This is a genomic window from Paenibacillus tianmuensis (genome assembly GCF_900100345.1).
GTDB lineage: Bacteria > Bacillota > Bacilli > Paenibacillales > NBRC-103111 > Paenibacillus_G > Paenibacillus_G tianmuensis.
In genome coordinates, this window is record NZ_FMTT01000027.1 from 1 (window position 1) to 56,534 (window position 56,534).

Below are 56,534 nucleotides of genomic sequence, written 5' to 3' on the forward strand. Positions count from 1 at the left end.
CGGTGTTTTTCTATTTTTGCAAGGGATAGATCTTTATCCTGATGCGGCTTTATTTATCAAGGGTCCATGGCCAATTTTACTCTGCGAAGTTTGAGGTGAAAATATATAATTCCTATTCACTTTATAGTTATATTCTATAAAAGGTGTCAGAAAGTACACGATAGGCCCGTTTTTGATCGACTTCTTGCTGCTCCTGGCGCGGCGCTTTGTTTTGCAAACATGATACTTTTTTTGTAGATGTACGGAAAAAGCCCGGTCCGCCAAAGATGATGGAAGGAGAGAGCGGGATTGTTTTTTAATTAAATGGGAAAAATGTCCTATTTTTTTAATAATTATTAGAATTTTCGTTTTACAAGCAGGAATATTGTGGTAATATTTGTTTTATATTTCAAGAGGAGGTTTTTTCGTGCGGGTCGTTAATCGCTCATTGCGTTGGGAAATTGAAGACCAAATGAAGCTGCATCGCTTTAATATGCATCAATTAGCTGAACTGACTGGAATTAACCAAGGTAATCTTAGCATGGCCTTGAATGGTATTTCCCGATCATTTACGATCAGCCAACTGGATGCTTTGGGCAAAGTTTTCGGAAAAGTACCTGGATGGTTGTATGAGCTGTACACGGAAGAATGCATCTCCGAAGAAAAAGTGTCCCGGCCGCGGTTAATACCATATCTGGTACGATGTGCCGAAGTAGGCCGAAATGATTGTATTGACGCCGTCATTCCAAAGATTCTCGACAATCCAAAAAATGTGCAAATCATCTTTGCTGCGGCAGAGAAGCTATTCAATAAGGGAAAAGAAAAAGAATCGGAACGCTTATATGAACTGGTCGTGGAGAACGTCAAAGATAGTTTTTCTGAAATGCTGGCGACGAGTCACTACCGGTTATTTGCGGTCACGCAAGGTACGGATGCGGAAAAGAACTGGAAGGCTGTTATTCGATTTGATCCGTTTCGAAACCGTTTGCCAGAGAGTTATCGCTTGGACGCGCTGTATCAGTTAGCACGAGCTTGTTACTCGTTGAAAAAATGGAGTGAGGTAGAAGAATATGCGGGCGAGCTTGTAGAGCTAAGCACTGTCGTATCTGGCGATGAAGTGGTAGCGCTTAAAAAGCATCCAGTGTATTATTATGGAAAAGGACTTCTGTATTTGGGGTCTGTGTTGGAAAGACGAGGGTTATATGAGCAGTCGAAAAAATATGTACGCAGCTATGCTGATCTGGAATGGCCAGAGCCACTCAATGAATCTGGCCAGAAAGAAGTGGAGCAGTTTAAAATTTGGGGAAAAGCGAATTTTTATACGCTTGAAGTGCTAACCGGGAACGAAGGCATCATTAACGAATACTCTGACTATCTTGCAAGCCTTAACAAGTTAAATGACATTGTGGCCGGGCTGATTGCTATCGTTTCATCAGCGAATACTCATGGGTTTAATGTTGATCATGTGCTGGCACGTTTTTCTGGCTCCATTGAACGTTTCGACATATTTAACAAGCATCTGATTCTTTCAGATCGACATCTTCAATATAGGTATCACAAAGCTATTTATGAGTTTAGGAACGGCAGGATTCAAGAGGGACTCGATGAGAAACTGCGTTTTCTTACCTTGGCTAACGATATGAAGAAGTATGAAGATGGTTTTCAATGTGTCTTGTCATTTGAAACATATCAAGAACGGGCATCAGCTCGGCAATTGAAAACGTATCGGTCAACCATGAGGGTGAAAGAGGAGGAGATTTAGAATGTAAGCCTATTTCCTGGCTCTGGTCATCGCCTTGGGGCTATTTTCAGTCTGGCCTATTGTGCAGCCGAGCCCAAGTGATGGACCGGTAATCATGCTGCTTGACCATGGCACAGAATAACATTTTGAACAATCAACACCCATCCCTTGAAGCATTCTGCCTTTTGAGCAGAATGCTTCTTTTTATGTCCATAAAATATTTCAAAAAATCTCAATGTCCTTTATTTGGAAATTTAGTATTATAATTGAATTCAGGGGATGGGTGATATGAATAAAAAGCTAAAGCGGAAAATCAGAAAGCTACAGCGGCAATTGGTACGGTTAGTTGAGAAAAAATGTTCTTTTTCCGACAAGGAGGTGGTGCAGCTCAGCCAGCGTTTAGATCGGTACATTCTGATGGCTCAAAAGTCTTCTTCTAAGTCGAAGCTTAAGGTGTGTGGATGATGCAGTATGAAAAGTTATTGGTCGGGGAAAGTGAAGAACGGATTGTCTACCTTACCCGGATCGGATCGATCTTTGAACGGTTATACGGCGTTAAGGATTTACATGACGCTGTATACAGGGCATCGACAGGTGCCGGTATTACGGCTAAAATGTTGGCCGAGCTTGGTTACAGCGGTGAGCAAATTGAGAAGCTTTTACGCGAGCGTTTGTTTTTTTGAACAAAATGAGACGATAGAATCATATTTCGGAAATTAGTTCCAATATTTTGAATAATATGGTACATTGAGTAAGCAAAAAAAGGAGGTAGTATCATGAAAAAAATTACTATATTGTTCCTAGTTATTTGTCTTTGTCTTGTTTTTAGTGTTCCGGTTTCAGCGACTGCAGACAGCGGAAAGGTGGTCTCTATTCCGAACGAGCGAGTTGTGAAGGTGCTTCAAGACAACAATTTTGATTTTACAATTGTAGATGGCAATATTAAGTTGAACCAACCGACTCCAGCAGTTGTCACGAAGGCCAATAATTTGCTAAATTCGCAGTTCCAACAAGCTCCTTCCTATTCAGCTTTTACCTCTTATCCGACTCCTTGGACTCATATGAAAAATCATGACAGAGGGGGCTCGCAAAAATTTGACGCAGCTACGAAAACAGCTTTTGGAGCGGCTTTTCTAGCCTGGGCGAGAAACATAACACTCTCTTGGCAGGAAGTTGTTGGTATCGCGGTTGCTGGGTATGGTGTTTATTATTTTGCAAATTCGCACGTAGAAGACCTATATACGTTTATTAAATACTACTATCGGGAATGGGGACCTGGTCGTTTTGATCACAATGGAACTTTCATTGGAGACTACGAACTTTTAAAAGAAATGAGAGTCACTAAAAATTCCGATGGCACTGACGGTTCTTTTGGTACTGATGCTAGAAGATCGACTATTTTAGATCCTTGGTTCTAAGATTAGGGTGGATAAAACTATATGAATAACATCTTGAAATACTTAATTTTTTTCATAGCAAATTTTGTGCTAACTTATTACTACATTTTCCCTGAACCAAGCTATGCCAGCTCTTTATTGTACTCTTTTCTTATGACACTCTTTATTGCCGTTTTAGATGCAATAAAGAAAAAACCACCATTGTAGCTCGTACCTCAATTTACAAGTGCCGCACCAGGAACTAATGTAACAGTACCTCAACTTGATGTTGCACCGTACAAAGTAGAATCTCTCAACGTAGGGGAACGCACTATTCCAGCATACTACTTTAATACTGAGGCTGAGGCGAAAGCATTTATTGCGAAACAAAAGTGGGAAAGAACGGCAGTCGAAGGATTAAATAGTCTTTCCGCTTCTGCTTCGCCTACTAGGAGTGGCTTTGTTTACGAAGGATTTTTTGGAAATATTAAACACGAATTTAATGAACTATATTTAGAAAACCATAGTGATGTTGCACAGACTTTTGATAGAGAAGTAAAGAGGTCTCATACAACAACGGCTTCAATTGGAATAGATTCGAAATTTCACGATTTTTTTCAACTTAAAACATCACTTTCGTTTGCTAAAACCTACGAGGAAGTTGTTAAGTTTCATGTAAATGTCCCTGGTAAGAAAAAGGCACAGCTTTTAACGTGGAATAATACAGATGTGTATCAATTTTCGAAAAACGGTTCAAAATTTAATGTGTACAGACCTACAGAATCTGAAGGCTCTGCGATTTATTTCTGGAAACTATAAGCACATTAGGGAGAATGGGAGTGAGTAGAAAATTTGCTCACTCTTTTTTATTACTTTAAAATTGTTTAAGAAAAGGTGGTGGAAAAATGATAGCGTCCAGTTTTGAAAAAAATAAATATTTCATTCTTAAAATTATCTCTTTAATAGCAGCTTTAATTGGCGTATATTATTTGCTTAATAGTCCGGAACTAGGGTTAAAATCAACTTCTATTTACATGTCCAATAACACTACAGGAAGTATTGCAACTTCTACATATTCTGTATTTTTGGAATCATCTATTATTTCCTATCGTATTTTGGGGGGGATTTTAACTTTTATTGGTGGTTACTTTTTTTTAAAGCATTAAGATGAAACGGCTCTTGTTCGCATTCTTGCGGCAAGGGCCTCGCTCATTACGTTACAGCACTTTCCACTGCCGCAAGACATCATCGCCGCTGGTGAAACAACTGTCGTGGCGACCTGGAAGAAGAACGACGTGAAACGAGCTGTAGGGCCCATGAGAGCGGAACTGCTCTACCGGAAAGCCCAAAAGTCCATCGGCCTCACGGAAGGCGCTGCGGCGGCCAAGCATGAGCTAGCCATGTATTTGGAGCAGTATGCTATGCTGTGCAGACCAGATCGAAAAGCTGATGGAGATTGTGGCGAATTTGGTGGAACAGATTCCGGGCGCCACAAAGGGGAAACGACCATCAGCAAGTGAGGTCACTGTCGCCTCCGGGCCTTGCTGTTCCGGGCAGCGCTGACGCTAGTCGCCAAGAACCCGGAGTTCCGCGCACTGCATCTGTACTTTTTTCGTTTCACCGCTTATGCACATATTGATCTTTGACAAACGAAGCACGGATAGGCTGGGGGAAATCATCACCATAAGGGCATCGACCCAGGGAGATATGGGAGGGTTAACCGCAAGGGTACATGTGGAGATCCATATGCGACCATACGGCTTTTAAAGCGAGGTGACCACCACCTCTATTCCTGCCAACAAGTAAATCTCATATATTTACTTTACGTCAAATATTATCCTCAATTGCTTCGTGGATCAAAGATGAAAACATGCGAATCAGCGAGAAAAACGAAGAAAACATTAATTCTTTGAGGAAGGTGAAACCTATGAATAAATATGATAAAAAGAATCCCCTCTGGTTCAAAATCGTATGGATGATCGTGGTTGTTGTCGAAATTTACGTATTTTTCATTAATAAACACTTTGTTGTTGGCGTTCTCACCTTAGGCCTATTCTGTATAGCATTTGGCTTTAACAAGTTAAAACATAGCCGCCCACAAGCCATCTTTGCATTTGTTATCGGATTGATATTATTCATTTTAGCGTGGCTATTGTATGCGGCTGAAAACCATTAGAGTTCTGCAAATCTTTTGATTTATCTCCCCCAACATAGATTAAACCGATGCTTACGTCTCGAATAAAGCCAACTGCTTCGGGGCGAACGGCTTGGTCGGCATGCCAAGCTGCTCCAGCATTTTCGCTGTATTGGCCGCTGCGTCCCCGCCTGTTTGAAGACGTTCCTCTACTTTCCGAAAACACCGTTCTTAACGTTCATTGGTTGCCGGTTCCTTATTATGAGGTCACAAAAATAGCTAGAAGCTTTAAAAACTAGATGAGGGGAGAAAGCAGGGTTAGCTGGAGCAATCCCTAAGACCGGATTTTCAGGCTTGAACGGTGATTTACGAATTAATAAAGGGGGAATATGTCCTTGGATATTAAAGAATTACAGCAATTTTTTAATGACATTAGCTTTAGACTCGGAAATATATCAGACCAAACGAGCAGATTTTCAAATCAACCATCGTCTAGCATCGAATCATTAACTTCCGAATTGGCCTATACAAATAATATTCTTACCGTATTAGCTATCATCGTTTTTTTAAAGGTAGCCATTGATCTGTTTTTCAAGATTAAAAAAAATAAACGAGAAAGCCACATGCCACTGGCATGGGGCTTTCTCGTCTTCCGTCCCCCATCGCTCCCACCCGTCAGGTGAAGCTCAGCCAGCGTTTAGATCGGTATATTCTGATCGCTCAAAAGTCTTCTTCTAAGCAGAAGCTGAAGGTGTGTGGATGATGCAGTATGAAAAGTTATTGGACGGAGAAAGTCAAGAGCGTATTTTCTACCTTGCCCGGATCGGCTTGATCTTTGAACGGCTATACGGCATTAAGGATTTGCACGACGCAGTATACAGGGCATCGACAGGTGCCGGGTTTGCCGCCCGAAGGTTGGCCGAGTTTGGCTATACCGACGAGAAAGTTGAGGAGCTCTTACGCGAGCGTTTGTTTTTTTACAGGGCAAACAAAATGGGACAATAGCGTTATGCAGCATTTTTGTTTCATTGTTCGTCAAAATATTGGGAGTTGAGAAAACATCCCAAAAAATACACGATTTAGGGTGGTGACTTTGGACTAGATGGCGCATTAGGTTAGGTGTTTCTTTTTGCTCTGTGCTTCCATTTTGTATCTAATTAAAACAAAGGTGAAGCCGACTAACATTTTTTAGGGTGTAACTCAAACAGCAAAATTCGTAATCAGTTTCACAAAAAAATCAAGGAGTTGAAGATATGAGAAAAAAAAACTTTTTTGGTCACATGCGTTGCGTGCGCTCTTTCTATGTTTTCCGTCGCATCAATTTCTGCATCGTCGGCTAATGCAGGTTCACCAGAACCTGCCGCAAAAAAAGAAGTATCGAGCATTAATTTTCAGCTTCAACAGTTAATTGACCAAGCAAAAAAGGAAGAGCAAAAAAGCTTTGTCGTGCCTTCAGCATTATTATCGTCATTTGAGAAAGCCTCCAAACAATACAAAGTCCCTCGCGATTTGCTGATCCTGATTGGATGGCAAGAATCGAGGTTGAGCAATCACGATGGAAAGCCAAGTTTTGAAAATGGTTTTGGTATTATGAAAGAGTACCCAGATCAAACTCATACCGATCCAGGATCAAATTGGGATTGGGATGTTTACATGAGGTATGTAAGAGCGTGGTACGACGAGTTTAAACGTTGGGAATAATTTGGTATATTGTTTGTTGCACTGTAATGAGGAGTAACGGATTAATCCGTTACTCCTCATTACAGTAAATATACGGAGGTTCCTCAATGAGCAGATCGTTTATTACGCTTTTGATTTTTTGTTGTTTTATTGTAGGATGCAGCCAAACAAAAATAACAACGACAGAGACTTCTCTTTCATTTGGCGGGATATCGATTGGATTTACAGAGAAAGAAATCGTAAATATAATGGGAAAAGCTACATCGATTGATGCAAAATCAAACAATATCAAAGAGATTGTTTACACAGGAACCAAAGGTCCAAATGCGGCTTTCATATTGGAAAATGATCGCCTTAAAGAAGCAACATGGTATCCTTCAGTATATGATGGCAAACTTAAAATACCAATGAAGAAAGAAGATATTGATACTTTGATTGATCCATCAATACTACACAAAGTTGAAAAAGTAGATTGTTATGAGTGGGCCCAATGCAGCAATTACGTTTTTGAGAAGGGGAAAAACAGACTGGAAATACTCCTCGATTGGGAAGGGAAATTGATAGATAGAGTCAAACTTCAATAACTCACAACTAAACAGAAAACGCATCTTGATTTACTAGATGCGTTTTTTCTATGCCCCAAATCAGCTCTAGGACGGCCCCGGAGTTATCTGCATTTGAAGTCAGACAAGAAGCGGCAGCGTCCGGGGTTGGTTGCCTTCTCCGATTGGTGCAAGCGGCTTCCTGTATTAGCGATTTGATTCTTCACGGCGCTTGGGCGCGTTCCGGGAAGCCTTTTTAAATTTATTGATAAGTGAGATTCCGGAATAAAATGCTGACCTCTGGCTCGGGGATCAAGTCCAATTTGCGGATAGCAGCGGACACACAACTCAATCCGTTCCAAGCAGGACACGTCTATTGTTGACGCCGATTTGTTGGCTTCTTAAGCGTGAGAACTTTTGACTGTTCAGTAACTATCTTTTTCTCGTTAACCATGTAATATAATTATGGAGGTGGTTTACATTGGGAATGAGATTTTTATTACTGATAGTGTTAGTGTTAACATTAACATTGGTTGGTTGTAACACGCAAACTGAATCGAGGGCCGATGACTCAAAACTTCAGTCGATAGTTTCTATAAAAGAAGAAGCTATCAAAGGTAAGATAAAAGGTATGGAGATCCAACTAAGGTCTACTTACTCGAAAGTTGTTGAGTTGTATGGAGAACCTAAAGAAATAGGAAATGAGGAGTGTTGGACATATACGCATGATCACCCCAAAACTAAAGTGAATTTTTATTTTAATCATGACTCATGTGCAGGTGATCTCAATGTCTTAAAACCAGAAGCTATTCTCAACAAAATTTCTGTACCAGTAGAGTCACTTAGCGTGACAGCAGAAGATGTAAAATTAGCGTTAGGGAAACCAAATGAAGAATATCCGAGTGAATCTTATGGGGGCTATTATTTGATTTATGAATTAGACCAAAGCCAGTTAGTGTTCTTTGCAAAGGATACATCTCCACCTTTGCAAATTACTAAAGTCCAATTAATCAGCACAAAATGAACATGAGTAAATTTGAGGTAAAGTCTGCCCTGCTAGACAAACAAGGAGAGAGGCAACTACGAGGTTCCGTCCGTACATGCCTGGCGCTCAAGACCCTTGGCGAAAATTTTTCAGAAATGGCCAATCGGCGGGAGCTGGTTGGTATTGTTGGAGCTGCCATAATCGTGTTTGATTAAAATACGGCTCTTGTTCGCATTATTGCGGCAAGGGCCGTTTTTTTAGTTGCCCTCTGCAAATTGAGGAGGCTTTTTTATTTAGCTTGGATCCCCCAGCTCGTTCAGTCGGGCCGACCAAGCGAACGACCGGCGCTAAGGCGGGCAAGAACGGCCCACCTAAGCGCCGGTATGTTCCTTTGGCCGGTCTGATCCTCCTTTGCGTTCCGAAGCCTTTTTGAAGGGATTATGAAAGCAAGGGCAGGGGAAGAAGGAACGTTCCCGGCTGCGCCAGAAACGCGGCCCATTTTTGGCTCTCTTGCCGCTTTCAATACGATAGTCTTCTTCTAAGCAAAAGCTGAAGGTGTGTGGTGTTTATGAAAAATAAAGTATTAGACTAATCGCAAAGCTGGGCTTCATCTGGAAGAACCGGGAACGCGGACTGCGGCGGCTCGGGCCGGCCGCCGTTGCCAGCGCGCCGATCGTAAAGCTGGACTTTATCCGAAAGCACCAAGAACGCGCTCTGCAGCTGTTTGAGCCAAGCCGCCGGCGTCGTCACTGGCGTTCAGTCTACAACTTTATTATCTCAGTCTAATACTTTATTGTTCGGTCTAAATCTTTATTAATCGCGAACATGTGGATGATGCAGTACGAAAACTTGCTGGCTGGGGAAAGTGATGAACGGATTCGTTATCTTGCCCAGATCGGGGCAATCTTTGAACGGTTATACGGCATCAAGGATTTACACGATGCGGTTTGTAGGACATCGTCAGGTGCCGGATTTGCTGCCCGAAGATTGGCTGAGCTTGGCTATACCGACGAGAAAGTTGAGGAGCTCTTGCGCGAGCGTTTGTTTTTTTACAGGGCAAACAAAATGGAAAAATAGAACACAATTGACTTTTGTGCTGCATCCCTTAGCGTACATTTTCCGCGTTTTGTTGTCTCTACCCCTTCTATACATCTGGATGAATAGGGTCAAACGAAATAATAACTGGCATAAACTTTGGAGTCACCATGAAATTATACACAATACCTTCTTTAGATTCGTATGAAACAATATAATCACCAAATTGTGAAGAGTACTCTATTTTTTTATATTTTAATTCCATTTCGTTATACTTCATAGTTATATAAATTGATAAAGTTAACCGTGCGGTTACACGTTGAATTGTTCCCGTCATATGGAATACTAAAATAATGAAAATAATGCTAAGTATAATAGTTTTTTTTCTTTTGAATTTAACCATATTTTTTCTCTCCTTTCGTTTATATTTAAAATAATACATTTAAGTAACAATATTCAAATTTTATAAATATAGTACTTGTTCCAAATTAACTGAACTATTTTGTTGCATAAAAAATGTAAGTGTGGTTTAATCAAGTTGTATTTGTAAAATTTTCTCAAGGAGGAGAATGTATTTTGAGTAAAAAAAAGGTTATAGCAGGGTTGATCGCACTTGCTTCTGTTGCATCGTCTATCATTCCAGTCTCTTACGCATCTAACGAGAAAGGTGAAGTCCATGCGTCGCAAACTCAAAACAATCCTTACATCCAGCAATACAATAAAGAAAATGGAATTACATCGAGAAGTTTAAATTCATCATTGTCAGAAGATGATGAAGCAGTTTACAAAACGCTGACAATCTACTACCAAGAAGATGTAAAGGTTGGCAAAATCCTTGCGCAAGTAGCCAAGGATACGGATGTCCAGATAAAAGCTACATCTATGAAAAAAGAAGATAAGATAGATGTGATGCATAAAATAAAAGAAACTTATTCTTCTGTTAAAGAATCGAGTGATCAAAAGGTCTTAGTAGATTTTATTGAAAGATATGCAAAAGATTCCAAAGACATTGTGTCAATTCAATTTTTAGATGCTGTCAGACCTCAACCAAGTAAAACATTGATACCACAACCAGAAGAAGATATAAAGAAAGGTGTATCTACTTCAAAAACTCAAAATCCAGCACAAAATCCAGCAGCTACCTTAAACTCAAGTTTCAACGCAGCTACGGCAGCCGACTGGGCATACAATAACTATAACAGATACAGCACTGATTTCCCGGCATTTACAAAATGGGGAAGCGATTGCACGAATTTTGTTTCACAAGCCCTATATGCAGCCGGTTTGTCCATGACAGGAAATTGGTATATTTACAAAAAAAACAGTACTTATTTAGTTCCTGAGAGTGCAGAACAATTGAACTATAGTTGGAACCTTTCCGATCCAAGTCCGTGGACAAGCGTTAAAGAATTCTATTCGTTCTGGAGAGGAAAATACATTGCGGGTACTTCTCGTGAAAATTATGAAGAAAAACATAAAGAATTTTTTGATAGAAGTATCTATAGAGGTGATCTAGTAATATTTTCTAAAGGTCTTTCCGGTTGGATAACTATAGCGACACATGTAATGATCATAACTGAGTACGATTCAACGAATAAAGATTTTAAACTTGCAGGTCACTCTAACGAAAGACAAGCGTATCCCCTTTTAGATGCAATCAAGTCTTATTCTAACATAGATTTCTACAGTTTTAGATAAATCAAGGAAATGACCACTAGACAGCAAGTAAAATTCTCCCACCCTTGATTTTAGGTCTTGAGCGGCGATTTTGATTTCGTGGAACAATGCAAAAAAACGGCTCTTGTTCGCATTATTGCGGCAAGGGCCGTTTTTTTTAGTTGCCCTCTGCAAATTGGCGGAGGCTTTTTTATTTTGTTTGGATCCCCCAGCTCGTTCAGTCGGGCCGACCAAGCGAACGACCGGCGCTAAGGCGGGCAAGAACGGCCCACCTAAGCGCCGGTACGTTCCATTGGCCGTCTGATCCTCCTTTGCGTTCCGAAGCTTTTTTGAAGGGATTATGAAAGCAAGGGCAGGGGAAGAAGGAACGTTCCCGGCTGCGCCAGGAACGCGGCCCATTTTTGGCTCTCTTGCCGCTTTCAACACGATACCATAGCCCTTCGGCACGACAAGGGGTACGCTCCGCCGCTGCGGCATATGCTCCCTCCCTGCGGTCAGTCCGCTATTCCTCGCGCCCCTTGTCATGCCGAGGCGTCCACTCCACTTGTCTCCGCTTTGCTACGCCAAATGGAGCCTCCGGGACGCCGATCGGCCGAAGCCTATTCGGGGAAGCTGTTCGATATGGTATGCGTGAGCCAAACGGCAAGCTGATGTGGCCGTGAATTAATCAAAGGAGCGATTCAATGAAGCTGCCCATTTTCACCTATTGCGTCAGACAAATCCAACCCTGTTACGGCGGCTCCGGTTTGGTTAATTTCATAAGCTAAATCCCCAGTACCGCAACCTAAGTCGAGAATACGTTCCCCTTTGGCGGGATTTAATAGTTCAACGGCGCCCTTACCAAATTCGGATACATACCCGAGCTTGCCTATACTACCGGAATCCAAACTTCCATTTCATACAGGTTATTGCCTCTGTCGTAGGTCATTTCAAACTCGGGACCATTCGCGGATTCGTAATTGCAGGTCGGAAACCACTCCCCCCAAATGCGTTTCCACAATGCATGAATGCCGCTTTGTCCATCGGGATATAAACCTGTTGAGAAGATCGCATAGGTTTGCGGAGGAATTGATAGTTTTTCAAACCCTTCCGGCAGACCGCTCTGAGGCAAGTAATACCCGATCATATAGGAAAATACGTTACCTCGCCTGTTGTATAACACTGCATGAAGCTGTCCATTTTCACCTAAACCTGCGGCGGTACGGATTCGGTCAACGGTTCCGTCAGAAATACATTGGCTCCAAAAAGCAGGGATTTCAATATACGGGCTTTCGCCGTCAGCGTTGATTTCAGTCGATACACCGAACATGTCAAAAGCTTGTTTTTCCTCGATTTTGTAGTTCATCTCCGCATCCCCTTTAATTGAAATATGAAAGGACATCCGAGGATAGGCTTTCAGTAACATGCCCTTATCGCGCGCTGACGTAGGCATTATACCGTGCATTTTTTTAAACGCTCTGGAGAATGCTTCGGGTGACTCGTAACCGTACTTCAAAGCGATATCAATGACCTTAACATCTCTGTTTTGAAGTTCGAACGCGGCAAGAGTCAGCCGCCTGCGCCGAATATACTCTGACAGCGGCACATCCGTTATGAACGAAAACATCCGTTGAAAATGATAAGTCGAACAACAGGCAATCTTAGCCGCCTGGTCGTAATCAATAGTCTCAGCCAGATGTGTTTCTATATATTCCATTGCGCTGTTCATGCGATCCAGCCAATCCATACGAATCATCCTTTCAAGATAAATTATAAGATGCGAAGACAAATGAATCCTTGCAATCTATGCACGAAAATATCATGCTTTGTTTATCGGCAGATGTGTCCGGTGCATTTGACTTTTGGATAAGCGTATGTTTCAATGAAACTGATTTGCGGGGGGACTGTTCGCAGTTGAGAAGGTTAAAACCTGACCCTTTGAACCTGTTAGTTAATACTGACGTAGGGAGCAAATAACAATGAATCTTGTTATTTTCCCCTTGTCTGAAATAGGACAAGGGCTTTTTTTTTATTAATGTACCAGAGCGGAGAGGATAGACTTGAAAAAAGTACTAACGATTGCCGGTTCGGATTGCAGCGGAGGCGCCGGTATTCAAGCCGACTTAAAAACGTTCTCGGCGCATGGCGTTTTTGGCATGAGCGTCATTGTTTCGGTGGTCGCCGAAAATACGAGCCGTGTCATTGACATTCAGGATGTCAGGCCGGATATGATCGAAAAACAAATCGATGCCGTGTTTGAAGACATTGATGTGGACGCCGTGAAGATCGGTATGCTCTCACAGCCCGATTGCATGGAGGCCGTCGCTGGAAAGCTCAAACAATACGCTCCCGCCAATATTGTTCTCGACCCTGTGATGTATGCGAAAAACGGCTGTCCGCTTATGAACCCCGACGCCATAGACACACTGATCCAAACGGTTATTCCGTTCGCCGACCTCCTGACCCCCAATATTCCGGAAGCGGAGAAAATCGCCGGTATGTCCATTCACAATGTCGAAGATATGAAAAAATCGGCCGAAGCGATTTACCGAATGGGGTGTAAAAACGTCCTTGTCAAAGGCGGTCATGCCGCAGGAAGCGCGCTGGATATTTTGTTTGACGGGGAACAGTTCTATACGTTTGATTCAGAGCGTATTGAGACCAAAAATACGCATGGCACAGGCTGCACCTATTCATCTGCTATTGCATCCAACCTTGCATTGGGATGTAGCTTACAGGAAGCGGTACACCGGGCAAAGGAATATATCACCATCGCCATTCGGCATTCCTTGTCGATCGGAAAGGGCCACGGCCCCACGCATCATTTTTACGAGCTTTACCAAAACGGTTTAAAGAATGGAGCCGAGATCATCAATGGACAATAACTTAACCTCAAGTATCGGCAATTTAGTGAGCAGCATCCGGCGAACAAAGCCTTTGGTTCACCATCTTACCAATTATGTGACGGTAAACGATTGCGCCAACGTTACGCTTGCCATCGGCGCTTCTCCTATCATGGCTGACGATATCGAGGAAGCTGCTGACATTACTGCAATATCCTCCGCACTTGTGTTGAATATAGGAACATTGAATAGCCGAACCGTAGAATCTATGCTTGCCGCCGGGAAGAAAGCGAACGAGAGGGGCATCCCCGTCGTTTTGGACCCCGTTGGCGCAGGCGCGTCGAAGCTCCGCAATCAGACGGTTAGGATGTTGCTTGAACAATTACAATTCAGTGTCATCCGCGGCAATATGTCTGAAATCCGTTATATCGCCGGACTCCAAGCAACAACGAAAGGGGTGGACGCTTCCGAAGCGGACTTGGAAAACAGTCTGCAAAGCGGCATCGATATTGCGAGCGAATTGGCGGAGCAATATAACTGTACGGTAGCAATCACCGGTGCGGCCGATATCGTATCCGACGGCAAAAGCGTAATTTGTATTGAGAACGGGCATCCGATGCTCGGCTCTATAACCGGTACAGGATGTATGAGCACTTCCCTTATTGGCTCGTTCTGCGGTGTTACGGCGGATTACCGCATGGCGGCCGTCGCTGGTCTTTTGTGTATGGGTATTGCAGGGGAGATTGCTTATGAAACAGCCGGTCAACAAGGAAACGGCAGCTACCGTGTAGCTCTCATCGATGAAATAAGCAAAATGAGCTCCCAGACGATGCACGAGAGGGCTAAAGTATATGAAGCCTGAGCTGGATTGCAGCCTTAATATGGCTACGGGCAGCAGCTTCTAGTGGGATGTTGGACGACCGGCAATGGAAAAGAGGCAGGCATTTTGCCCGCCGTTCCCGAAGGGGAGCGGCGGGCTTTTGGCTGTACGCTGCGCATCAGGCCAAGGACCGCAGCAGTCCGGCCAGCAGCCGGGCTCCCTCGTGCAGCTGGATTTCATTGGCATACGAGTAGCTCAAGCGAATCCGGTCGTCGAGCTCTGTGAGCGGATCGCAGATCGTACCGGGCACGAATGTTAGCGATTGCTCGATGCCTTTCGCAAGCAGCGTTCCCGCTTTGATCCCATCGGGCAGCTTAACCCACAGGTTCAAGCCGCCTGCGGGCTTGCTCCACGACAAGCCGGTACCGGACAACGCTTCCTCCATAATGTTCATCCGCACATGCAGCGCGATGCGGAGCTTCTCCAAGTGCCGCTGCATCCGGTCGGAGAAGAAGAGGAGCAGAAAAATCTTTTGATTCAACAGCGGCGTGCCGTTATCGGCGAGCGACTTAGCGGTCAGCAGATTGCCGATAACCGGCGGCCGGGCCGCCACGGCGGCGATGCGCAAGCCGGGAGCGATATATTTGCTGAAGCTGCGAATGTAGGCGACATACCCTTCCGTATCATAGGTGAACAGGGGCGGAGGAGGAGGCTGCTTAAAGTAAATGTCGTGAAACGGATCGTCCTCCACCAGAAGACAGCGGTGCTCCGCCGCCAGCTCGACCAAGCGCTTTCGCTGCTCCGCGGACACGGTATAGCCCGTCGGGTTGTGAAAAGTCGGGTTGAGATAAAAGAAGCGGGGCTTGCGCTCCTTCATCAGCCTCGCCACCTGTTCCAAATCATAGCCGTGCGGATGGATGTCCACGGCGGCCAACTGCGCGCCGTAGCTGCGGAAGATATCCATCGCCGCGCCGTAGGTCGGACGGTCCACGAGCACGATGTCCCGCGGCTTGAGCAGCGTTTTGGCCAGCAAGTCCAGCGCTTGCTGCGCCCCGGAAGTGATCAGCAGCTCCCCGGGCGTGAGAGCAAGGTGGTGCTCGGCCGCCAAGTATTCGGCCATCGCTTCACGCAGCTCCTCGTCGCCTTGGACGGGCGCGTAGGTTCCGAGCACTTTGGGATACAGATCGAAGGCTTGCTTGACGTAAGCCGAGAGGTACTGATTCGGCAGCAGATTCGGATCGAGCAGCGCCTGGGAGAACTGGTAAACCACCGGAACCCGCTGGATGTCCGATAGCGGATTTTGTTGAATATGAGAATGTATGGCAGGCGTCGCCGTCTGGTCGGACGGCAAGGCGCCGGTGTTGATATAATAGCCGGATTTGTCTTTCACATACGCTTTGCCACTCTGCTTCAGCAACTGGTAGGCTTTGAACACGGTCAGCCGGTGAACGCCCAGCTCCTGGGCCAGCTCGCGGATCGAAGGAAGCTTGCCGCGCTCGCTCCATTCCCCCCGGTCGATCCGTTTCAGGATATCGTCGCAGACGCTCTCGTACAGCCGGGCAGGCCGGGCGGCGGATGGGTAGATTTTGCTCACGCGTCGCACGCTCCTTTCATTATATCCATTGTAGCACTATTTTTTGAAATCTGTTCTGCGATATTCGATCTGTTCTGTGCCCCTTCTTCTATGATGGAGAAATAGAAGGAGGAGAGAGACATGGTGTGGTTGGGCTATGCAGTCATGTGTTTGATTTTCGGCACGACGTTTTTAATGATCAAGGTAGGGATTGACGCGGGGCTGCCTCCGTTCCTCTCAGCCGGAGTACGGTTCCTGCTTGCGGGCGCGATTATCTTCGTCTGGGCGTTGGCGACGGGAAAAGTGCGTTTCTCGCTGTTGTGGCGCAAGGACCTGCTGCCGACGGGGATCGGGCTGACGTTCGGCACATTCGCGACGCTGTATTGGGCCGAGCAGCATGTGAGCTCCGGGTTGGCGGCGATTTTATCCGCGACGGGGCCGATTTTCTTATTGCTGATTCAAAGCATCGTGCTTCGGAGCAAGGCAAGCCGCAGCTCCGTCATCGGGTGCGTGCTCGGCTTTGCGGGAGTGGGACTGCTGGTTGCGCCTAATCTGTCCGTGGAGACGAATGTGCTCTGGGTGGTTGGCTGCGCCGCGATTCTGGTCGGGGAACTGTTCTATGCGTCGGGTGCGCTCTATGCGAAGCGGGCGCTTGTGCGGTACCCGGAGACGTCGCCGCTGGCGTTGAACGCCATACAAATGATGCACGGGGGGATCCTGCTGTTCGTTCTGTCCCTGTTCACGGAGCGCGTGCCGATGGAAGCTTTGGCCACGGGGCAGGGGATCGGAGCGCTGTTGTATTTGACCGTGGTCGGGTCGATGATGGGACACAGCTTGTTTTACTGGCTCGTGGCGCGGACGAATCCGTTCTTCCCGACCACGTGGCTCTATATTTCACCGTTGATCGCCTTTGCGTTAGGCGCTCTGTTGTATGGGGAAGCGGTCACTTGGGGGGCCGTCGCGGGCGGCATAACGATCATCGTCGGCATTTTGCTTGTGAACCTCGACGCGATCCTTGGGGTGAGGTCGGCCAAGCGGACGCAAGGGGCGGCGGTTCAAGCGAAGCAGGCAGGGTGACGAGTTCATGAAGTCCAGGCAGGATCAGGGACAGGAGTCCTTGGCAGACAGGATGCTTGTTCCCTCCTTCGAACTATTTTCTACCAAATAATTGAAACATAGTAATTATAACGGTATAATAGGGATGTATTTACAAATATTATCCATCGGAGGGAAATCATGAAAAAGAAAATCGTCTCTGCCGCATTATCGACGGCCTTGGTGCTGTCCGTCTCCGCCTCGGTTATGGCAAGCAGTCCAACGGAATCCGTAACTGTGGGCGCTTCCGGCCACTCTGCCGGTGCAGCCGCGCCTCGCAACTTGGATGCCGAGCATTTGAATTTGGAAGCAAGAGAGGTTGTGAAATATTACTCGCTGACTTCTTACGAGGAGTCCGAAAAAGAAGCTTTTGTCCTGAATAAAGGAGAAGAGCTTACCGTTTTCGTCTATAACTCGGGGTTCCCCATCACTTATACCGTGTACGATGCTGACGGTCAAGCACTTGGCACTTATAATACGTATACCCCTTACGGCCGTATTTTTACAGCGCAGAAAAACGGTCCGCTGTACGTTCAGTTTAAGGCCGGGGCGAACAGCTCTTTCGTGAAAAAAATGAACTTCTCCGCCAAGTTTTCAATTTCGAGATAGTGTTCGGGTTACCGTTTCTCAAATTGGCAGAGTTAGGGTATAGGAGGTTTGTGAAGGGCGCCACGCTATGAAGTGGCGCCCTATCGCTGTAGGGGACGATTCTGCACGACATGCTCCTGTGGAGAAACTGTTGAGAAATTTTACAAGCAACCCCGCCACTTTCTTTTGCAGTACCTGCTGTTATTAGTCCACGAATGATCCAAATCATAATTGGAACTGCTCTTTTATTTAACACATTTCACTTCAAAGTCTAGTAGATGCCGAGATGCTTCTAAGTTAGCTACTCCCCCCTCTTTTGTACATAAATCCATTTTACTGTGGGCTGCACTAGCATTTTTGTTAATGATCACAGTAAAAGTAACACCCAATAAAATAACCCCGACACCTACCAACGATGTGACAAAATAGACTTTTTTTATGTTTTTCATACTTGGTAATAGTATAGATCAATTTTTACAAAATTAAAATATAATACAAAAAAGGAATATTTATATTTTTTTCTGCATTATGCGCTGTTGGTTCGGCTTGGTCAGTCGCTGCCACAGTTTTTTTGTTGCCGCGTACTGACACAATCGACGGGCCGTTTCGACATCCGGACCGCGAAAGAGCGGCTATGATGTCGATAGTTCAGGATAAATTTACTATTGACCGAAGGTAAACTAGCCAAGTCAGCGTATAAAAAAAATGTTCTCTAGTAGTTCTATCAACTCATCTCAAGCCGCTAGGGATACCTTATACTAATAATGAAGTAAAAATAAGGGAGGTATGGTAAATTGAAGAAGCTAACATGCAGTTTAATCATTTCCGGTCTGGCTTACTTCGGCACCGCATCGGTGAGCTTGGGGGTTCCGGCTTATGGCGGAACGGAAGTGTACAAGCAGCCGACAGGGGAGACGTTTCAAGCGGCTCTGCAGGGTGACGAATGGCTGAACTGGACGAAGGGGATGGATGACGAAGTATTAGTGCGGGACGAAAACGGTTTTTGGAATTATGCTGAAATTGATGGCATCAAATTGAAGCCGAGCGGGGCAAAAGTGAACATTGACCCGCAACCGGCGCAGGCGCTCAAGCAAGAGCAGCTGATGGAGTGGGCGAAGGAACAGCAGATCGTGGAGAAGATCAAATCCAATGTCGCGCCGTTTCTCGGCGAGCCCGATCCCGGCCCGTCCCTTGCGCCGATCAACACCGGCAGCTCCCGCAAGCTGCTTGTGATGCTCGTGGAGTTCGCCGATATCGGCATGAAATATTCCGATAGCGAATGGAACGACCGCTTCTTCGGCAATAAGGAAGGCACGGTCAAACATTACTACAAAGAGGTCAGCGCAGGTAAAATGACGATCGGCCCTGCGGCGGAATCCTACGGTACAGCAGGCGACGGCATCGTTCGTGTCAAGCTCGGCTATCCTCACCCGAATACGAAGGGCGACATCGGAGAGGCCAACAAAAAAATCGTCAGGGACGCTATAGCGGCTGCCGATCCGTACGTCAATTTTGCCAGCTTCGACACGAACAACGATGGTAAGGTGACCCGGGACGAGCTGTTTCTGGTTACCGTTACGGCCGGTTATGAAACCGCTTACGGAGGTGACCAAACGCCGAGGCCGAGTCTGTGGGCGCACCGCTGGTCGGCGGGAACATGGCAGGGAGACGGCAAAACGGTGAATCTGGAATATATCCAGCAAGGTGAAATCCATGGTAGGCCTGGCAGCGCCGACCATATGGCGACGATGGGCGTGCTCGTTCACGAAATCGGTCATTTGTTCGGTCTGCCCGATCTGTATGACAGCGAACCTAGGAACGGTGAGTCCATGGGTATCGGTCCACACAGCCTGATGGCCGGCGGGTCGTGGACCTCTTATGGGAACAACCATTCGGGGTCCACGCCAGTTCATATGGACGCTTGGTCCAAATACCAGCTCGGGTGGGTGAAGCCGACGGAAGTGAACGCTAACGGCTCGTTTACGCTCAATTCGTTTCAACCGTCCAACCCGAATGCGTACAACGTCGTCAAGATCAATACAAGCACGCCGGGACAGTTTTTCCTGCTGGAGAACCGCGGCTTTACGGGATATGACCGGGGGCTGGAAAAGGCGCTGAACGGCGGCAAGCCTGGCGTAGCGATCTGGCACGTAGACGAGACGCAGAAAGGCAATGGGGATGTGAATCGGAAGCTGGTCGATCTCGAAGAAGCCAACGAAGGCACGCTCGGCTACAGCCAGCTCGATACCAACAAGAAAGGGGTGAAGTACGACCACTATTACGCAAGCGGTGTCAATACATCGTTCGGCCCGAAGACGAAGCCTTCGAGCACGACTTACGAAGGAGTCGATACGAAAATCTCCGTGAACGTGAACAGCCCCGGCAGCAGCGCCATGAAGGTCGGAGTCAAGATCGGCGGTACGACCGGCTCGGGGAAGGCGACCAGCGTTCCCGGCTCCCCCAGCCTAAACCACAACAACTGGTCCAACGAGAAGGACTATGCGATCACGATGGACATGTGGTGGGGAAATAACGGCGACCAGTGGAGATTGTACGAAAACGATACGCTTGTCCACGAGGAAGAGCTGACGGACAACAGCTCGCAAGCGCAGAATGCGGTCAAAACCTTCACGAATCAAAAACCCGGAACGTATATTTATACGGCCGAGCTGATTAACTCGTTCGGTACCACGAAATCTTCTCCGATTACAGTCCGCGTGAAGTAAACATAAGGGAGCCGGCGATGCCGCGCTCCCTTTCAATCGTTACTGGAACCGGATCACAATTGAATCTCAATCGTCGTCCCGCGACCGACCTCGCTGCGAATCTTAATTTCTCCGTCGTGCTCCTGGATAATATCTTTGGCTATCGCCATGCCGAGCCCGGAGCCTTTATGCGCATCTCCGGTGTTGGTTCCGCGGTAATAGCGGTCGAATATTTTATCGAGTTCTTCTTTTCGGATGCCTTTGCCGTTATCTTGGACGACAATGCGGGTCCGATCGGTCTTTTCAATCCGGACGGCGATATTCACGTTGGCGTCATTATGGATAAGCGCATTATAAATTAAATTGTGTATTGCTCTCCGAACAAGAATTTCATCCACCTCCGCCGGGATGTTCTCTTGATTGGCATGAAATTCAATATGTCGCCTGGCGTATTTCGGGTCATTGACGATGTCGATCACGATATTCCGCAATAATACGACCAGATTGGTCGTTTTTTTGTTTAACGTCAGTTCTTTATTCTTCAATCTTGTCGTTAAGCTTAAATCCTCAATGACCTCTTTGATATAAAGCGACTTTTTCTCGATAATGTCGGCGTACTCCCGGATTTCGTCTTCGGTAAAGCGATAATCCGGGTCCTTCATCATTTCGGCAAAGCCTTGAATCGAGGCCAGCGGCGTTTTAATATCGTGGGAGATGTTGGTAACCCATTCCTCTTTCATCCGGTCCAATTTTTTTCGTTCGGACTCATTCGCCTTAAGATGATTGGACAACTGATTGATATTTAAAAATACTTGTTTAAAGACTCCCGTCGGCCGGGCATGAAAATATTCATGGTTTGCCAGTCGTTTGATCCCGTCGATTAGCGTATACAGCGGCTTGGTCAGCCGTTGGCTCAAGAAATACCCGATCAGTAACGTAATCAAAATATCGATAACGAGAACGATGCCTCCGACCTGAACCATGCGAAACAACGATTGATTATCGTACAAAATAACATACCGGTTGATATTGCGGTTTTCCATTCCGATCAAATAGCTGTAGGCGCGGCCGCCCGCTTTCTTTTCTCCGACAAAAACCGTCGTTTCGCCATTCACTTCCTTGTACTTGTACATTTGAACGATTTCCGAAGGAGTATAGCTTTTCTTTAACCCTTCCGGGGCTTTGTAGCGGAAGAGCTCCTTACCGGTTTCATCCAAAATTTGAATCCATGCGTTCCTGCTGCTTAGCTCTTCCTTGCCTGGGTCGGCAATCGTCGGCGCATCGCCGGAAATCGTGATCTGATCCTGAAACTGTCGTGTAAATAGCTCGGGAGAGTGCTCCTCTTCTTGAAAGATGGGGATGTTTAAGACAGACTGAGCCATGAACAAAGCAAGCATAAGGAACAGGTTTACGAAAATAATGAAGAGGACCACGAAGACAACCGAGATCAGATATCTTACTGTTAACTTCCATTTCATAACCTATTCATCCGCGATGGCTAGTTTGTAGCCCAAGCCTTTGACGGTAATTAGATAGCGGGGTTGGGAAGGCTGCTCTTCAATTTTTTCCCGCAGCCTCCGGATATGAACCATCACCGTATTATCAATGCCGATAAAATCCTCCCCCCAGACGGCGTCGTAAAGCCTTTCCTTGCTGATCACTTTATTTGCGTTCTGGAGGAAATACTTCATTAATCCAAGCTCTTTCGGCTTTAGTTCAATGCTAATCCCGTTCTTTAAACATTCTGCTTTCTGTTCGTTTAAGGCAAAGGGTCCCGCTGTTAAGATCGTATCCTTCACGGCCTCCGGCTGCATATAATCGGCTCGGCGCAATTGGGCTTTCACGCGGTAAGCCAGCTCTTTGGGGCTGAACGGCTTGGTAATATAATCGTCGCCGCCGATGGCGAAGCCTAAAATTTTGTCGATTTCCTCCGTCTTGGCCGATAAAAATAAAATCGGAACCTTCGAGATCGCTCGGATTTGCCTGCACACGTCATAGCCTTCCCCATCCGGGAGCATAATGTCCAGCAGCACAAGATCCGGCTGCTTTTGCTGGAATTGAACGAACCCGTCTTCCACCGTCGTGGACGTGATGACATGCTCGATGCCTTCTTTGCGCAGAACCGTGGCCACAAGCTTCAATATGGCTTCCTCATCGTCTATAATCAAAACCTTTTTGTTGATCGACATGTCATCGTGCCTCCTGGGATGGGAAAGGTTTAATGTAACCCTATTTATGTGAGAGTATGCGGTACTTTTTATTATTTATCAAGCAGCAAGAAAGCCATGCTGCCTCAGCTTCTTGCGCATTGTCCGGATTTATTTGGCAGTTTGTTTTTTTCCGTAGGTCATGAACCGCCATGCTTTCTCCAACGGACCCATCTTAAAGTAGCGGAACCACAGGCTGCTGTAGACGAGCTGCACGATCATAATCAGACAGGCGATGAGGACCACATTGGCGGGAGATACCGTCTCCAGGCCCATGATCGAGATGAACAACGATCCAATTAAGCTTTGGGCGACATAATTCGTCAGCGCCATCTGGCCTACGCGTGCGAAGGGCTGAAGCATCGTCCGGGCTGTCTGATGCTCAAGCACCAAAAACAACGATGTCGCATACAATAAGACCCCCGGAATGGCGCTCAAGGAAACGATGAGCTTCAGGTCCTCCGCTCCATGCTGAGCCGCTGTCCAGATCCAGACCGACAATCCGATAAAGATCGGCAAGGACCCAAGCTGCACCAAGCGAATCCGCTTTTTCAATTGTCCGATCCGTCTGATCCAGTCGGCCTTCGCCGCCAGAAATCCGGCTAGAAACATCATGAAGATTAAAGTCGTATCGGAGATCACAAAATCGACCACGCTGGATAACGGAACTGTGCCCCCCATCGCGAGTTTCAAGAGGAGCGCAAGCAAGTATACTCCGGCGATTCCGCCAAGCCAATTGCGGATCGTCGTCACCTTGGCCCGGTAAAATGGAAGCAGGAACAGACCGATCAACGCGTACATGGGCAAGATGGTGCCCCAGAAGACAAAGACATGAATCACGCCGAGGAGAAGGAGCGCCAGCAAGCGGCGGGCAAACCGCCAGAGCGGCTTGTCCCCCCGCTGCTCGGCGCGCGAGGCGAAGATGTAAAAGCCGACGCCGAACAGGAATGAGAAGATGGAGAAAAACTTCTTTTCCACGAACATGAGAATCAGGGTGTCGATCGCTTGATTAATTCCGGCGTACTCCGGTATGATCATTCCTTCAGTGAGGACGATATATCCTTTCACATTGATAAATAAGATTCCGAATAACGCAAGCCCCCGAATGATATCCAAGGCTGCGATCCTTTCTTGCTGTGGGATGGATGGGTTCATATTGGCCTGCTCCTTACGATCCTTTGATTTATTGCAATTGCTGACTTGCTTTCCCGGGCAGCTCTTCTTTCGTGACTTCTTGGTAAGAGGTCACGCCTTTTCCTTCTTTCACAAACAGACTGAGGTATGCTTTCTCCCGAAGCTGCTTGGGGGCGGAGAACTTCAGTGTCTTTTGCTGCCCGTTCTTGTCAAATGCCGGCAGCTCGTATTCGTATCTGACCATGATTTCTCCGTTGTCGATATTATCTTCAAGCTTCTTTCCTTGTCCTTGAACCTGCGTATAATAGACGTCCGCCCCCAGCCGATTCAGATTGACGTTCTGTAGCAAGAACAAGCCTCCGAATAAAAGAGCCGCGATGACGATGCAAGAAATGATTATTTTTTTCATAGTCCTCTCCCGTTCCATATGTTATGCATTCGATTTGGTTACAATTTTGTAGTAGGTGTTCACAGTTAAGAAGTAATAAACGATGTACATGCAAGCGTAGGTGCCTATGCAGATCAAGACGGGAATCGCCAGATTCGTATGGATGAGTCTGGATAGAGCGGTTAAAGCGACGGCGCAATGCGCAATTCCCGCGATTAACGGCAGGGCGAAGACGAATAAAATTTGTTTGGCGATCGATTTTCGAATTTCTTTTTTGTTCAAGCCGATCTTGTGCAAAATGACGTAGCGGTCCTTGTCCGCATTGGCTTCCGTAAGCTGTTTAAAGTAAATAATACTTCCCGTGGCGGCGAGAAAAACCAATCCCAGGAACCCGCCCATAAAAATGATGAGTCCGGTGGATTCCATACCGGCGGCATAATCCGTATAGAAGCTGGAAAAGCGTGCTTCCCGCGGCAGCATGGATTGAATCTCGCTCGTTAATAGCTTGGCGTCGTCCTCGTGCGTAATCTTGTAAGCTTCCAAATTCACGATAGGGGCTTCTTGTTGCAATCTGGCAAAGACCTCATCGCTAACGACGACCGTCGTACTCGCCGTCCGAAGATTGAGGACGTTATACCGCTTTAAGCTTGTGAAGGTAACGTTCTCCGCAAGCTCCTTCGCCTTCAAGGACACCGTCGAGCTTACATATTCGGGCGATAGTCCTTCGTAATACCCCGCATCCAATACGGCCGCTTCTTGTCCATGCAGCGCCAGCGAATCTTTTCGTTGCTGGACTTCCGCCAGTTTGTTAAAAGCTGTATTGGTAATGACGGTATAGCTCACGATATCGCTGGAAATTTTACTGTTTAGGCTCGTAATATCTACCTTCATTTGCAGGGCCGGAATGCGCTCATGATAAACAACCTCGTGCTTCCTATCGCGCGAAACCCGGTCTTGGACTTCATTCGTTGTGCGTTGGTCGTTCGCTATAAACATCATGCTGTTCGGATTGGCAAGCACGACGCTGCTTCGGTTGTTGTAATAGAAGCTGTACGCCGTTCCGACAGCCGTCAATGTCGTCGCGCTCAGGACGGCAATGATCGTTAACGTGCGGGCATTTCCTTTCATACGGTACAGAAGCTGGGAGGTGCTGATGAGATGGATACCGTTCCAAAATCGCTTTTTGTTGTTCCGGGCCATCTTTAACAGGTACACGATGAAGGTACTGTACAGTAAATAAGTACCTATAATCACGGTAATAATGATCACGAGCGGCGTTACCATGAAGCCTATTGTACGCCAAACGGCCGACTCCAATAGGTTTTGAAGCGCCAGCCAGTAGCCGATGCCAATGCATAGTACGGCTAACAACGCCATCACCAAGGAGGCTTTCGGTTCTTGCTCCCCCTCTTTGTCCGCCTGAAACAGCTCGATTAATTTGAACCGGTAAATCAATCGGTACCCGTGAAGCGACGTAATGACGGTAATCACGGTGAATACAACGATCGTATGGATCACTGCTTGCGGCGAAATATGAAAATTCGCCATTGCGTCGTAGCCCATGATCTTCATCAAAAGCGTCACAAACCCTTGGGACAATAGGGACCCGAGCAAGATGCCGATCAGGAGAGCCAAGAGGCCCATCATCAAGTTTTCGTAGAACAGCATCCGGCCGATTTGCTTCTTCCGCACGCCGAGCAGCGAGTACAGGCCGACTTCTTTTTTACGCTTGCGGGTGAAGAAGGCATTGGAGTACCAGATGAAAATAGCGACGAAAATCATTAAGACCGCCGAAGCTCCGTTAAAGACAGAGCTGATTTTGGTCGACGCGTCCGATGTAGCCAGGATCGTCGAATCGTATTTTAACGAAACGAATGTAAAGTAGATGACGATGCTAAAAATCATCGAAGCAAAGTACAGGAAGTAGTTGGTGAAGTTTTTCCGGATGTTTTTTCCGGCAAGCTGAACTAGCGTCATTTACCGCCCACCTCCAAGTGAAGCAAGGACGTCCAATATCTTCTGGAAAAATTCCTGCCGCGATTGCTGGAGCTTATGAATTTCGGCGTACATGCTGCCGTCTTTAATAAACAAGATTCGTTTGCAGAAGCTTGCGGCGAACGCGTCATGCGTTACCATCATGATCGTCGATCGATGCCGTTCGTTGAGCAGGGTCAAGCTTTCGAGCAGGCCGGTAGCCGATTTCGAATCCAGTGCGCCCGTCGGCTCGTCCGCCAAGATCAAGCTCGGATTGGCGACAATGGCTCGCGAAGCGGCCGTCCGCTGTTTCTGGCCCCCGGAGATGTGGTAGGGATATTTATCGAGAATATCCCGAATGCCGAACGTATCGGCGATTTCATGGACACGCGCTTCGATTTCCTTGGCCGGAACCTTCGATAAGGCGAGCGGAAGCAAAATGTTTTCCTTCACCGTCAGCGTATCGAGAAGGTTATAGTCCTGAAAAATAAAGCCGAGCTGATTGCGGCGGAAGTCCGACAGTTGTTCCTCGTTCATCTTCACGATATGTTGACCGGCGATGACGATTTCTCCGGACGATGGGGTATCGATGGTGGACAAAATATTGAGCAAGGTGGATTTCCCTGCCCCCGAAGGCCCCATGATACCGATAAACTCACTTTCCTTCACTTCCAGATCGATATCTTCTAGCGCTTTGTATTGATTTTCCTTCGTGCCGTATATTTTCTGAACGTTACTTGCCTGTAAGATGGTTTTCATTGCAATCCTCCTTGTATCTCTACAAAGACGATTATAGTTCGCCGTACCTTACAGCGTTTTAATAGGAACCTTACAGGAACCTTAAAAAAAGTAGGGGGATGAGAAAGGGGGTTGTAAACAAGCTTTATGATCCTGATCCCCTTTTTTGAAGGATTTTTTGGTAATTTGTCGAAAACAGATTATCATGTCAAACTTCGACAAAAAAAGGAATAGGCGGGTCAAGAAAAATGCGGCGATCTATTTTTATACTTATCATTTTCATGATGTCGGTCATGCTTGAGGATTCGCTACGAACGGCTCATGCGGAAGAACAGCGGATCGAGGTCATCCTAGACGGCGAACGAATGACATTTCCTACGGACCCGGTGCTCATCGACGGTTCGGTGTTCGTCCCCATGCGTACTTTATTCGAAAACCTCGGGTACCGTGTGAAATGGTTTTTGAACAAGCAGTACATTTCCGCAGAAAAACAAGGCAAAACACTGGATATGGAAATAGATTGGCCCTATGCGTCTGTGGACAATGAACAAATAATTCCCTTGTCCTTGCCGCCGCGTTTGATCGATGGCAGCGCCTATGTGCCTTTGCGGTTTGTCGGTGAAGTTTCGGGCATGCGTGTGAAATGGGACACCGCATCGAAAACGGTATTCATACAAGATGCTATAGACGAAATACTCAGGGAGACGCTGACCGACGCGCTCAAGCCCGATTCGTACGAAGAGCAAGGTGTGCTTCCCTACCGTAATCTAACGATGGACTTTGACAAACAAAGACGCTTGATCACGTTTACGATCGAGTTAAATGACGGTCGTCTGAAGTCCGGCTCCTCCGCAGGGGCGAGCCATCCGTTTGCTCAGTACATATCCCTCGCCGAAAAACGCTTGCCCGAAACAGCGATGTCTTTGTATCGAAAAGTATCAAAAGAGGCAAAGGAAGTACACATTCGAGTCGTGTATGAGAACCACCTGCTTCAGCAATATTCGGTCCCCAATCCCAATGAGATGAACGAGCCTGATCCTAGTTTTGTCGTCGAAGCGAACGGCACCGGCCAAATCGCGCTAAAGTATTTTGACCAAGAAGGAAGAGGGCTCAGCCTCTCTCCTCCCGCGGGCATGGATCTGATTGAGGAGTCCAAGATTGCTTCGACGGTCAGAACCCACCTGAAGGCGATTCGTGAGGGAGATGCTAGCCTCTATCTGAACACGATCAGTGATACTAGCGACCAGAAGGCTGCTAAGGCTAACGCCGACTATATCCAGGCGCATCCAATAGACGTCACACCAGAGAAGATGGCCTTTCTTCACATGACCGATCGAATGGCAATCGTTACCGTTTCAGAGCAGTACCGGATTAGTTCACAACTGCGAAAGCGCGAGCCGTATTATGTGCTGATCCGGACGACCGATGGCGATTGGAAGATGGAAGGGAATGACTCCTCCCGACTTGACTACTACTGGGACGGTCAAATTTCCAAAGATGGTTATGAACTTGAACCCTTTACCGATAAGGACAAGAGCGAGGTTCGCAAACTGCTTGAGGCAAGGTTATCCGCCATGAATGCTGAGGACGTGGAAGCCTATGAGGCAACTAACGACCCTGCCTCCCTGAACTCCGGGAGGATCCCGATGGCCGAACAGTTTAAAAAATCCGAGCTGGAGTACCAACTGTTCCCTGAGGACTTGACTTTTATTGGAACAAAAACAGATCTAATAGACATCTTAAGCAGCACGGACACTGTCCGACTGTATTATGTGACGGGGCATGTGCTGTACAAGAAAAAACCATCGGACAATTCGTATTTTCGGAGCCAGCATCGGTTTGTGTTGTATGCGCTGAGCAAGAAGGACGGCCGGTACTTTGTGTGGGAAACATCGGAGCTCGGAGTTCGCTACGCCAGCATGTATTCTCTAGAATCCGCGGCACGTTTGTTGGATCCGAATTTCAATCCGTTGAAAGGGCACGAGCTCAAGCGGTAAACGACGCAAGGATACGTCGGCAAGCTTAAGCTATTCAATATGAGTAAGAAGAAAGTCGCTAGGCACGGATGCCTTCCTGGTGGCTTTTGTCACCTGTTTTAGCAAGAAAGAGTTATTTCGCATCATGTCATTATCGCAAAAATGGAGCTTTGTCACTATTAGAGTGACAAAGCTCCATTTTTGATTTTGTGGGATTTACCCTATGGAGACGAACCGTGGGCGGGTAAATCCACAATCCGCCGCCAAGTATTGAATCGGATGTTTGGAGACGTTGCTTGAATCCCAGTTCAAAATTTAAGATCGATAGATCGGTCGCTTCGAATATTGATCCATATCCTCGCATATTCCGTGTAAAACATCAGGAAGTACTGTTTATAGCTTTTTGCTACTGTTTTGCTACAAAAAGGACAGGAGATTAGAGAAAGTTAGAAATATTAAGGTTATGTGCTTGTTTATAAATCATTCACTTTTTCTACTGTGATATACGTTTAGGAATTGTGATAACTTTTTGGAGATCAAAATCCAAGTCCCTGTTTACATATTTGTCGAAAAATTCACTATCTACCCCTGTCATTTGATGAAAAAAAGATATTTCAACTGTCCATTCTTTTTCTATCATCTGACGAACATCTACAAGTTTCTTAGTTGCAATAAAATCAATTATGGTTTTAATTTTCAGTGGTTTCTGAAGTAAAATTGACTTATCCAGTGGCTCCACTTCCAGATAGCTTTTTCGATGTAATGCAGCATAAAAATTTCGATGATCTTTTGCTTCAATAATCCCTAATTTATTCGCTCGATAACCCAATACTTGCAATGATACCTTCCACTTTCTTTTCAAATCTAGATAAGCATCTGGATTTGTAATAGCCGTAATCTCTTCCATGTCAACTATAAACTCGTCTTCTGGCAATAAAAATGCTCCTGCAAATAAATTAGCCTCATTCTCAAAATGTTTATGTTCTTTTCTGTTTAAACTTGTGAATTCAACCCGATAATGGAGCAACAAATGGCCTAGTTCATGTGCAAGATCAAAATTTCTTCGTGCAGCGGATTGTTTTATATTTCCCAAAATTATATAAGCTCGGTTTTTTCGGGTCCATAAACTGTAGGCATCAATTTCTTCACCAATTGCTTTTTCAAATACGAAAACTCCACTCTTTTCAATTAAATACATGAGTTCATCGTTTGTGTCATGTAAAAAGCCCAGCTTTTCCCTCGCTAACTGAGCCACTTTATTGATTTGAGTCAACCTACTGTCGTCTGTTCTGTTTAAGTAATCAATTACTTCATCCCGTAACTTAACAATTTTCAATGTCGGGAGACTAATTTTAGCTGTAATATGCTCTACAAACGCATCCAAAAATTCAACATGCTTTGCTTCTGACTGCGTCCTTGAAATTGTATTCATTATCTTTGAACGATAAGCGATATTCATTACATCGACATTTGAAGTTACATTATAAAGTGATATCATGTCTTGAGTATAAAAATACTTACTCTTCACTTTAAATATTCGCTTTAACTCGTTTACAATTTGCACTTTGGGTGTTGTATACGAATTTTCATACTGCCAAATCGCTTGTTCGGTTACATCCAACATTTCAGAGAGCTGTTTTCTAGAATAACCATGCATGATTCGTAAATTGGTAAGATTTTCACCAATGAACATGCTTGCTCCCTCCTTACCTCTAACTATTCAATTTGTTGCTCATCATCCAATATTCCGATATCGTATGCCGCCGGATCCATAATTTCCTCACCCATCTCTGGTGCAATCACTTCACGATCCTCATCAGTTAATTCTGCACCAAATATAAAGTCAGATAGATCTTCAACTAAATACGCCACATTATCACTTGGATTAGGCAAATAATGTTTTACTTCAGAAATCTGATATGCCTCATCAAGGGCATATGTAAGGATATGAAACTCAGTATAAGACGATTGAAAGTTTTCTAATTCTTCTTTCACCCGGTTCTCAGAAACAAAAAACGAAAGTTGCTCATATCTCTCAAATATTTTACCTTCTTGATGGAAATCTGAAAACACCAAGTCTTTATTAATTTTAGATAGTTCATGTAAATAAGTTCGATGTGATCCTTTATTACCTTTATTCGCAGGTAATTTAGACTGTGAAAAACATTTCTCGTTAAAATATGCTGCATTCTTAATTAGAAAAAGAATCTTAGACTCGCCATGAATAAATTGAAGATAGTCCCATGTTAAGCCTGCTTTAGATTTTTTATATTTAAAACCATAGTCAACACACTCTTCTGCAATTTTACTTTCAATGAAATTTCCTTTAGTCCATGCAAACGCTGAACTTATCTTCATTTTCACCTTTCTATCCTTACGATGTTCGATGTACTCACGATACCCTTCTACAATAGCTTCAACAATCATTTTATTATGCTCAGAATTAAATTTATATTGTTCCAAATTTATCACTCCTATTCATAATAAATAAGCCTTCTTTAGTTTAATTCAAAACCATGCTTTTGGAAATGATTTTTTGTTGTTTTATTAAAGTTATTTCAAAAATACCAGTCCATATTTAAACTTACCACATACAACCTAGAACTATGGGTCAAGGAAAAGCAAAAATCCACAACCTTTAGGTTGTGGATTTAGCATATGGAGACGAGGAAAGTCGAACCCCAATCTGAAGATAGCGCCACACAGTCCTCTACGAATGCGTCACGGTTTTGACCCCCTAGGCCCGGCGTTACTGCTTCGTGGGACACCATACCAACTGAAGCTTGCGATTCACAGCCTCGGCGAATCAGAGTTCCAATAACATCGCTGGTGATTTCTAAGGGTTCTTGCGACCTTCGGAGATCACCGGCTTCTTTTTTTCTGATCGCCGAATAAAAGGCGCGGACAGCCAATAGATTGATAAAGAGAAGTTGGGACATGGCCTCGGGGCAGACCGTTTGTCCGGCGGGCCGCTGTCGAGAACCGAAGCGTCCGACAAGGAGGGGAACTGCCGATGCTTCACTTGGTCGCCTGTATCAAGCAGGTGCCGGATACGAAAATCATCAAGATGAACCCGAAAACGAACACGATGGACCGCTCCAGCGCGCCGGCCATCCTCAATCCGTACGATGCGCATGCCGTCGAAGAAGCGGTGCGTCTCAAGCAGCGTTACGGAGGAACGGTGTCCGTCGTGACGATGGGACCGCCGCCCGCGGTCAAGGCGATCCGCAAATGCATCGAGATCGGCGCGGACGAAGGCTACCTGATCACCGACCGCGCATTCGCCGGGGCGGATACGCTGGCAACCAGCTATTCGCTGACGAAGGCGATTGACAAAATCGCCAAGATCAAGCCGATCGATCTAATCCTCTGCGGCAAAATGACCATCGACGGTGACACCGGCCAAGTCGGTCCGGGCATCGCCCGCAGACTGGATATTCCGCCGCTGACAAACGTCCGCAAGATCGTGGAAATGAACAAGGACGAAGGCTACGCCATCATCCACCGCAAGCTGGAGGACGGCTACGAGGTCATCCGTTCGACGCTGCCGTGTCTGTTCTCCGTCGAAAAGGACATCAACGACATTCCGTATTCACCGCTGCCCAACGTGCTGCGGGCGGCGCGGTACCAGCCGGTCGTTTGGTCCGTGGACGACTTGGAGGGCGTGGACCGCACGAAGCTCGGCCTCAAAGGCTCCCCGACGATCGTCGCCAAAGTATGGCCGCCGGAGAAGCCGAAGGGCGGAGAGCTGCTGGAGGGAACCCCTGCGGAGCAGGCGGGCAAGCTGCTGTCGATTTTGCTGGAGAAAAAAGAGCTCTTCCGCGTCCAAAACGGAGGTGATAGCGGATGAACCTTCAGGATTACCGCGGCGTGTGGGTGTTCATCGAGCAGAAGAACGGCACGATTGCGCCAGTGTCGCTGGAGCTGCTGGGGGCCGGGCGGAAGCTCGCGGATAAGCGCGGCGTGCCGCTGGCGGGCATCCTCATCGGCGACGGCGTCCGATCTCTGGCCGCCGAGGTCATCGCTTACGGAGCGGACGCTGTGTACTTGTACGACGCCCCAATCTTCCATCACTACCGGACGGAATCATACATGCGGGCCGTGATCGAAGCTTGCCAGAAGCACCAGCCGGAAATTTTCCTGTTCGGCGCGACGTCAACGGGCAAAGACCTGGCCAGCGCCGTGGCGACGGATCTCGCGACGGGGCTGACGGCGGATACCACGCAGTTGGACGTCGATGCGGACACCGGGCTGCTGGAAGCGAGCCGTCCGGCGTTCGGGGGCAACATTATGGCCACGATTTTGTGCAAAAAGGACCGCCCGCAAATGGCCACCGTGCGCCCGAAGGTCATGAAGCGGCTGGCCCCGGACCGGCTGCGCAAGGGGGAGTTCGTCGAGGAAGCCGTCTCCATCTGCGAAGAGGACCTACGCACGAAGGTGCTGGAGATCGTCCGCGATACGGCGCAGCGGGTGCGGATCGATGAGGCCGATGTGATCGTCGCCGGGGGCAAAGGGCTCGGCGGACCGGCCGGCTTCGATCTGATTCACCGGCTGGCGGAGACGCTGGGCGCTTCTGTCGGGGCGAGCCGCGATGCGGTGGAGGCCGGTTGGATCGAGCATCATCACCAGGTCGGGCAGACAGGCGTCACCGTGACGCCAAAAATTTATTTTGCCATCGGCATTTCCGGGGCGATCCAGCATTTGGTCGGGATGCAGAACTCGGGGCTCATTATCGCCATCAACAAGGACCCCGCCGCGCCGATCTTCGGGTCCTGCCACTACGGCATCGTCGGCGATGCATTCGTCATCGTCCCGTTGCTGATCGAAGCGTTCCAAAAAGCGCTGCAAAGCGAGGTGCCTCAATATGGCTGAAAAATTCGACGTCATCGTGGTCGGCGCAGGTCCGGCTGGGACGTCTTGCGCCTATACGTTAGCCAAGGCGGGTGTAAACGTTCTGCTCATCGAAAGAGGAGAGTACCCCGGCTCGAAAAACGTCATGGGCGGCGTCCTGTACCGCAAAACGATGGAAGACATCATTCCGGGCTTTTACAAGGACGCGCCCGTCGAGCGACCGATCGTCGAGCAGCGCTACATGATGCTGGATAAAGAATCGGCGGTCACCTTCAGCTACAAAGGGCTGGAGTGGGGGCAGGAGCCGTACAACAACTTCACCGTGCTGCGGGCCAAGTTCGACCAGTGGTTTGCGGAGAAGGCGGTGCAGCAGGGCGCGCTGCTGATCAACGAGACGGTCGTGCTCGAATGCATCACCCGGGACGGGCGAGTGGTCGGCGTCCGCACCGACCGCCCGGATGGGGACCTGTATGCCGACGTCGTGGTGCTCGCGGACGGCGTCAATTCGCTGCTGGCCAAGTCGCTCGGCTTCCATAAGGAATTTCGCCCGGACGAAGTGGCGCTGGCCGTCATGGAAGTGCTGAAGCTGGACCGCAAAACGATCGAAGACCGGTTCAGCTTGGAAGGCGACCAAGGCTGTACGTTCGAGATTTTCGGCGATTCCACCCATGGCATTCTCGGCACGGCGTGGCTGTATACGAACAAAGACAGCTTGAACATCGGCGTCGGGGCCATGCTGTCCGGGCTGATCAAGCGCAAGCTGAAGCCGTACGAGCTGCTGGAGTATGTCAAGACACATCCGATCCTGCGGCCGTATATCCAAGGCAGCGAGCAGCAGGAATATTTGGCTCACCTGATCCCCGAGGGCGGCTATCGCTCCATGCCGAAGGTCGTCGGAGACGGCGTGATCGTGGTCGGAGACGCGGCCCAGTTCGTCAACGCCATTCACCGCGAAGGCTCGAATATGGCGATGGCATCCGGCGTGCTGGCGGCGGAGACGATTCTGGAAGCGAAGGAAGCGGGCGATTATTCCGCCGCACGGCTCGATAAGTACCGAACCCGGCTGCTGGACGGCTTCGTCGGCCAAGACTTGAAGAAGTACAAGGACGCGACGCATCATTTTGAGAAATACCCGCATTACTTCGAAAAATATATTCCGCTCATGAACCGGGCGGCGGGCGAGCTGTTCACTGTCGACGGGACGAGCAAGAGAGAGAAGCAGCGCAAAATCTGGCAGGGTATCGGCACCGCCGGCGAGAAGTTCAAGATCGCCCAAGATTTGTTCAAGGCATGGAGGGTGATGAAATGAGCGACCAGCCCAAGGGAAAAGGGCAGACCATCGAAGAGAAGCAGTACTTGATCCGCTTCAAGGCGGATACGAACTCCCACCTCCACGTGCTCGACTACGATATCTGCGCGACGAAGTGCCCCGACAAGATTTGTACGATTTTTTGCCCAGCCGAAGTGTACAAATGGGAAGAGATCCGGATGCATGTCGGATACGAGGGCTGTCACGAGTGCGGAAGCTGCCGCATCGGCTGCCCGCATCAGAACATCAAGTGGGAATATCCCAAGGGCGGTCACGGGATCATCTTCCGGCTGGGGTAGCTGCGCTATGTTCGCGGTGGGGGACTGCGTCATCTTTATCCCGGACGGGGCGAGGGGAACGGTGATCGCCGTCAATGGGTCGTTCTGTCACATCGTTTGGGAAGATTGGTTTACGAGCTGGGAAAAAACCGAGGAGCTGCGGAAAGAAAAAGAATGAACAAAAAAGAGAAGGAGCGTATCCTTCTCTTTTCGTTGCTTACTTGATCGTTTGCAGCAGTTCGTTTAAGGCTTGCGTCAATCCGTCATTCAATTGGGACAACGCTTGCTTGTCCAGAGGGCTCTTTTGGGAACCCGCCACTTCCGGGTTCAGGCTTTTTTCGAGCTTCTCGTACAGCTCGGCATTGCGGGGGCGCACACCGTCCTCGAAGGTGCTCCATACGTCTTCCAATTTAGGTCCGAGCTCTTTCACCTTCGCTTCGTTCCCCGCTTCGATTTCTTTTTTCAAATCGCCGACGATGCCAAGCATTTGAGTGGCTCCGGCTTTGATCTGGTCGGCGGGAATTAATTTTTGCGACAGCTCGTACAGCGTTTGGATCAATTGGTCGTTGGCTTTGGACAACACTTCTTTATTCAGGGGAGATGCTTTGGTCGCCGCGATGGCCGGGTCGAGATTTTTTTCGATTTTCTCATACAGGTCCAGGTATTTCGGCTTGACTCCGTCCTCGAAAGCGCCCCAAGCGTCTTCCAACTTAGGTCCCAGCTCTTTGATCTTGGCTTCGTCGCCGGCCGCTGCCGCTTTTCTCAGCTGCTTCGCCGTTTTCAGCAGTTTCGCGGTTCCTTCTTTGATCGCCGCGTCAGATACGGCTTTGTTCTCGGTTTTGAACGGTGCGGGGGAAGCTTGTCCGTTGTTCGCTTGGGCCGATGGAGTCGGCGCAGAGCCGCAGGCGGACAGGAGCGCGGCGGAGAGGAGCAGGGTAGCGGTGATCAGGGACACATGCTTGTTCATTACAAATACCTCCGATGTAAAGGATCTAGGATGTTAATTTGGCCGTGCGTTTGCTGATGCGGCTCCCAATGAGGAAGGCGAGAGCGACGAAAGCGACCGTGAACTGAGGGATGGTGCTTTCCCATGAAGGGAACATCCCGAGAAAATCGAGGCTGGGCAGCAGAGAGCTGTTCGATGTCCCCAGCGTTCCGGCCAATTGCAGGCTGTGAATGCCCAGACCGGTAAATTTGATGCACAGATAAAAGACGATCAGACTCGACACCAGGAAAAACGGCCGGACCGGCAGCTTCATGCCCACGTACAGCATGAGGAAGGTGAGGACGGCCAAGATGCCCAAGCCCAGCAAAATACCCAGTAGAAGCTGCTGCAAGCTGATCTGATTCACCATTCCGATCAAGAACAGCACCGTCTCGGTGCCTTCCCGGAAAATGGCAAGGAAGGAAAGCACGGCAAGGGAAAATACGTTGCCTGTGCTCAGCGCCGTTTCGGTTTTCGCGCGGATATAGTCATTCCACTGCTTGACGTTGGATTTGCTGTGCAGCCAATAGCTCATATACAGCAGCATGGCGGCAGCGAAAATTCCCGTCCAGCCCGCGATAAGAAAGTTATTGGTGCCGAAAGCTCCCGAAGAAAACACAAACTTCACGATAACGGCCAAAATGCCGCTCAGGGCAAGCCCTGCAAGAACGCCCGACCAGATCCATCGGCTTCCTTTGGCCGACTTGGATTTTTTCACAAAAGCGAGCAGCGCGCCCACGACAAGCAGCGCCTCCAGCCCTTCCCGAATCGGAATCATGGCCGCATCCCACATGGTGTAGGTCGTCTTTTCCGCAAGCGGCGAAAGATACGCGATCATGTCGTCGATCCGTTTCTCCGCGGCATCGTACTGCTGCTTGGTGATCATGGCCTGGATCACGACCATGTCCCGTTCGGAATCGCTGTAAACGGAAGCGGATTGCGCGACGACATGGCCTTCGACGCTGAGCCAGCTCTCGCGCACGTTGCCAATCCCTTGCAAAGCCGCGGTTTGGTCGTGTCCGGCAACGCTTTCTTTCGTTTGCTTCAGCAGGGTAATAAAGCCGGGTAGCGTGATGTTGTTTTCCTTGCCGTCCGTTCCTTCGGCATATTGGCCGTGAACGTAACGTTCCAGCACTTGCCGAAGCAGCTGGAGCGCGGAAACGATATCTTCCGGCTGATTGACCAGAAACGCATAATCGACTTGCCCCATCTGGGATTCAATGTCTTTGTAGGCCGCTTTGGAATCGGCCTTGACCGTATCCTCCACGTCCATCCATTGATCATGGAATTGATCGTACAAGGCTTTGGCCTTGGCCTGATCTTGTTTTGCAGCATCCAACGCTTGCGAGATGACCGCGCCGGCTTTGGTCATATGCTCGACACCTTCGCTGGAAGCCTTCGCCAACAGAGGATGAAACAACAGGCTGAACGCCAAAACAAGGCCAACTAAAGCGAAAAACGGTTTGTGCATGGGAACCCCCGCTCTCAAAAAAATGGAACCTAATTAACATTGATAATCATTATCAATAACATTAACGTGTTTAATTTTACTTGAACGCAAATTAGCAGGTCAATAAAAATTTTACCACTAAACGATAGTAAATGTTACCAGTCTGAACCTGTTGCCGGGGTCTATGGTTCAGGTTTGGCGGCTACCGTTTTTTGCACAATTTTATCCCCTAAAAAATGGAATGTATCCCTACCTGCCCTGCCGAAGCCATGGTTAAATGAGAGTACAAGCCCAGTTCGAAAGGGGGTGAGCTTGCCGCAGTCATCGTTTGATGGAAGGTATCCCGGTATTTTTTATCCATATTTCAGGAGGGATTCATGAATGAGTTTTGCGCAAATCGCGTTTCGGCGCACAATTAGGAAAGCGTTTTCTTTAACCGTAGTCGCTTTGCTCCTGCTTAGTCTGATTCCGGCGATGGCGCTCGGCGCGGTCGAGTGGCAGCCGAACACCGCCTACAAGGCCGGCGATGTGGTAACGCATGCGGGGCAGACGTACACCTGCTTGCAACCGCATACATCGCTGAACGGCTGGGAACCGCCGAACGTCCCGGCCTTGTGGAAGGCGGGCGGCAGCGGCGGAACGGATACGCAGCTGCCGACCGCTCCGTCCGGCTTGAAGGCGACGGGCAAAACGTCCAACAGCGTGACCCTCGCTTGGAACGCTTCGACGGATAACGTAGGCGTCACCGGCTACGACGTGTACAACGGCTCTGCAGTCGCGGCGGGCGTGACGGGAACGACCGCCACAATCGGAGGCTTGTCCGCGAACACGGCGTACACGTTCACGGTAAAAGCGAAGGACGCGGCAGGCAACGTGTCCGCCGCAAGCCAAGCCGTCGCGGTGACGACGGACCCGGCGTCGGGCGATACGCAGCCGCCGACAGCGCCGATGAATCTGACCGTTACCGGGAAAACATCGTCCAGCATCTCGCTGTCCTGGACCGCTTCCACGGATAACGTGGGCGTCACCGGCTATACGGTGGATTACGGCTCCGGCTCTCTGAGCGTCGCGGGTACAACGGCGACGGTGACCGGGCTTGCCGCCGACACGGCATATACGTTCACCGTGAAGGCGAAAGACGCGGCCGGCAACGTCTCGGCCGGAGCGAGCGTGCAAGGGAAGACCGAACCGGCGCCGTCCGGAGGTGGGGGCAAGATTGTCGTCGGCTATTGGCATAACTTCGATAACGGGTCCTCGGTGCTCAAGCTGCGGGACGTTTCGAAGAAATACGACGTGATCAACGTCGCTTTTGCCGAGCCGGTTTCTCCCGGCAGCGGTACGATTGCCTTTACGCCATTCAATGCTACGGTGGACGAATTCAAAGCGGATGTCGCGTATTTGAAGGGTCATGGTAAAAAGGTGCTGATCTCCCTGGGCGGCGCCAACGGCACGGTTACGCTATCCGATGCGACGAAGAAGCAGCAATTTATCAGCACGATGACCTCGATTATCCAGACGTACGGCTTTGACGGTATCGATATCGACCTGGAAGGCAGCTCAGTCGCGCTGAACGGCGGTGATACGGACTTCAAAAACCCGACAACGCCGGGCATCGTGAATCTGATTGAAGCGGTTCGTACGCTCAGCAGCACGTTCGGCAGCGGCTTCGTGCTGACGATGGCGCCGGAGACGGCATATGTGCAAGGCGGGATGGGCGCTTACGGCGGCCCTTGGGGCGCGTACCTGCCGATCATCCACGCGCTGCGCGACAAGCTGAACTATATTCACGTTCAGCATTACAACAGCGGCTCGATGATGGGGCTTGACGGCCGCTCTTACGCACAAGGCACGGCAGATTTCCACGTCGCCATGGCCGAGATGCTGCTGAAGGGCTTCCCGGTCAATAACAATGCGAATAACGTCTTCCCGGCGCTGCGTCCGGAGCAGGTCGCCATCGGCGTACCTGCGGTACCGAGCGCGGCCGGAGGCGGATATACATCGGCGGCCGAGGTGCAGAAGGCGATCACGTATCTCGTCAAGGGCACGTCGTTCGGCGGCAGCTACAAGCTGCAAAACCCGGCCGGCTATCCCGGCTTCAAAGGACTCATGACTTGGTCCATCAACTGGGATGCGGCGAGCGGCTACGGCTTTGTCAACAGCCACCGTTCTTTCTTGGACGGCCTGAAATAACGGTATTGGCGTAACTTAAAAAAGCCTCCGGCTTCTATGGATTTAGCATCCATAGGCTCGCCGGAGGCTTTATTCGTGCGACCGATTAATGACCGGTGGTATAAGTGTCAGGGGAAGCGCCGTCCAGAAACGGGCTGCGCTCGCCGATATGGTACACGTACAGCTCGTGCATCGCCCGTGTGCAAGCCGTGTAGAACAGCTTGCGCTCGGCTTCCCGGCCGTATTGCTCCATCGAGGCGTTGTAGATGACGACCGCGTCGAACTCGACGCCTTTGGCCAAGTACGACGGGATCACCAGCACGCCGGGCTCGAAGGAGGCCGTCTCCGTCCCGACGAGGCGAAGCGGAACCCCTGCCGCTTGCAGCGCGTCGCACGCTTCCCGGCTTTCCGCCGCCGTCTTGCAGATGACGCCGATCGTCTTGTGGCCGTCTGCCAGCAGGGCCCGGGTTCGCCCGGCGACCTTGGCGCCCAGATCGGCCCGATCCGCCGCTTCCGTGACGACCGGCAGGCTGCCGCCGCGGTTGAACGGCTCGATGGCCGTGCCGTCCGCCAGCAGGCCGCGGGTGAACTCGACGATCTCCCGCGTCGAGCGGTAGCTTCGCGTCAGCACGTTCGTCTCCGTATGCTCCGGCCCGTACAACGAGGTCAGCGGCGCGAAGCCGTCCGTATTGGCGGAGGAATGCGCGTAGATGGCTTGGTTCCAATCGCCGAGCACGGTCATTTTGCTGCGCGGGAACAGCCGCCGGATGAACGCGAATTGGAACGGCGTGTAGTCCTGGCCTTCATCGATGAAGACGTGGCGGACGGTATTGTTCGTCTGGAAGCCCTCGATTCGCTCCTTCAAGTACAAATACGGCGCCCCGTCCTCGCTGGCCAACTCGCCGCGCTCCAGCTTCTCCGCCGTCTGCTTGCATATGTCCTCCCAATGCGGCGGCAGGCTGTCTTCGGGCGCGAGGTCGGCAAAGCGTCCCGGCTCGGCGAACAGCTGCCGGTACACGGAGGGAATGTCGATGAATTCGAGCCGCTTGGCGCTCACGCGGAGCGGCTTGAAATGTTCCTGGACGACCATGACGGCCAGCAGCTCCTGCTCGCGCTGGAAGTCGTTGAACACGTCTTCGGCATGCTGTTTTCTGCGCTGCAATTGATGGTAGGCTTGCAGATACGCCTCCTTGTCGAGCAGCTCGATCTCGTCCTCGACCCACGACTTGGACCGCTCTCGCCGTCCTAGCCACTTCAGCTCCTTCAGCAGCCATTCGGAGGTCAGGATCATCCGGTTCGGAATCGGCAGCGCCGGATCGAGGCTGTAGAAATAGGCTGCGATCTGTCCGCCCGCGACGATAGGCTCCCCGCGGAAGCTCACGTCCCTGAAAAGCAGCCCTTCTCTGCCGAGCCGCTCCGCATACCGCTCCAGCATATGCATGAACGAAGTGCCCGCTTTGAACAAAATCCCTTCGATTCGCGCGTCATAGCCGGGGTCTCCGGCCGTCGTGAGCGTGTATTCCGCCTGCTCGAACGGGTCTTCCACACGGAACGTGCCGCCGAGCCGGTGCTCCAGATATTCCTGAAACGTCGTCTGCTGCATGTTTTCCTCTCCGAGCTCGGGCAGCACGGTGGAGACGTAGCTGTTGAACATCGGATTGGGCGAGAAGAGCACGATCTGCTCCGCGCTCAGCGTTTCCCGGTACCGGTACAGGAGGTACGCGACCCGCTGCAGGGCGGCCGACGTTTTGCCGCTGCCCGCCGCGCCCTGCACGATCAGCAGACGGCTGCGTTCGTTGCGGATGATCCGGTTCTGCTCCTTCTGAATCGTGGCGACGATGCTCTTCATCTGAGCGTCCGAATGCTTGCCGAGCACTTCCTGCAGCAGCTCGTCGCCGATCGTGACGCCGGTGTCGAACAAGCTGCGGATGACCGCGTCGCGAATAATATATTGCCGCTTCAGCTCCATCTCGCCGGAGATGACGCCGCCGGGCGTCTCATACTGCGCCGGTCCCGGCGGGTAGTCGTAGTAAAGGCTCGATACGGGAGCGCGCCAGTCGTAGATCAGGAACTGCTCGCCGCTCTCGTCCAGGAACGATCCGATGCCCAGGTACACGGCTTCGGCGCGCCGCTCCCCGTCTTCCAGAAAATCGATGCGTCCGAAATACGGGGTCGTCTTCAATCGTTGCAGCTTCGTCAGTTGCTTCTGGGCCTGCCGGTGGCTGTGTTCGCGGCCGGTGAGCACCTCCGCTTGCTGCTTCAAGCTTGCGTACGTTTCTATAACTTCGTCGGGAGCGTCCAAGTTGACGGTCACGTCGTCCCAAAAATGCTTGCGGATATCGACGATATCCGTCCTCAGCTCGCCGACCTCCCGCTGGAGGGTATCGATGCGCTTGCCGATGTCCCGGGTTACCCGTTCGACCCGCTCCTGCTCTTCCTGCCACACTTGCTGCATGTTAACCACGTTACCGCCCCTTTTTTCAAGAGATTTGACAATCGCCGATGCATGTGTTATTATGATAGTGGGTAAATTTAAAGAATGGAACCACATATAGGTGGCGACCAATCTCCATTTTAGCATGGTTCTGTATGCAATTCAATAGAAGCACATCATCGCACGCTAACAAACGGAGACGCACATGACGCCTCCGTTTTTTTTGTTGCATTCCCCCGCGCACCGCCAAGATCGAGAGCCGGCCCGAAAAAGGCAAGCGGCGAGGCGCCAAACCTTTCGCTTTCGCCAAGCCACTTCAACGCGCCATCAGAATAAAACGGGCATGAAAGTTTGTTTCCCTATTCACTATCGTCGTTTTTGTGGCGAAGTATACTATATACATATCGTTTTGCAAGGGGTCGTACATTCCTTATGTCACGTTGGAAGAGGGTGGGGGTATGTCGCTAAGTAACTACATTATGGAGTCCAAGTCGGTTTGCAGCCATGCGGGGATGAATCCGAAAGAGATTCCGTTTCCCAGAGTCGTGATGACGCCGAGAGAGCTGGAGGACAAGCGGCAGGACTACGAAGAAATCTTGTCCGTCATCCGGTTTTTTGGAAACAAAATCCTGGATTTGATGAAGGGCACGCCGATCTTGTTGGCTGTTGCCGACGCACGGGGGTTTATCCTGCATATGATGGGGGATGAAGCCATCAAGAACACGATAAATCAGCTCGGCATCCGCACCGGCATTCAATTTTCCGAGGAAGTTATGGGCACCAATGTGGTGAGCCTCTCTTTGAAGCACAGCGGCTACGCCATCCAATTGGTTGGCCCCGATCATTACCACGAATATCTGCATCAAACCGCCTGCTACGCCGTAGCTTTTCATTATTCCGATGTCAGCAATCTGCTCGGAAGCATCATCATTATGACGGCGATCGAATACCAGAATCCGCTGATGGTGACCATGCTGTCGACCGCCGTGGACTCGATCGAGAGGGAGCTGATGCTTCGAAAGCAGAACCGCAAGCTGGACATTATGAATCAGATTCTGATGGACAATACGCGCAACGGCATTATTATTACCGATAAAGAGGGGGAAATTACGGATTTTAATCACTTTGCTCAAGACCTTACAGGTCTGTCCAAAGAGCAAGCGCTAGGGAGGTCGGTCCTGTGTCTTGAACCCATGGGGCAATACATCTACGATGTCATCCGCCATGGGAAGAAATACGAAGATATTCAAATCAGCCTTGAGCGCAAGGGGAGCGGGACGCGCACGGTGTGTCTGTTCGACGCGTTCCCGATCTATGACGAGCACAAGCAGCTCATCGGCGCCTTCGGCCAGTTCCGGAACATTACGGACCGATACGAGGCAGAGGAAAAATACAACTATTTGGCCAATCACGACGATTTGACCAAGCTGCCCAACCGAAGGTACTACAAGCAAGTGCTTGTCCCTCTGCTGGAGCGGGCCAAGCGGGGGCTGCATCCGTCCGGAATCGCCATTATGTATCTGGATCTCGACCGCTTCAAGCTGGTCAACGACACGTTAGGACACTCCAACGGAGATCTGCTGCTCAAGCAAATTGCCGAACGGCTGACGAGCAGTCTCGAATCGACGGATCTGGTGGCCCGCATGGGCGGCGACGAATTTATGTTCCTGTTCCCGATCGTGACGGACGAGCAGCAGGTCGTGCATCGGGCCGAGCGTATTCTGGGCCTGTTCCAGCATCCGTTCAACATGAACGGGTACGAGTTTCATATTACGGCCAGCATCGGCATCGCGTTCTATCCGGACGATGGTCTCGACATCGAGATGTTGATGATTCATGCGGACACGGCGATGTACCGGGCGAAGCAGCGCGGCAAAAATCAATATGTCATCTATTCGGACGATATGCAGACGAAGTCCCACGAGAAGATCAAGATGGAAACGTCACTGCGCCGCGCGATCGACAATAACGAATTCGTGCTGTACTACCAGCCGCAAATCGATATCAAAACCGGGGATATCAAGGGCGCCGAGGCGCTGATCCGTTGGAACCACCCCGAGCGCGGGATTGTGTCTCCTTTTGAGTTCATTCCGCTAGCGGAAGAAACCGGACTTATTATCCAGTTGGATCAATGGGTACTGCGTACCGCCTGCATGCAGAACAAAAGCTGGCAGGAAAAAGGGCTGCCGCCGATGCGCGTCGCCGTGAACTTGTCCTCCCAACAATTTTCCAAAGAATATCTTGCCGAGATGGTCAAGGACATTTTGGAGGAGACTGGGCTTGAGCCGAAATTCCTTGAACTGGAAATCACCGAAACGATGACGATGGATGTGGAGCATACGATTCCGACGCTACAACAGCTGCATGATCTTGGGGTTCAAATCAGCATAGACGATTTCGGAACGGGGTACAGCTCGCTGAATTATTTGAAAAAATTTTCCATCGACCGCCTGAAGATCGATCGGTCGTTCGTGCGGGATATTATAACCAATTCCCACGATTCGGACATCGTCGGCACCATTATCGCGATGGCGCACAATCTGGGGCTGGAGGTTATTGCGGAAGGCGTCGAAGAGAAAGACCAGCTCCGTTTCCTGCAGTACCAAAAATGCAACGAAGTGCAAGGGTACTACTTCAGTGAGCCGATTCCGGCGGAGAGGTTTGAGTTGCATTTTCAGGAGCTGCAGGAGAAAGTCAAAAGAAAATATTGATGCTTTCAAAAAAGGGGATCATCATGAAAACTGTGGCTCAATTGGTAGTGGAGCATTTGATTCAATGGGGCGTTACCCATGTATTCGGCATTCCAGGCAAGCCGGTGACGCCTCTGGTCATAGAGATGGACCGGCAGGGCATCGCCTTCGTGCTGAGCAAGCATGAAGGCGGAGCGGGGTACGCAGCGGCCGGCTACGCTTTCGAAGGCGGGCGGCTCGGCGCGGCGCTGGGCACGGCGGGGCCGGGTGGCGTTAACATGCTGACCGCCGCTGGACAAGCGAAGGCGACGGGCGTACCGGTCCTGTTCTTGACCGGCCAGCCGCCGATCAAAGAGATCGGCAAGGTGCTCGGGCAGGACAGCACACCGTTCGGAACCGATCTCGTCAAGATGTTCGAGCCGGTGACGAAATTCAGCGCACGCATCGAACGTGGCGAGCTGCTGGAGACGTACCTGCGCCATGCGATCGAACAAGCCTATACCGGGGTGAAAGGCCCCGTCCATCTTTCCATCCCCCTGGACGTTTTGATGGAAGAAGTCCGACCTTTTCAAATTCCGCTGCCAACGCATTATCCGGCCGTTCTTTCTGCCAACCTCGACCAAGTGATCGAATGGCTCGATGCGGCAAGACGTCCGGTGCTGTTCGTGGGCGGCGGCGTGCACGCTTGCCGGGCTTACGAAGAGCTCCGGCAGCTGGCCGAACGATGGAACATCCCCGTGATGACGATGCCGGGAGGCAAGGGCGCGTTCGTGTCCGGGCATCCGCTGTCGCTCGGACCGTTCGGTCTTGGCGGCAACGACACGTCTAAAGCCTATATGAGCGAAGGTGTCGACGTGATGATGGTCGTGGGCAGCCAGCTCAGCGACTTGGAGCTGCCCGGACTGACGCCGGCCATGTACCCGCAGCGGATGATCCATTTCGACTATGAGCCGACGTTTATCGGCAAAGCGGTACCCGTCCCGGTGCTTCCGGTACTTGGGGACTTGAAGCGCAATCTTCAGGAACTGCTTCGCTTGACGGGTGGCCGTCGGGTAGAGCTGACAAGCTCTTATGCCGAGGTTGCAACTGCGTCGGAACCGGCCGCCGAAGCGGAGGGGCCGGCGGAGAGCCGCTGGCTGACCGGTCAACAGACGATGCGTGTTCTGCGGTCGGCGCTGCCGGGGGAGGCCGTGGTGTATGGCGATGCGGGCAGCCATTCCTTTTATGCGGTGAAGCACTTTGATATCGAAGTACCCGGGACATTCTACTTCGAAGAAGTCTATGCGACGATGGGACGCGCCATCGGGTATGCCGTCGGCGCTCAGCTCGCGGAGCCGGACAAAACGATCGTATGCCTGACCGGGGACGGATGCCTGTTCATGAACGGCACGGAAATATCGACGGCGGTGAATGCCGGCGCTCCGGTCATTTTCGTTGTGATGAACAACGGCAGTCTGGATATGGTGGAGAAAGGGATGGCCTGGCATCTGGGCCGCGCGATCGGGACGAATTACACGGTGCCGGTGCACGCCGCCAAATTCGGGGAAGCGATGGGAGCGGAAGCGTTCCGCTGCTCGACCGAAGCCGAGCTGTATGCTGCGGTGACGCAGGCGCTGGCGATGAGGCGTACGGCTGTGATCGAAGTGATGGCCGACCCGCTGGAAACTCCGCCGACGATGGAGCGCGGGTAACTGGAGAGGGTCATAAATACATAAGCAGAGGTGAGTACGATGGGAAGCGAAGACCGGTTGACGAACGCCGAGCGGTACGAACGGGGTATGAAGACTTTGGTGGAGATGGTCGGAGAGGAAGGGGCGCAGACGATCGGGAATATCGGCGCTTTTTTTCCGGATATGGCGCATCAGATCGTATCCTTCGGATTCGGCGATTTGTATTCGCGCAAGACGCTTGATCTGAAGCAGCGGGAGATCATTACGATCACCTCGCTCATCACGCAAGGGGCGACGGAGCAGCTTCCGTTCCATGTACATGCGGCGCTGAACGTCGGCTTGACGCCGGAGGAAATTTTAGAGATCGTCCTGCACTGCGCAGGCTACGCCGGGTTCCCGAAAGCATGCGGGGCCTTGAATGTGGTCGGCGAAGTGTTCAAAGCACGGAACATTACGCCGGTTACGGCGTAGAAAACGTAGCGGCATCGGAAGGAAACGGTCGATAAGAAGTATTATCGAAATGATAATTTAGGAAACATGTTGAAACATTATATGTGGCGTATGCAGTGAATACGTGATAATATAGATATCAGTAATTCATGCTTACGAAATCAAATTAACTCGGTTGAAATTTGGAAATACTAAAGAGAGCCGCTAGTGCGCCAACACTAAACGGCTCTTTGGATAAACGAAGCTGTGGTTTACCCCACGGCGCGCATAGTTTTTCAATCTAAGCGAAAAAACCACCGATCAGGGCTGCAACCTTATTGACGGTGGTTTTTTCGCTTGTTTAGCTTCCGTTTGATCAATTTGAATAGCTTCCTACCGCTCAGCCATAAGCTAAGAATAGCTGCAATCCATTTGACTACATCCAGCAGCGCCACAAGGGTGACCAGGGCAATCACCTCCTTTGCAGAAGGGCTGCGCCGCGGTCACTCCACCGTTCTCCGTTATCCTTCTTTGCATTATAGCACATGTACATAAAAGCAATAAACATGATTTAATCCTAGCTATTCTTAATGCGACTAGCTCTCGTTAATCGCCGGCCACATGGATCGCTTGTACATGGCTTTGACTCAAGGCATCGATTAAACTATCCAACGCTGCATGATGCGCAGAATCCATGAACAGTCTGACTTGTTTCAAGTCTTCGACAAAATGGCGCAGATAGGGTTGGTGAAGCCGGATGTTCGTCTTGTAGTAATCCTTGATTTTTCTTAAATAGGAATAACTGCTCCAATGCGGCGTGCCCATGAATATAGCTTCATGTAAACTGCTCGGGATTTCAATGAATCCTGCCTTAGCGTCTTTGTCATCGTATAGGATGATATCCAGTCCCATGGTTTCCTCCGAATGTCTTGCATGTGATGATGGCGTGCAATAACCTTGCCGAACTGCAGGTTGCAAGCTGGTTTTATTTTAATGTGCGGTTTTCCCGGAATCAAGTTTAGTGATCAAGAAAAACCGGTTGACACAAAATTAGTTAGGTGCCATACTATATTTATGGCTAACGATAACAAAATTTGGAATCGGAATGAAGCGATCCCCTCGCTTATTCAATCGAAGCGTCAGATTGAGCGTTATGGGCTGGACGTTGACGAGCAAGCCATTCTCGTCGCCACCAGGCTATTGGCAGCGGGTACGAAGCTTGGGCATGCTTCGGAGGTCCATTTCGCGAGATTCGGTTTATCGACAGGGCGGTACCGTGTGCTGGTCGAACTGGAAGATAACGAGGGAGAAGCGTTACCGTCACAATTGGCGGAACATCTGGGGGTTACGCGCGCTACAATGACAGGGCTCATCGACACCCTGGAGCGGGACGGACTCGTATCCCGCCGTACCAGCGCCGAAGACGGCCGTCAGAGATCGGTTGTTCTGACGGAGGAAGGAGCGAAGAAGCTTCAAGCTATGGCTCCGGAGCACTTCGCGAGGTTGGAAGCGATGGTTGGCCTTCTCAGTATCGAGGAACGCGGCGTGTTTCTTGACCTGCTTGGGCGGGTAACGCAAGGCATCCCGGCACTTACGGACGAGACAATGGAACTGGGCAAACCGGCGGGCGAATCCAAAAGAAAGAAACACAGGAGCAAAGGGTAAAACGGGCTAGTCTAACTAGCCCATTTTCACCCGCATATAGTTAGGCTCCTAATCATATGCGGCATAGACAACTGCGGGAGAAAGGAGCAAGTGTATGAACAGGATAGAATCCGCGGACAAGCGGGAAGGCGCTTCTCACATCGCGTCTGCCGGTTCGGGTGCGAACGATTTTGTACTGTGGCGGGAGGTAGCCATGGCTTATGCTTCCCCTGCCGTTATGGCGGGAATTGGAGGCTTGGTTACCGCCGACAAGGGTCTTCAAATTGCGGCTCTGACCACAATTGGAGGAGCATCGGCCTTGGTGGCCTGGATGCTGGGCCTTTGGCTGCGGAGCCTGGGCGGCAAAAGTCGGTGGGTCGCCGGCGCGAATCGCGTGGTTGTCACAGGTGCTTTTGCCTTGGGTGGGGCTGCGTTTGGTTTATTCGCTGCGTGGGCGATACCTTATTTATTCGGAATCGTACGGCCGTTCGATCACGCGGCTTGGCTGGATCGGATATGGTTCGATTTCCCGTTGTCCGGAACGATTGCAAGCACGATCATTACATGGCGCTGGCGGCTTGCCGTCCGCAAAAATTTTTCATTCAAAGGAGAAGAGAGAAGATGATTGTTATTCTTGGAGCAACGGGTACGATTGGCAGTGCGCTTGTGAAACGTTTGGCTAACCTCGGTGTACCCGCGCGGGCGCTGAGCAGAGAGCCGGAGAAGCTGTGTCATCAGCTTGGGAATTGGGGAGGTTCGACGATTGAGGTTGCGACGGCTGACGCTTCCGATCCTGAGTCGATGCGGCGTGCTTTCACAGGGGCCAGCCAGCTTTTCCTCGCGATGTCCAACAGCCCGAGGCAGATTGAGCTGGAGACTTCGATCATTCATATGGCCGCCGAAGCTGGAATCGAGCATATTGTAAAAATATCCAGCCCGGCCTACGATCCGAGTGTCCCGGTAGCCGTCGCGGGATGGCATCAGAAAATCGAGATGGTTTTGTCCGAATCCGGGCTTACGCATACCGTGCTGCGTCCCTATGCGTTCATGCAAAACTTGCAGCGTCTTGCACCGAACGTCGTCAATCAAGAGGTGTTCTACGGTTGCATGGGCGATGCGGCATGCAATTTCATCGACTGCCGGGATATCGCGGATGTTGCCGTGGAGGCACTGACCAACCGCGAGGCCGCCGGTCATGTATACACGCTTACCGGGGCGGAGGTTTTCAGTTATCCGCAGATTGCGGACAAGCTGTCTACCTTGCTCGGCAAGCCGATCCGGTACATGAATATGGACCCCGAAGTGCTGCGCCGCGATCTGATGGAGTTCGGCCATATGCCTCCTTGGCTTGCGGCTCATGTGGTGGAAATTCAGGCCATGTCAGTGGCGCTGCCGGAAAAGCCTACGGATACCGTGAAGCGTCTGCTCGGTAGAGAGCCGCGCGCGCTGGATGCTTTTCTGCGCGAGCATATCGACATGTTTAGGCAAAGTAACGGGTCTTCGAGGATCGTGTTAAGTTAGTTGTAGACGCCCGTCGACAGCAAAAGGCTCGTCAGCGGATTCAGAAACGTCACGGTTCACGAACGATGGAACGTGAAGCGGGGGACAGTGATAATGTTCGTGATTTTCTTTTATATTGGACGAGGTTACAGGGTTAACGTATAATTTTTATGTAAAACACGAACAAAATTAAGATAATCTCTTGACAGCGATCTGAAATTTCGCTACCCTAAATACGTAAACCGAATAAGCTTCACAGATGAGACTGTTCGTATATCTTCGGCATAACGGGCCGGAGGTCTCTACAAGGAACCGACAATTCCTGGCTACGAGCGGCGGGTTTTCCATACCCGTTCGAGGCCGGGATTTCTTGCGTCTTTGGGCGGGTAGGCACGAGACTATTCGTTCTATGGAGGGAAAGCGAAGATGGGCAAGCGCTTTGATGTGATTATTGTAGGAGCCGGACCGGCGGGGATTTTTGCCGCTTATGAGCTGACGTTGAAAGCGCCTCACAAGCGCGTTTTGTTAATCGATAAAGGACACGATATCGCCAGCCGTCGGTGTCCAATTCTGGAGGAAAAAATCCGGCTCTGTCCTCCCCCGGCGGGGAAGAAGGAGTACGCGGGCTGTCTACCGGCCTGTTCGATCACGGGTGGGTTCGGCGGAGCGGGCGCTTACAGCGACGGGAAGTTCAACATTACGACGGAATTCGGCGGATGGCTGACCGATTATTTGCCGCCGGCGCAGGTGCTGGAGCTTATTGGTTACGTTGACGGTCTCAATCTGCAGCATGGCGCTCCTGATACGATCACCGACCCGATGACCGAGGTCGTGCGCTCCATCGAGCAGCGCGGCTATGCGGCCGGACTCAAGCTTCTGCGGGCGCAGGTCAGGCATCTGGGCACCGAGAAAAATTTGGAAATTTTGAAATCGATCAACGACTATCTGAAGCAGCATATCGAGATGCGATTCAAGACGGAAGTAGCCGACGTGCTGACGGTGAAAGAAGCGGAAGGTTACCGGGTACAAGGCGTCGTGCTGTCCAGCGGCGAGGAATTGGAGGCAGACGCTGTGATCGTCGTGCCGGGACGGGACGGTTCGGCGTGGCTTACGGAAATTCTCCGCAAGCGGCGCATCCCGATGTTCAATAACCAGGTGGACGTCGGCGTCCGGGTGGAGACGTCCGATGTCGTCATGCGCGAGATTAACGAGCACTTGTACGAGGGTAAATTTATTTTCAACACATCGGTCGGCACACGGGTGCGGACGTTCTGCAGCAATCCGTCGGGCCATGTCGTGGTTGAAAACCACAGCGGGGTTATGGCGGCCAACGGGCATGCTTTCAAGGACCCGGCGCTCGGCTCGCTCAATACGAACTTCGCGCTGCTCGTCTCCCACCGGTTTACCGAACCGTTCGACAAGCCGAACGAGTACGCGCGGGAAATCTGCAAGCGGGCGAACGATTTGTCGGGCGGCGGCGTGATCGTTCAGAAGTATGGCGACATCATTCGCGGCCGGCGCTCGACGGTAGGGCGCATTCAGGAAGGGTTTCTGGAGCCGACGCTGAAGGAGGCCGTGCCTGGGGATTTGGGCCTCGTGCTCCCGTACAATACGATGAAAAGTCTGATCGAAATGGTCGAGGCGCTCGACAAAGTGACGCCAGGCATCGCATCGGAGCATACGCTGTTCTACGGCGTGGAGGCGAAGTTCTATTCGGCCCGGCCGAAACTGAACGAGCAGCTTGAAACGGTGATCGGTGGCTTGTACTGTGGCGGTGACGGCGCGGGCGTGACCCGGGGGTTGGCCCAAGCGGGCGCAGCCGGAGTGTGGATTGCCCGGTCCATTGTGGAGCGGATGTAGCGGAGACGACAGGCGAAAGAAGAAGCCGGAGGGCTGCTTATGCGTTTGTTCGTGGAGGACCTGAGACGGGTGGTCGTAAGATCGGTTGAAACCAGCAAGGCGGCAGTCGTCACGGCCGGAGAAGGGGAGCTGACAGATCCAACATGCCCGTCTCAGCTTGAAGCGTAAGCTGCTTGTTATCCGACGGCCATGATAAGAACATGTCCGCCCCCGGCAGGCATGTTCTTCACAGGTGGGGGAAGGCTATCTATTGCCGCGAAAAGCCTTCTTCCGCTAAATACTCTTCGGCTTCCCCGTACGTCTCGAAGGCCGCTTCGAGACTCAAACCGGCATAGATGCACCACAGCTCGTTCTCATACAACAGCATCAAGGTCTGCTTATCCGGACCGATCCAGCGCTCTTCGATTTCCGCGTCGCCGGTGACGGCTTGTTCCTTTACCGTCTTGGGCGCAAGGGAGCGGATCGAGGCTTCGACAATCGAGCGGAGCGCATCTGCGGTGAAGTCCCGGATGTTCACCATCCCACGCTCATCGGTATCGTAACCGGACAGATGGCCGGCATAGACGAAGCCGTTGCCATTCGGATGCAAATGATAGACAACCGTCTTCTTGTCATAAGCGCTCTGCTCATAGTGATAGTTTACCCGGCCCAAGGACACGTTTTTTCTCTCCAACTCCGCAAACGATTCGATCACGGCAATCTTTTCCTCAAACGTCAGCATGATTTCCTCTTCCCGTCGTACAAATTTTGGGTATACGTCAGCTATATTATACATCATTATTAAAATAAAAATAACATATGATGAAAGGTTTATTAAGGTTTTCTGATAATTTTTCGAATATTGTCAAAAAAAACGGTTGAAAGTGAAAGTCGATCCCTATAAAATAAAGAACAACTCATTATTTCAGTATTACGTTAAAGCATAGAAGGAGATGGAGAGAATCGATGACTGTTACTACATTGACTGCAGAAAATCTAAACCCGTTTAAAATTGCTCAAAGGCAAATCGAGCATGCGGCTTCTCTGTTAAACTTGCCCAAAGAGGTCGTGGAAATTTTGAAGCACCCGAAACGGGTGCTGTCCGTCACGTTCCCCGTGAAGATGGACAACGGCCAAGTCCGTGTGTTTGAAGGCTACCGTTCTCAGCATAACGATGCGGTCGGTCCGACGAAGGGCGGCATCCGGTTCCATCCGGACGTGACGCTGGATGAGGTTAAGGCGCTGTCGATGTGGATGAGCTTCAAATGCGGCGTTGTCGGCCTCCCGTACGGCGGCGGCAAGGGCGGAGTCATCTGCGACCCGCGCGAAATGAGCAAGGGCGAGCTGGAGCGCGTCAGCCGGGGATTCATGGAAGCAATCGCCGATATCGTCGGACCGGAGAAAGACATTCCGGCGCCGGACGTGTACACGACCCCGCAAATTATGGGCTGGATGATGGATACGTTCAGCCGTTTGAAGGGCTTCAACAGCCCGGGCGTCATTACCGGCAAGCCGCTGATTATCGGGGGCTCCAAGGGAAGAAACGAAGCGACGGCCCGCGGCTGCGTCTTTGCGATTCAAGAGGCGATGAAGGATATGGGCAAGACGCCGGAAGGCGCGACGGTAGCCATTCAAGGCTTCGGCAACGCCGGCCGGATTTCGGCGAAGCTGCTGTCGGAGCTGGGCTGCCGCATTGTGGCCGTCAGCGACTCGCGTGGCGCGATTTACGACCCGCAGGGACTGGATTTGAACCGCGTGGAGCAACTGAAGGATCAGGGAGACCTGTCCGCATACGGCGCGTCGTTCGCTATTCAACCGGAGAAGCTGCTGGAACTGGATGTCGATATTTTGGTGCCGGCCGCGCTTGAGAATGTCATTACATCGGCAAATGCCGCTCAGATCAAGGCAAGTATCGTAGCGGAAGCGGCCAACGGACCGACGACGCCGGAAGCGGACGAAATTTTGTTCGGCAATGGCGTGAAGGTGATTCCGGATATTTTGGCGAATGCCGGCGGCGTGACGGTTTCCTACTTCGAATGGGTTCAGAACCTGATGAACTATTACTGGGGCGAAGAAGAGGTAAACCTCAAGCTCAAGACGGCGATGACGGAAGCTTATCGCGCGGTTCAAGATTTGGCAACCCAATACAAAACCGATCTGCGTACGGCCGCTTACATGATCTCGATGGAGCGGATTTCCAAAGCGATGGAAGCCCGCGGCTGGGTGTAAACGCATAGGCTGAATCGAATGTTCAATAAATCATCGCCGCCGGCGGCCGAGTACCTTGCCTTGGTACAGAAGCGCTGGCGGCGATTGGCGTTCATGGGGCAGCGCGGTTCCTTCTGTGAAAATAGGGAGTTGAACCTGTTCGTAGGTTCATTCGTCTACAATATAAGGGTCCTTCTGTCCAATGACATCTGGAGCCGCACTTAGGCACTGTATGCCGAAAACGGGTAGGAAGCTCGGCGCTACGATCATGGGTGAACCTAAATGATATTGGAGTTGAAGAGATGAAGTTTTTGAAAAACGTTATCCTCATCGTGCTCAGCTGCATCGTTAGCTACTGGCTCGTTGGCGGGGCGTTTGTCGAATTGTTTTTCCGTATGTAACAACAGGCTGGGTCAGAAAAAACCCTCCGCTTCAAGCGGAGGGTTTTTTCGTGCGTCGTTTTTGTCCGGATCGTCGGTTTATTGTACCGACTTACCGGCTTAAATACGCTTCGAGCTCCTGCCGGAGCTTTGCGCTGATGCCGGTCATCGGCAGGCGGAGAGCCTCCGAGGCGATAATGCCCTGATGAGCCAGAACCCACTTGACCGGCGCCGGACTAGATTCCCGGAAAAGAAGCCGGATGAGCGGAAGCAGTCCTTCGAACGTTTGTTTCGCTCCGTTCAAGTCTCCTTCGGCGAACTGCCGGTGCACTTCGACGAAAGCTTCCGGCGCCACGTTGGCGGCGGTGAGGATGCCGCCCTTGGCCCCGCAGCAAAGCATGGCGTAAGCGTAGGAGTCGTCGCCGCACAGCACCGGTTTGCTGTTCAAACAGGACAATTCCGTAAGCAGCTGAATGCCGCCGGAACTGTCCTTCAGACCGATCACCCCGTCCAGCTCCAGGATGGCTCCGGCCGTCAGCGCCGTCAGCCCCACCCCGGCACGCGACGGGTTGTCGTAGGCGATGACGGGAATGCCGACCTCCGCCGCTTTGCGGAAATGGGCGGCGATGCCTTCCTGCGACGGGCGGTTATAGTAAGGGACAACGACAAGCACGGCATCCGCGCCAAGCCACCCCGCAAGCTCCGTACGCTTCACGGTCGAAGCGGTATCGTTCGTTCCGGTGCCGACGATGACCGGAAGTTTCCCGCCGACTGCGTTCTTGGCGGTCTTCACCAAAGCTTCGACTTCTTCCCATGCTACCGTCGGCGATTCTCCTGTCGTCCCGTTGACGACCAGGCCATGGATGCCGCGGTCCGCAAGCCAGCGAACGTGACGCTCGAATGAAGCTAGATCTACGGCGCCGTTACTGTCGAACGGGGTGACGATCGGGACGTAAACACCAGTTAGCTGCTCTTGGGTTAGCATTTTTTACATTCCTCCATGGGTTTGAATAATTTGGTTTGGCTCTACTTTACCATGGTTTGAATCATCGGAGTTAGCTATAATAAGTGATAATCATCATCAATAATATTGATCATAGGAGCGAAGACCACATGGAGCTGACGTATCTCCAGACGTTTCGCGAGGTGGCTAAACGTCAGAGCTTTACCCGGGCGGCCGAGGAGCTCGGCTATGCGCAATCCAGCGTCACGATGCAAATTCAGAAGCTGGAGCGGGAATACGGCGTTTCCTTGTTCGAGCGTCACGGCCGGCAGCTTCGGCTTACGCCGCCCGGTGAAGTGCTGCTGAAGCTCGCCGGGCAGATGCTGGATTTGTACGCGCAATCCAAAGAAATCGTCGGGAATCAGGTTGGCGGGACATTGACGATCGGCGCAATCGATTCGCTGGCGGCCTACTACCTTCCTCCCTATTTGCATCATCTGAGGGAACGGTTTCCTGAATTGAACATCCATATCCAAGCGGAACGCGAATCGCTGATCGTCAGCAAAGTGAAGGAGGGGGAATTCGA

55 protein-coding genes and 2 riboswitches (1 of these 57 running past the window's edge) are annotated in these 56,534 nt (G+C 50.2%); of the genes, 36 read left to right on the forward strand and 19 right to left on the reverse strand.

Annotated features, from left to right (window positions below; translation table 11 throughout):
• The first annotated feature begins 406 nt into the window (after nt 1–406).
• The 13 genes from BLO51_RS17345 (at nt 407) to BLO51_RS17400 (ending at nt 9,514) form a co-directional block, all read left to right on the forward strand.
• Nucleotides 407–1,741 (forward strand): tetratricopeptide repeat protein, encoded by a 1,335-nt coding sequence (locus tag BLO51_RS17345; RefSeq protein WP_090673892.1) that lies wholly within the window; start codon nt 407–409, stop codon nt 1,739–1,741.
• A gap of 267 nt (nt 1,742–2,008) precedes the next feature.
• Nucleotides 2,009–2,185, forward strand: a complete 177-nt coding sequence (locus BLO51_RS17350) for an aspartyl-phosphate phosphatase Spo0E family protein (RefSeq protein WP_090673894.1) — start codon at nt 2,009–2,011, stop codon at nt 2,183–2,185.
• On the forward strand, nt 2,185–2,403 hold the full coding sequence (locus tag BLO51_RS17355; RefSeq protein ID WP_090673896.1) for a hypothetical protein: 219 nt from the start codon (nt 2,185–2,187) through the stop codon (nt 2,401–2,403). The genes BLO51_RS17350 and BLO51_RS17355 overlap by 1 nt, the downstream gene beginning before the upstream one ends.
• Nucleotides 2,404–2,496: 93 nt before the next feature.
• On the forward strand, nt 2,497–3,138 hold the full coding sequence (locus BLO51_RS17360) for a hypothetical protein (protein WP_090673897.1): 642 nt from the start codon (nt 2,497–2,499) through the stop codon (nt 3,136–3,138).
• A gap of 863 nt (nt 3,139–4,001) precedes the next feature.
• Complete coding sequence (locus BLO51_RS28665) at nt 4,002–4,262, forward strand: hypothetical protein (protein WP_143006909.1); 261 nt, start codon at nt 4,002–4,004, stop codon at nt 4,260–4,262.
• 129 nt (nt 4,263–4,391) lie between these two features.
• Nucleotides 4,392–4,616: a hypothetical protein gene (locus tag BLO51_RS30410; RefSeq protein ID WP_245719713.1), complete on the forward strand. Its 225-nt coding sequence runs from the start codon at nt 4,392–4,394 to the stop codon at nt 4,614–4,616.
• 407 nt (nt 4,617–5,023) lie between these two features.
• Nucleotides 5,024–5,272: a hypothetical protein gene (locus BLO51_RS17370; protein ID WP_090673899.1), complete on the forward strand. Its 249-nt coding sequence runs from the start codon at nt 5,024–5,026 to the stop codon at nt 5,270–5,272.
• A 353-nt stretch (nt 5,273–5,625) separates the two neighbouring features.
• Nucleotides 5,626–5,913 (forward strand): hypothetical protein, encoded by a 288-nt coding sequence (locus BLO51_RS29300; protein ID WP_090673901.1) that lies wholly within the window; start codon nt 5,626–5,628, stop codon nt 5,911–5,913.
• 76 nt (nt 5,914–5,989) lie between these two features.
• Nucleotides 5,990–6,235, forward strand: coding sequence for a hypothetical protein (locus BLO51_RS17380; RefSeq protein WP_245719714.1), 246 nt, complete (start codon nt 5,990–5,992; stop codon nt 6,233–6,235).
• A gap of 297 nt (nt 6,236–6,532) precedes the next feature.
• Complete coding sequence (locus tag BLO51_RS17385; RefSeq protein WP_143006910.1) at nt 6,533–6,931, forward strand: hypothetical protein; 399 nt, start codon at nt 6,533–6,535, stop codon at nt 6,929–6,931.
• A gap of 86 nt (nt 6,932–7,017) precedes the next feature.
• The gene (locus BLO51_RS17390) at nt 7,018–7,494 is read left to right on the forward strand and encodes a hypothetical protein (RefSeq protein ID WP_090673904.1); all 477 of its coding nucleotides are present in this window, start codon (nt 7,018–7,020) and stop codon (nt 7,492–7,494) included.
• Between the two features lie 445 nt (nt 7,495–7,939).
• On the forward strand, nt 7,940–8,476 hold the full coding sequence (locus BLO51_RS17395; protein ID WP_143006911.1) for a hypothetical protein: 537 nt from the start codon (nt 7,940–7,942) through the stop codon (nt 8,474–8,476).
• 792 nt (nt 8,477–9,268) lie between these two features.
• The gene (locus tag BLO51_RS17400) at nt 9,269–9,514 is read left to right on the forward strand and encodes a hypothetical protein (protein WP_245719715.1); all 246 of its coding nucleotides are present in this window, start codon (nt 9,269–9,271) and stop codon (nt 9,512–9,514) included.
• Between the two features lie 67 nt (nt 9,515–9,581).
• On the opposite strand, the gene BLO51_RS17405 is transcribed toward BLO51_RS17400, so the two are convergent.
• Nucleotides 9,582–9,875: a hypothetical protein gene (locus tag BLO51_RS17405; RefSeq protein ID WP_090673910.1), complete on the reverse strand. Its 294-nt coding sequence runs from the start codon at nt 9,873–9,875 to the stop codon at nt 9,582–9,584.
• Between the two features lie 173 nt (nt 9,876–10,048).
• On the opposite strand from BLO51_RS17405, the gene BLO51_RS17410 reads away from it, so the two are divergent.
• Nucleotides 10,049–11,170 (forward strand): amidase domain-containing protein, encoded by a 1,122-nt coding sequence (locus BLO51_RS17410; protein WP_143006912.1) that lies wholly within the window; start codon nt 10,049–10,051, stop codon nt 11,168–11,170.
• On the opposite strand, the gene BLO51_RS28675 is transcribed toward BLO51_RS17410, so the two are convergent.
• The 3 genes from BLO51_RS28675 to BLO51_RS17420 all read right to left on the reverse strand — a co-directional run bounded on the left by BLO51_RS28675 (nt 11,120) and on the right by BLO51_RS17420 (nt 12,875).
• On the reverse strand, nt 11,120–11,626 hold the full coding sequence (locus BLO51_RS28675; RefSeq protein WP_143006913.1) for a hypothetical protein: 507 nt from the start codon (nt 11,624–11,626) through the stop codon (nt 11,120–11,122). The two genes, BLO51_RS17410 and BLO51_RS28675, sit on opposite strands and share 51 nt — an antisense overlap.
• Nucleotides 11,627–11,829: 203 nt before the next feature.
• Nucleotides 11,830–12,036: a methyltransferase domain-containing protein gene (locus BLO51_RS17415; protein WP_090673911.1), complete on the reverse strand. Its 207-nt coding sequence runs from the start codon at nt 12,034–12,036 to the stop codon at nt 11,830–11,832.
• Nucleotides 12,018–12,875, reverse strand: a complete 858-nt coding sequence (locus tag BLO51_RS17420; protein WP_090673913.1) for an AraC family transcriptional regulator — start codon at nt 12,873–12,875, stop codon at nt 12,018–12,020. Before BLO51_RS17420 ends, BLO51_RS17415 begins: the two co-directional genes overlap by 19 nt.
• A gap of 140 nt (nt 12,876–13,015) precedes the next feature.
• A riboswitch (TPP riboswitch) is annotated at nt 13,016–13,114 on the forward strand.
• Between the two features lie 74 nt (nt 13,115–13,188).
• On the opposite strand from BLO51_RS17420, the gene thiD reads away from it, so the two are divergent.
• Both thiD and thiM read left to right on the forward strand, forming a co-directional pair.
• Nucleotides 13,189–14,013, forward strand: a complete 825-nt coding sequence (gene thiD, locus BLO51_RS17425; RefSeq protein WP_090673915.1) for a bifunctional hydroxymethylpyrimidine kinase/phosphomethylpyrimidine kinase — start codon at nt 13,189–13,191, stop codon at nt 14,011–14,013.
• On the forward strand, nt 14,003–14,833 hold the full coding sequence (thiM, locus tag BLO51_RS17430) for a hydroxyethylthiazole kinase (RefSeq protein WP_090673917.1): 831 nt from the start codon (nt 14,003–14,005) through the stop codon (nt 14,831–14,833). Before thiD ends, thiM begins: the two co-directional genes overlap by 11 nt.
• 136 nt (nt 14,834–14,969) lie before the next feature.
• Here thiM and BLO51_RS17435 read toward each other — a convergent pair whose 3' ends face one another.
• On the reverse strand, nt 14,970–16,385 hold the full coding sequence (locus BLO51_RS17435; RefSeq protein ID WP_090673918.1) for an aminotransferase-like domain-containing protein: 1,416 nt from the start codon (nt 16,383–16,385) through the stop codon (nt 14,970–14,972).
• A 120-nt stretch (nt 16,386–16,505) separates the two neighbouring features.
• On the opposite strand from BLO51_RS17435, the gene BLO51_RS17440 reads away from it, so the two are divergent.
• The 3 genes from BLO51_RS17440 to BLO51_RS17450 all read left to right on the forward strand — a co-directional run bounded on the left by BLO51_RS17440 (nt 16,506) and on the right by BLO51_RS17450 (nt 20,773).
• Nucleotides 16,506–17,441: a DMT family transporter gene (locus BLO51_RS17440; RefSeq protein ID WP_090673920.1), complete on the forward strand. Its 936-nt coding sequence runs from the start codon at nt 16,506–16,508 to the stop codon at nt 17,439–17,441.
• A 159-nt stretch (nt 17,442–17,600) separates the two neighbouring features.
• Nucleotides 17,601–18,068: a hypothetical protein gene (locus BLO51_RS17445; RefSeq protein ID WP_090673922.1), complete on the forward strand. Its 468-nt coding sequence runs from the start codon at nt 17,601–17,603 to the stop codon at nt 18,066–18,068.
• Between the two features lie 773 nt (nt 18,069–18,841).
• Nucleotides 18,842–20,773, forward strand: coding sequence for a M6 family metalloprotease domain-containing protein (locus BLO51_RS17450; protein WP_090673923.1), 1,932 nt, complete (start codon nt 18,842–18,844; stop codon nt 20,771–20,773).
• A gap of 53 nt (nt 20,774–20,826) precedes the next feature.
• Here BLO51_RS17450 and BLO51_RS17455 read toward each other — a convergent pair whose 3' ends face one another.
• The 6 genes from BLO51_RS17455 to BLO51_RS17480 all read right to left on the reverse strand — a co-directional run bounded on the left by BLO51_RS17455 (nt 20,827) and on the right by BLO51_RS17480 (nt 27,214).
• On the reverse strand, nt 20,827–22,230 hold the full coding sequence (locus tag BLO51_RS17455) for a sensor histidine kinase (RefSeq protein ID WP_090673925.1): 1,404 nt from the start codon (nt 22,228–22,230) through the stop codon (nt 20,827–20,829).
• Nucleotides 22,231–22,233: 3 nt separating this feature from the next.
• Nucleotides 22,234–22,941: a response regulator transcription factor gene (locus BLO51_RS17460; RefSeq protein ID WP_090673926.1), complete on the reverse strand. Its 708-nt coding sequence runs from the start codon at nt 22,939–22,941 to the stop codon at nt 22,234–22,236.
• 129 nt (nt 22,942–23,070) lie between these two features.
• On the reverse strand, nt 23,071–24,114 hold the full coding sequence (locus BLO51_RS17465; protein ID WP_090673928.1) for a DUF418 domain-containing protein: 1,044 nt from the start codon (nt 24,112–24,114) through the stop codon (nt 23,071–23,073).
• 28 nt (nt 24,115–24,142) lie between these two features.
• Nucleotides 24,143–24,502 carry a YxeA family protein gene (locus BLO51_RS17470; protein WP_090673929.1) on the reverse strand — a complete coding sequence of 120 codons (360 nt, stop codon included), beginning with the start codon at nt 24,500–24,502 and terminating at the stop codon, nt 24,143–24,145.
• A 21-nt stretch (nt 24,503–24,523) separates the two neighbouring features.
• On the reverse strand, nt 24,524–26,458 hold the full coding sequence (locus BLO51_RS17475; RefSeq protein ID WP_090673931.1) for an ABC transporter permease: 1,935 nt from the start codon (nt 26,456–26,458) through the stop codon (nt 24,524–24,526).
• On the reverse strand, nt 26,459–27,214 hold the full coding sequence (locus BLO51_RS17480) for an ABC transporter ATP-binding protein (RefSeq protein WP_090673933.1): 756 nt from the start codon (nt 27,212–27,214) through the stop codon (nt 26,459–26,461).
• A 260-nt stretch (nt 27,215–27,474) separates the two neighbouring features.
• Here BLO51_RS17480 and BLO51_RS17485 point away from each other — a divergent pair, with 260 nt between their 5' ends.
• On the forward strand, nt 27,475–29,190 hold the full coding sequence (locus tag BLO51_RS17485; protein WP_217266753.1) for a copper amine oxidase N-terminal domain-containing protein: 1,716 nt from the start codon (nt 27,475–27,477) through the stop codon (nt 29,188–29,190).
• A 472-nt stretch (nt 29,191–29,662) separates the two neighbouring features.
• Here BLO51_RS17485 and BLO51_RS17490 read toward each other — a convergent pair whose 3' ends face one another.
• Nucleotides 29,663–30,862, reverse strand: coding sequence for a spr1629 family repressor/antitoxin (locus tag BLO51_RS17490; protein ID WP_090673937.1), 1,200 nt, complete (start codon nt 30,860–30,862; stop codon nt 29,663–29,665).
• Nucleotides 30,863–30,885: 23 nt separating this feature from the next.
• A complete protein-coding gene (locus BLO51_RS17495; RefSeq protein WP_090673939.1) occupies nt 30,886–31,632 on the reverse strand; it encodes a spr1630 family ClpXP-sensitive toxin in 747 nt (248 codons plus the stop codon).
• 550 nt (nt 31,633–32,182) lie between these two features.
• Here BLO51_RS17495 and BLO51_RS17500 point away from each other — a divergent pair.
• Genes BLO51_RS17500 through BLO51_RS29305 form a run of 5 tightly spaced genes read left to right on the forward strand, consistent with a single transcriptional unit; the run spans nt 32,183 to nt 35,785 of the window.
• Nucleotides 32,183–33,019, forward strand: coding sequence for an electron transfer flavoprotein subunit beta/FixA family protein (locus BLO51_RS17500; protein ID WP_090673941.1), 837 nt, complete (start codon nt 32,183–32,185; stop codon nt 33,017–33,019).
• Complete coding sequence (locus BLO51_RS17505; protein WP_090673942.1) at nt 33,016–34,041, forward strand: electron transfer flavoprotein subunit alpha/FixB family protein; 1,026 nt, start codon at nt 33,016–33,018, stop codon at nt 34,039–34,041. Before BLO51_RS17500 ends, BLO51_RS17505 begins: the two co-directional genes overlap by 4 nt.
• The gene (locus BLO51_RS17510) at nt 34,034–35,329 is read left to right on the forward strand and encodes an FAD-dependent oxidoreductase (protein ID WP_090673944.1); all 1,296 of its coding nucleotides are present in this window, start codon (nt 34,034–34,036) and stop codon (nt 35,327–35,329) included. Before BLO51_RS17505 ends, BLO51_RS17510 begins: the two co-directional genes overlap by 8 nt.
• Nucleotides 35,326–35,628 (forward strand): ferredoxin family protein, encoded by a 303-nt coding sequence (locus tag BLO51_RS17515; RefSeq protein WP_010500576.1) that lies wholly within the window; start codon nt 35,326–35,328, stop codon nt 35,626–35,628. The genes BLO51_RS17510 and BLO51_RS17515 overlap by 4 nt, the downstream gene beginning before the upstream one ends.
• 7 nt (nt 35,629–35,635) lie before the next feature.
• Nucleotides 35,636–35,785, forward strand: coding sequence for a hypothetical protein (locus tag BLO51_RS29305; RefSeq protein ID WP_167670245.1), 150 nt, complete (start codon nt 35,636–35,638; stop codon nt 35,783–35,785).
• 39 nt (nt 35,786–35,824) lie between these two features.
• Here BLO51_RS29305 and BLO51_RS17520 read toward each other — a convergent pair whose 3' ends face one another.
• Entirely contained in the window at nt 35,825–36,574 is a 750-nt protein-coding gene (locus tag BLO51_RS17520; RefSeq protein ID WP_090673946.1) for a hypothetical protein, read from the reverse strand.
• A 25-nt stretch (nt 36,575–36,599) separates the two neighbouring features.
• Nucleotides 36,600–38,063, reverse strand: a complete 1,464-nt coding sequence (locus tag BLO51_RS17525) for an FTR1 family iron permease (protein ID WP_090673947.1) — start codon at nt 38,061–38,063, stop codon at nt 36,600–36,602.
• Between the two features lie 360 nt (nt 38,064–38,423).
• Here BLO51_RS17525 and BLO51_RS17530 point away from each other — a divergent pair, with 360 nt between their 5' ends.
• Nucleotides 38,424–40,232 (forward strand): fibronectin type III domain-containing protein, encoded by a 1,809-nt coding sequence (locus BLO51_RS17530; RefSeq protein WP_090673949.1) that lies wholly within the window; start codon nt 38,424–38,426, stop codon nt 40,230–40,232.
• A gap of 85 nt (nt 40,233–40,317) precedes the next feature.
• On the opposite strand, the gene helD is transcribed toward BLO51_RS17530, so the two are convergent.
• Nucleotides 40,318–42,666: an RNA polymerase recycling motor HelD gene (gene helD, locus BLO51_RS17535; RefSeq protein WP_090673950.1), complete on the reverse strand. Its 2,349-nt coding sequence runs from the start codon at nt 42,664–42,666 to the stop codon at nt 40,318–40,320.
• A gap of 437 nt (nt 42,667–43,103) precedes the next feature.
• On the opposite strand from helD, the gene BLO51_RS17540 reads away from it, so the two are divergent.
• Genes BLO51_RS17540 through BLO51_RS17550 form a run of 3 tightly spaced genes read left to right on the forward strand, consistent with a single transcriptional unit; the run spans nt 43,104 to nt 47,476 of the window.
• Nucleotides 43,104–45,356 carry a putative bifunctional diguanylate cyclase/phosphodiesterase gene (locus tag BLO51_RS17540; protein WP_090673952.1) on the forward strand — a complete coding sequence of 751 codons (2,253 nt, stop codon included), beginning with the start codon at nt 43,104–43,106 and terminating at the stop codon, nt 45,354–45,356.
• A 23-nt stretch (nt 45,357–45,379) separates the two neighbouring features.
• Nucleotides 45,380–47,026, forward strand: a complete 1,647-nt coding sequence (locus BLO51_RS17545) for a thiamine pyrophosphate-binding protein (protein WP_090673998.1) — start codon at nt 45,380–45,382, stop codon at nt 47,024–47,026.
• Nucleotides 47,027–47,065: 39 nt separating this feature from the next.
• Nucleotides 47,066–47,476 (forward strand): carboxymuconolactone decarboxylase family protein, encoded by a 411-nt coding sequence (locus BLO51_RS17550; protein ID WP_090673954.1) that lies wholly within the window; start codon nt 47,066–47,068, stop codon nt 47,474–47,476.
• 564 nt (nt 47,477–48,040) lie between these two features.
• Here the strand turns inward: BLO51_RS17550 and BLO51_RS17555 are convergent.
• Complete coding sequence (locus tag BLO51_RS17555; protein ID WP_090673956.1) at nt 48,041–48,346, reverse strand: hypothetical protein; 306 nt, start codon at nt 48,344–48,346, stop codon at nt 48,041–48,043.
• Between the two features lie 162 nt (nt 48,347–48,508).
• Between BLO51_RS17555 and BLO51_RS17560 the strand changes: the two genes are divergently transcribed.
• The 5 genes from BLO51_RS17560 to BLO51_RS30860 all read left to right on the forward strand — a co-directional run bounded on the left by BLO51_RS17560 (nt 48,509) and on the right by BLO51_RS30860 (nt 52,606).
• Nucleotides 48,509–49,099, forward strand: a complete 591-nt coding sequence (locus BLO51_RS17560) for a MarR family winged helix-turn-helix transcriptional regulator (protein WP_090673958.1) — start codon at nt 48,509–48,511, stop codon at nt 49,097–49,099.
• 94 nt (nt 49,100–49,193) lie between these two features.
• A complete protein-coding gene (locus BLO51_RS17565) occupies nt 49,194–49,703 on the forward strand; it encodes a hypothetical protein (RefSeq protein ID WP_090673960.1) in 510 nt (169 codons plus the stop codon).
• Nucleotides 49,700–50,599: an SDR family oxidoreductase gene (locus tag BLO51_RS17570; RefSeq protein WP_090673962.1), complete on the forward strand. Its 900-nt coding sequence runs from the start codon at nt 49,700–49,702 to the stop codon at nt 50,597–50,599. Before BLO51_RS17565 ends, BLO51_RS17570 begins: the two co-directional genes overlap by 4 nt.
• A gap of 228 nt (nt 50,600–50,827) precedes the next feature.
• Nucleotides 50,828–50,927: riboswitch (purine riboswitch) on the forward strand.
• Nucleotides 50,928–51,004: 77 nt separating this feature from the next.
• Nucleotides 51,005–52,438, forward strand: coding sequence for an NAD(P)/FAD-dependent oxidoreductase (locus BLO51_RS17575; protein ID WP_090673964.1), 1,434 nt, complete (start codon nt 51,005–51,007; stop codon nt 52,436–52,438).
• A gap of 39 nt (nt 52,439–52,477) precedes the next feature.
• Nucleotides 52,478–52,606: a hypothetical protein gene (locus BLO51_RS30860; RefSeq protein WP_281180380.1), complete on the forward strand. Its 129-nt coding sequence runs from the start codon at nt 52,478–52,480 to the stop codon at nt 52,604–52,606.
• 79 nt (nt 52,607–52,685) lie between these two features.
• Here BLO51_RS30860 and BLO51_RS17580 read toward each other — a convergent pair whose 3' ends face one another.
• Nucleotides 52,686–53,159, reverse strand: a complete 474-nt coding sequence (locus BLO51_RS17580) for a hypothetical protein (RefSeq protein WP_090673966.1) — start codon at nt 53,157–53,159, stop codon at nt 52,686–52,688.
• A gap of 224 nt (nt 53,160–53,383) precedes the next feature.
• On the opposite strand from BLO51_RS17580, the gene BLO51_RS17585 reads away from it, so the two are divergent.
• The gene (locus BLO51_RS17585; RefSeq protein WP_090673967.1) at nt 53,384–54,646 is read left to right on the forward strand and encodes a Glu/Leu/Phe/Val family dehydrogenase; all 1,263 of its coding nucleotides are present in this window, start codon (nt 53,384–53,386) and stop codon (nt 54,644–54,646) included.
• Between the two features lie 471 nt (nt 54,647–55,117).
• Here BLO51_RS17585 and dapA read toward each other — a convergent pair whose 3' ends face one another.
• Nucleotides 55,118–55,990, reverse strand: coding sequence for a 4-hydroxy-tetrahydrodipicolinate synthase (gene dapA / locus BLO51_RS17590; RefSeq protein WP_090673969.1), 873 nt, complete (start codon nt 55,988–55,990; stop codon nt 55,118–55,120).
• Between the two features lie 128 nt (nt 55,991–56,118).
• On the opposite strand from dapA, the gene BLO51_RS17595 reads away from it, so the two are divergent.
• On the forward strand, nt 56,119–56,534 hold the beginning of the coding sequence (locus tag BLO51_RS17595; protein WP_090673970.1) for a LysR family transcriptional regulator. It continues 457 nt past the right edge of the window; 416 of the gene's 873 nt are visible here — the first part of the coding sequence; the start codon lies at nt 56,119–56,121; the stop codon falls past the right edge of the window.

What these genes read in the sequence shown, in the direction of transcription:
- BLO51_RS17445 (WP_090673922.1), top strand. Translation starts at nt 17,601, where the DNA reads ATGAAAAAGAAAATCGTCTCTGCCGCATTATCGACGGCCTTGGTGCTG.
- BLO51_RS17440 (WP_090673920.1), top strand. Translation starts at nt 16,506, where the DNA reads ATGGTGTGGTTGGGCTATGCAGTCATGTGTTTGATTTTCGGCACGACG.
- BLO51_RS17480 (WP_090673933.1), bottom strand. Translation starts at nt 27,214, where the DNA reads ATGAAAACCATCTTACAGGCAAGTAACGTTCAGAAAATATACGGCACG.
- BLO51_RS17475 (WP_090673931.1), bottom strand. Translation starts at nt 26,458, where the DNA reads ATGACGCTAGTTCAGCTTGCCGGAAAAAACATCCGGAAAAACTTCACC.
- BLO51_RS17505 (WP_090673942.1), top strand. Translation starts at nt 33,016, where the DNA reads ATGAACCTTCAGGATTACCGCGGCGTGTGGGTGTTCATCGAGCAGAAG.
- BLO51_RS17545 (WP_090673998.1), top strand. Translation starts at nt 45,380, where the DNA reads ATGAAAACTGTGGCTCAATTGGTAGTGGAGCATTTGATTCAATGGGGC.
- thiM (WP_090673917.1), top strand. Translation starts at nt 14,003, where the DNA reads ATGGACAATAACTTAACCTCAAGTATCGGCAATTTAGTGAGCAGCATC.
- BLO51_RS17395 (WP_143006911.1), top strand. Translation starts at nt 7,940, where the DNA reads ATGAGATTTTTATTACTGATAGTGTTAGTGTTAACATTAACATTGGTT.
- BLO51_RS17555 (WP_090673956.1), bottom strand. Translation starts at nt 48,346, where the DNA reads ATGGGACTGGATATCATCCTATACGATGACAAAGACGCTAAGGCAGGA.
- BLO51_RS30860 (WP_281180380.1), top strand. Translation starts at nt 52,478, where the DNA reads ATGCGTTTGTTCGTGGAGGACCTGAGACGGGTGGTCGTAAGATCGGTT.
- BLO51_RS17355 (WP_090673896.1), top strand. Translation starts at nt 2,185, where the DNA reads ATGCAGTATGAAAAGTTATTGGTCGGGGAAAGTGAAGAACGGATTGTC.
- BLO51_RS17515 (WP_010500576.1), top strand. Translation starts at nt 35,326, where the DNA reads ATGAGCGACCAGCCCAAGGGAAAAGGGCAGACCATCGAAGAGAAGCAG.
- dapA (WP_090673969.1), bottom strand. Translation starts at nt 55,990, where the DNA reads ATGCTAACCCAAGAGCAGCTAACTGGTGTTTACGTCCCGATCGTCACC.
- BLO51_RS29305 (WP_167670245.1), top strand. Translation starts at nt 35,636, where the DNA reads ATGTTCGCGGTGGGGGACTGCGTCATCTTTATCCCGGACGGGGCGAGG.
- BLO51_RS28665 (WP_143006909.1), top strand. Translation starts at nt 4,002, where the DNA reads ATGATAGCGTCCAGTTTTGAAAAAAATAAATATTTCATTCTTAAAATT.
- BLO51_RS17540 (WP_090673952.1), top strand. Translation starts at nt 43,104, where the DNA reads ATGTCGCTAAGTAACTACATTATGGAGTCCAAGTCGGTTTGCAGCCAT.
- BLO51_RS17510 (WP_090673944.1), top strand. Translation starts at nt 34,034, where the DNA reads ATGGCTGAAAAATTCGACGTCATCGTGGTCGGCGCAGGTCCGGCTGGG.
- BLO51_RS17580 (WP_090673966.1), bottom strand. Translation starts at nt 53,159, where the DNA reads ATGCTGACGTTTGAGGAAAAGATTGCCGTGATCGAATCGTTTGCGGAG.
- BLO51_RS17520 (WP_090673946.1), bottom strand. Translation starts at nt 36,574, where the DNA reads ATGAACAAGCATGTGTCCCTGATCACCGCTACCCTGCTCCTCTCCGCC.
- BLO51_RS28675 (WP_143006913.1), bottom strand. Translation starts at nt 11,626, where the DNA reads ATGCCGCAGCGGCGGAGCGTACCCCTTGTCGTGCCGAAGGGCTATGGT.
- BLO51_RS17405 (WP_090673910.1), bottom strand. Translation starts at nt 9,875, where the DNA reads ATGGTTAAATTCAAAAGAAAAAAAACTATTATACTTAGCATTATTTTC.
- BLO51_RS17455 (WP_090673925.1), bottom strand. Translation starts at nt 22,230, where the DNA reads ATGAAATGGAAGTTAACAGTAAGATATCTGATCTCGGTTGTCTTCGTG.
- BLO51_RS17420 (WP_090673913.1), bottom strand. Translation starts at nt 12,875, where the DNA reads ATGGATTGGCTGGATCGCATGAACAGCGCAATGGAATATATAGAAACA.
- BLO51_RS17570 (WP_090673962.1), top strand. Translation starts at nt 49,700, where the DNA reads ATGATTGTTATTCTTGGAGCAACGGGTACGATTGGCAGTGCGCTTGTG.
- BLO51_RS17400 (WP_245719715.1), top strand. Translation starts at nt 9,269, where the DNA reads ATGATGCAGTACGAAAACTTGCTGGCTGGGGAAAGTGATGAACGGATT.
- BLO51_RS17350 (WP_090673894.1), top strand. Translation starts at nt 2,009, where the DNA reads ATGAATAAAAAGCTAAAGCGGAAAATCAGAAAGCTACAGCGGCAATTG.
- BLO51_RS17470 (WP_090673929.1), bottom strand. Translation starts at nt 24,502, where the DNA reads ATGAAAAAAATAATCATTTCTTGCATCGTCATCGCGGCTCTTTTATTC.
- BLO51_RS17560 (WP_090673958.1), top strand. Translation starts at nt 48,509, where the DNA reads ATGGCTAACGATAACAAAATTTGGAATCGGAATGAAGCGATCCCCTCG.
- BLO51_RS17370 (WP_090673899.1), top strand. Translation starts at nt 5,024, where the DNA reads ATGAATAAATATGATAAAAAGAATCCCCTCTGGTTCAAAATCGTATGG.
- BLO51_RS17530 (WP_090673949.1), top strand. Translation starts at nt 38,424, where the DNA reads ATGAGTTTTGCGCAAATCGCGTTTCGGCGCACAATTAGGAAAGCGTTT.
- BLO51_RS17500 (WP_090673941.1), top strand. Translation starts at nt 32,183, where the DNA reads ATGCTTCACTTGGTCGCCTGTATCAAGCAGGTGCCGGATACGAAAATC.
- BLO51_RS17460 (WP_090673926.1), bottom strand. Translation starts at nt 22,941, where the DNA reads ATGTCGATCAACAAAAAGGTTTTGATTATAGACGATGAGGAAGCCATA.
- BLO51_RS17390 (WP_090673904.1), top strand. Translation starts at nt 7,018, where the DNA reads ATGAGCAGATCGTTTATTACGCTTTTGATTTTTTGTTGTTTTATTGTA.
- BLO51_RS17360 (WP_090673897.1), top strand. Translation starts at nt 2,497, where the DNA reads ATGAAAAAAATTACTATATTGTTCCTAGTTATTTGTCTTTGTCTTGTT.
- BLO51_RS17585 (WP_090673967.1), top strand. Translation starts at nt 53,384, where the DNA reads ATGACTGTTACTACATTGACTGCAGAAAATCTAAACCCGTTTAAAATT.
- BLO51_RS17575 (WP_090673964.1), top strand. Translation starts at nt 51,005, where the DNA reads ATGGGCAAGCGCTTTGATGTGATTATTGTAGGAGCCGGACCGGCGGGG.
- BLO51_RS17380 (WP_245719714.1), top strand. Translation starts at nt 5,990, where the DNA reads ATGATGCAGTATGAAAAGTTATTGGACGGAGAAAGTCAAGAGCGTATT.
- BLO51_RS17565 (WP_090673960.1), top strand. Translation starts at nt 49,194, where the DNA reads ATGAACAGGATAGAATCCGCGGACAAGCGGGAAGGCGCTTCTCACATC.
- BLO51_RS17550 (WP_090673954.1), top strand. Translation starts at nt 47,066, where the DNA reads ATGGGAAGCGAAGACCGGTTGACGAACGCCGAGCGGTACGAACGGGGT.
- BLO51_RS17525 (WP_090673947.1), bottom strand. Translation starts at nt 38,063, where the DNA reads ATGCACAAACCGTTTTTCGCTTTAGTTGGCCTTGTTTTGGCGTTCAGC.
- BLO51_RS17485 (WP_217266753.1), top strand. Translation starts at nt 27,475, where the DNA reads ATGATGTCGGTCATGCTTGAGGATTCGCTACGAACGGCTCATGCGGAA.
- helD (WP_090673950.1), bottom strand. Translation starts at nt 42,666, where the DNA reads ATGCAGCAAGTGTGGCAGGAAGAGCAGGAGCGGGTCGAACGGGTAACC.
- BLO51_RS17465 (WP_090673928.1), bottom strand. Translation starts at nt 24,114, where the DNA reads ATGAACCCATCCATCCCACAGCAAGAAAGGATCGCAGCCTTGGATATC.
- BLO51_RS17490 (WP_090673937.1), bottom strand. Translation starts at nt 30,862, where the DNA reads ATGTTCATTGGTGAAAATCTTACCAATTTACGAATCATGCATGGTTAT.
- BLO51_RS17385 (WP_143006910.1), top strand. Translation starts at nt 6,533, where the DNA reads ATGTTTTCCGTCGCATCAATTTCTGCATCGTCGGCTAATGCAGGTTCA.